Source organism: Methyloversatilis universalis FAM5 (genome assembly GCF_000214035.2).
GTDB lineage: Bacteria > Pseudomonadota > Gammaproteobacteria > Burkholderiales > Rhodocyclaceae > Methyloversatilis > Methyloversatilis universalis.
This window is the reverse complement of the sequence record NZ_AFHG01000052.1, coordinates 336,008-393,678: the sequence shown is the minus strand read 5'-3', so window position 1 is coordinate 393,678 and position 57,671 is coordinate 336,008. Positions and strand designations below refer to the sequence as shown.

At 66.6% G+C, this 57,671-nt stretch carries 46 protein-coding genes (2 of these 46 running past the window's edge); 7 read left to right on the top strand and 39 right to left on the bottom strand.

The genetic code is table 11. From position 1 onward, the window contains the following. Nucleotides 1-336: the 3' portion of a flagella synthesis protein FlgN gene (locus tag METUNV1_RS12835; RefSeq protein WP_008062432.1), read on the top strand. 159 nt of this gene lie to the left of the window's left edge; only the last 336 of its 495 coding nucleotides appear in the window; its start codon lies beyond the left edge, outside the window; the stop codon is at nucleotides 334-336. Nucleotides 337-594: 258 nt separating this feature from the next. Here METUNV1_RS12835 and METUNV1_RS12830 read toward each other — a convergent pair whose 3' ends face one another. Genes METUNV1_RS12830 through flhA form a run of 6 tightly spaced genes read right to left on the bottom strand, consistent with a single transcriptional unit; the run spans nucleotide 595 to nucleotide 7,448 of the window. Continuing rightward, nucleotides 595-1,425, bottom strand: a complete 831-nt coding sequence (locus tag METUNV1_RS12830; RefSeq protein WP_008062414.1) for a flagellar motor protein MotB — start codon at nucleotides 1,423-1,425, stop codon at nucleotides 595-597. 5 nt (nucleotides 1,426-1,430) lie between these two features. Then, nucleotides 1,431-2,189, bottom strand: a complete 759-nt coding sequence (locus METUNV1_RS12825; protein ID WP_008062412.1) for a flagellar motor protein — start codon at nucleotides 2,187-2,189, stop codon at nucleotides 1,431-1,433. 10 nt (nucleotides 2,190-2,199) lie between these two features. Next, nucleotides 2,200-2,916 carry an RNA polymerase sigma factor FliA gene (locus METUNV1_RS12820; RefSeq protein ID WP_008062399.1) on the bottom strand — a complete coding sequence of 239 codons (717 nt, stop codon included), beginning with the start codon at nucleotides 2,914-2,916 and terminating at the stop codon, nucleotides 2,200-2,202. A gap of 32 nt (nucleotides 2,917-2,948) precedes the next feature. After that, nucleotides 2,949-3,836 (bottom strand): MinD/ParA family ATP-binding protein, encoded by an 888-nt coding sequence (locus METUNV1_RS12815; protein WP_008062398.1) that lies wholly within the window; start codon nucleotides 3,834-3,836, stop codon nucleotides 2,949-2,951. Then, a complete protein-coding gene (gene flhF / locus METUNV1_RS12810; RefSeq protein ID WP_008062397.1) occupies nucleotides 3,829-5,340 on the bottom strand; it encodes a flagellar biosynthesis GTPase FlhF in 1,512 nt (503 codons plus the stop codon). The genes METUNV1_RS12815 and flhF overlap by 8 nt, the downstream gene beginning before the upstream one ends. Then, the gene (flhA, locus tag METUNV1_RS12805; protein ID WP_081471362.1) at nucleotides 5,337-7,448 is read right to left on the bottom strand and encodes a flagellar biosynthesis protein FlhA; all 2,112 of its coding nucleotides are present in this window, start codon (nucleotides 7,446-7,448) and stop codon (nucleotides 5,337-5,339) included. The genes flhF and flhA overlap by 4 nt, the downstream gene beginning before the upstream one ends. A 227-nt stretch (nucleotides 7,449-7,675) precedes the next feature. Between flhA and METUNV1_RS12800 the strand changes: the two genes are divergently transcribed. Next, nucleotides 7,676-8,473 (top strand): outer membrane lipoprotein, encoded by a 798-nt coding sequence (locus tag METUNV1_RS12800; protein WP_008062395.1) that lies wholly within the window; start codon nucleotides 7,676-7,678, stop codon nucleotides 8,471-8,473. 156 nt (nucleotides 8,474-8,629) lie between these two features. Here METUNV1_RS12800 and METUNV1_RS12795 read toward each other — a convergent pair whose 3' ends face one another. The 4 genes from METUNV1_RS12795 to flhB form a co-directional block, all read right to left on the bottom strand. Further along, entirely contained in the window at nucleotides 8,630-10,270 is a 1,641-nt protein-coding gene (locus METUNV1_RS12795; protein ID WP_008062394.1) for a methyl-accepting chemotaxis protein, read from the bottom strand. A 212-nt stretch (nucleotides 10,271-10,482) separates the two neighbouring features. Next, on the bottom strand, nucleotides 10,483-11,940 hold the full coding sequence (locus METUNV1_RS12790) for a chemotaxis protein CheW (protein ID WP_008062383.1): 1,458 nt from the start codon (nucleotides 11,938-11,940) through the stop codon (nucleotides 10,483-10,485). Nucleotide 11,941: 1 nt separating this feature from the next. Then, complete coding sequence (locus tag METUNV1_RS12785) at nucleotides 11,942-13,669, bottom strand: methyl-accepting chemotaxis protein (protein ID WP_197315209.1); 1,728 nt, start codon at nucleotides 13,667-13,669, stop codon at nucleotides 11,942-11,944. Between the two features lie 301 nt (nucleotides 13,670-13,970). Continuing rightward, the gene (gene flhB, locus METUNV1_RS12780) at nucleotides 13,971-15,161 is read right to left on the bottom strand and encodes a flagellar biosynthesis protein FlhB (RefSeq protein ID WP_008062379.1); all 1,191 of its coding nucleotides are present in this window, start codon (nucleotides 15,159-15,161) and stop codon (nucleotides 13,971-13,973) included. A 287-nt stretch (nucleotides 15,162-15,448) separates the two neighbouring features. Between flhB and METUNV1_RS12775 the strand changes: the two genes are divergently transcribed. Then, a complete protein-coding gene (locus METUNV1_RS12775) occupies nucleotides 15,449-17,560 on the top strand; it encodes a putative bifunctional diguanylate cyclase/phosphodiesterase (protein WP_008062377.1) in 2,112 nt (703 codons plus the stop codon). Between the two features lie 63 nt (nucleotides 17,561-17,623). Here METUNV1_RS12775 and METUNV1_RS12770 read toward each other — a convergent pair whose 3' ends face one another. The 25 genes from METUNV1_RS12770 to METUNV1_RS12650 form a co-directional block, all read right to left on the bottom strand. Further along, entirely contained in the window at nucleotides 17,624-17,953 is a 330-nt protein-coding gene (locus METUNV1_RS12770) for a DUF3135 domain-containing protein (RefSeq protein ID WP_008062375.1), read from the bottom strand. Nucleotides 17,954-18,011: 58 nt separating this feature from the next. Further along, the gene (locus METUNV1_RS12765) at nucleotides 18,012-18,362 is read right to left on the bottom strand and encodes a hypothetical protein (RefSeq protein ID WP_008062373.1); all 351 of its coding nucleotides are present in this window, start codon (nucleotides 18,360-18,362) and stop codon (nucleotides 18,012-18,014) included. 187 nt (nucleotides 18,363-18,549) lie between these two features. Beyond that, a complete protein-coding gene (locus METUNV1_RS12760) occupies nucleotides 18,550-20,430 on the bottom strand; it encodes a chemotaxis protein CheA (RefSeq protein ID WP_043359906.1) in 1,881 nt (626 codons plus the stop codon). 136 nt (nucleotides 20,431-20,566) lie between these two features. After that, nucleotides 20,567-21,391 carry a protein phosphatase CheZ gene (gene cheZ / locus METUNV1_RS12755; protein WP_008062369.1) on the bottom strand — a complete coding sequence of 275 codons (825 nt, stop codon included), beginning with the start codon at nucleotides 21,389-21,391 and terminating at the stop codon, nucleotides 20,567-20,569. Between the two features lie 22 nt (nucleotides 21,392-21,413). Further along, a complete protein-coding gene (cheY, locus tag METUNV1_RS12750) occupies nucleotides 21,414-21,812 on the bottom strand; it encodes a chemotaxis response regulator CheY (protein WP_008062367.1) in 399 nt (132 codons plus the stop codon). Between the two features lie 15 nt (nucleotides 21,813-21,827). After that, nucleotides 21,828-22,772 (bottom strand): chemotaxis protein, encoded by a 945-nt coding sequence (locus METUNV1_RS12745; RefSeq protein ID WP_008062362.1) that lies wholly within the window; start codon nucleotides 22,770-22,772, stop codon nucleotides 21,828-21,830. 19 nt (nucleotides 22,773-22,791) lie between these two features. Next, entirely contained in the window at nucleotides 22,792-23,763 is a 972-nt protein-coding gene (locus METUNV1_RS12740; protein WP_008062360.1) for a chemotaxis protein, read from the bottom strand. Nucleotides 23,764-24,081: 318 nt separating this feature from the next. Further along, nucleotides 24,082-26,100 (bottom strand): methyl-accepting chemotaxis protein, encoded by a 2,019-nt coding sequence (locus tag METUNV1_RS12735; RefSeq protein ID WP_008062359.1) that lies wholly within the window; start codon nucleotides 26,098-26,100, stop codon nucleotides 24,082-24,084. 300 nt (nucleotides 26,101-26,400) lie between these two features. Further along, nucleotides 26,401-28,107 carry a methyl-accepting chemotaxis protein gene (locus METUNV1_RS12730; protein WP_008062358.1) on the bottom strand — a complete coding sequence of 569 codons (1,707 nt, stop codon included), beginning with the start codon at nucleotides 28,105-28,107 and terminating at the stop codon, nucleotides 26,401-26,403. Between the two features lie 156 nt (nucleotides 28,108-28,263). Further along, complete coding sequence (locus METUNV1_RS12725) at nucleotides 28,264-28,569, bottom strand: STAS domain-containing protein (protein WP_008062356.1); 306 nt, start codon at nucleotides 28,567-28,569, stop codon at nucleotides 28,264-28,266. 87 nt (nucleotides 28,570-28,656) lie between these two features. After that, on the bottom strand, nucleotides 28,657-29,793 hold the full coding sequence (locus METUNV1_RS12720; RefSeq protein ID WP_008062355.1) for a protein-glutamate methylesterase/protein-glutamine glutaminase: 1,137 nt from the start codon (nucleotides 29,791-29,793) through the stop codon (nucleotides 28,657-28,659). 23 nt (nucleotides 29,794-29,816) lie between these two features. Then, nucleotides 29,817-30,446, bottom strand: coding sequence for a chemoreceptor glutamine deamidase CheD (gene cheD, locus METUNV1_RS12715; protein ID WP_008062354.1), 630 nt, complete (start codon nucleotides 30,444-30,446; stop codon nucleotides 29,817-29,819). Then, on the bottom strand, nucleotides 30,421-31,305 hold the full coding sequence (locus tag METUNV1_RS12710) for a CheR family methyltransferase (protein WP_081471365.1): 885 nt from the start codon (nucleotides 31,303-31,305) through the stop codon (nucleotides 30,421-30,423). The genes cheD and METUNV1_RS12710 overlap by 26 nt, the downstream gene beginning before the upstream one ends. A 79-nt stretch (nucleotides 31,306-31,384) precedes the next feature. After that, a complete protein-coding gene (locus tag METUNV1_RS12705; protein ID WP_008062350.1) occupies nucleotides 31,385-34,231 on the bottom strand; it encodes a methyl-accepting chemotaxis protein in 2,847 nt (948 codons plus the stop codon). Between the two features lie 54 nt (nucleotides 34,232-34,285). Then, the gene (locus METUNV1_RS12700; protein WP_008062348.1) at nucleotides 34,286-36,694 is read right to left on the bottom strand and encodes a methyl-accepting chemotaxis protein; all 2,409 of its coding nucleotides are present in this window, start codon (nucleotides 36,692-36,694) and stop codon (nucleotides 34,286-34,288) included. A gap of 16 nt (nucleotides 36,695-36,710) precedes the next feature. Continuing rightward, entirely contained in the window at nucleotides 36,711-37,220 is a 510-nt protein-coding gene (locus METUNV1_RS12695) for a chemotaxis protein CheW (RefSeq protein WP_008062346.1), read from the bottom strand. A gap of 198 nt (nucleotides 37,221-37,418) precedes the next feature. Beyond that, a complete protein-coding gene (locus METUNV1_RS12690; protein WP_008062344.1) occupies nucleotides 37,419-39,692 on the bottom strand; it encodes a chemotaxis protein CheW in 2,274 nt (757 codons plus the stop codon). Between the two features lie 31 nt (nucleotides 39,693-39,723). After that, nucleotides 39,724-40,089: a response regulator gene (locus METUNV1_RS12685; protein WP_008062343.1), complete on the bottom strand. Its 366-nt coding sequence runs from the start codon at nucleotides 40,087-40,089 to the stop codon at nucleotides 39,724-39,726. Nucleotides 40,090-40,101: 12 nt separating this feature from the next. Further along, complete coding sequence (locus tag METUNV1_RS12680) at nucleotides 40,102-41,205, bottom strand: methyl-accepting chemotaxis protein (protein ID WP_008062341.1); 1,104 nt, start codon at nucleotides 41,203-41,205, stop codon at nucleotides 40,102-40,104. Nucleotides 41,206-41,355: 150 nt separating this feature from the next. Continuing rightward, on the bottom strand, nucleotides 41,356-42,303 hold the full coding sequence (gene motB, locus METUNV1_RS12675) for a flagellar motor protein MotB (RefSeq protein WP_008062337.1): 948 nt from the start codon (nucleotides 42,301-42,303) through the stop codon (nucleotides 41,356-41,358). A 47-nt stretch (nucleotides 42,304-42,350) separates the two neighbouring features. After that, nucleotides 42,351-43,208: a flagellar motor stator protein MotA gene (motA, locus tag METUNV1_RS12670; protein WP_008062333.1), complete on the bottom strand. Its 858-nt coding sequence runs from the start codon at nucleotides 43,206-43,208 to the stop codon at nucleotides 42,351-42,353. Between the two features lie 281 nt (nucleotides 43,209-43,489). Continuing rightward, on the bottom strand, nucleotides 43,490-44,029 hold the full coding sequence (gene flhC, locus METUNV1_RS12665) for a flagellar transcriptional regulator FlhC (RefSeq protein ID WP_008062331.1): 540 nt from the start codon (nucleotides 44,027-44,029) through the stop codon (nucleotides 43,490-43,492). Nucleotides 44,030-44,046: 17 nt separating this feature from the next. After that, nucleotides 44,047-44,364 (bottom strand): flagellar transcriptional regulator FlhD, encoded by a 318-nt coding sequence (gene flhD / locus METUNV1_RS12660; protein ID WP_008062328.1) that lies wholly within the window; start codon nucleotides 44,362-44,364, stop codon nucleotides 44,047-44,049. A gap of 232 nt (nucleotides 44,365-44,596) precedes the next feature. Beyond that, nucleotides 44,597-46,291: a putative bifunctional diguanylate cyclase/phosphodiesterase gene (locus METUNV1_RS12655; RefSeq protein ID WP_008062326.1), complete on the bottom strand. Its 1,695-nt coding sequence runs from the start codon at nucleotides 46,289-46,291 to the stop codon at nucleotides 44,597-44,599. A 176-nt stretch (nucleotides 46,292-46,467) separates the two neighbouring features. Beyond that, on the bottom strand, nucleotides 46,468-48,396 hold the full coding sequence (locus METUNV1_RS12650; protein ID WP_008062324.1) for a GGDEF domain-containing response regulator: 1,929 nt from the start codon (nucleotides 48,394-48,396) through the stop codon (nucleotides 46,468-46,470). 127 nt (nucleotides 48,397-48,523) lie between these two features. Here METUNV1_RS12650 and METUNV1_RS12645 point away from each other — a divergent pair, with 127 nt between their 5' ends. Continuing rightward, nucleotides 48,524-49,063 (top strand): NUDIX hydrolase, encoded by a 540-nt coding sequence (locus tag METUNV1_RS12645; RefSeq protein WP_008062321.1) that lies wholly within the window; start codon nucleotides 48,524-48,526, stop codon nucleotides 49,061-49,063. Between the two features lie 40 nt (nucleotides 49,064-49,103). Here the strand turns inward: METUNV1_RS12645 and METUNV1_RS12640 are convergent, their stop codons facing one another. Continuing rightward, the gene (locus METUNV1_RS12640) at nucleotides 49,104-51,575 is read right to left on the bottom strand and encodes an MASE1 domain-containing protein (RefSeq protein ID WP_008062319.1); all 2,472 of its coding nucleotides are present in this window, start codon (nucleotides 51,573-51,575) and stop codon (nucleotides 49,104-49,106) included. A 143-nt stretch (nucleotides 51,576-51,718) separates the two neighbouring features. On the opposite strand from METUNV1_RS12640, the gene METUNV1_RS12635 reads away from it, so the two are divergent. After that, complete coding sequence (locus METUNV1_RS12635) at nucleotides 51,719-52,372, top strand: Rieske (2Fe-2S) protein (protein WP_008062317.1); 654 nt, start codon at nucleotides 51,719-51,721, stop codon at nucleotides 52,370-52,372. Nucleotides 52,373-52,397: 25 nt separating this feature from the next. On the opposite strand, the gene METUNV1_RS12630 is transcribed toward METUNV1_RS12635, so the two are convergent. Continuing rightward, complete coding sequence (locus METUNV1_RS12630) at nucleotides 52,398-53,054, bottom strand: hypothetical protein (RefSeq protein WP_232416215.1); 657 nt, start codon at nucleotides 53,052-53,054, stop codon at nucleotides 52,398-52,400. A 113-nt stretch (nucleotides 53,055-53,167) separates the two neighbouring features. Between METUNV1_RS12630 and METUNV1_RS12625 the strand changes: the two genes are divergently transcribed. After that, nucleotides 53,168-53,785 carry an HNH endonuclease gene (locus METUNV1_RS12625; RefSeq protein WP_008062315.1) on the top strand — a complete coding sequence of 206 codons (618 nt, stop codon included), beginning with the start codon at nucleotides 53,168-53,170 and terminating at the stop codon, nucleotides 53,783-53,785. A 12-nt stretch (nucleotides 53,786-53,797) separates the two neighbouring features. Here METUNV1_RS12625 and METUNV1_RS12620 read toward each other — a convergent pair whose 3' ends face one another. Continuing rightward, nucleotides 53,798-55,852, bottom strand: coding sequence for an HDOD domain-containing protein (locus METUNV1_RS12620; protein ID WP_232416214.1), 2,055 nt, complete (start codon nucleotides 55,850-55,852; stop codon nucleotides 53,798-53,800). Between the two features lie 381 nt (nucleotides 55,853-56,233). Between METUNV1_RS12620 and METUNV1_RS12615 the strand changes: the two genes are divergently transcribed. Continuing rightward, on the top strand, nucleotides 56,234-56,836 hold the full coding sequence (locus tag METUNV1_RS12615) for a Spy/CpxP family protein refolding chaperone (RefSeq protein WP_008062313.1): 603 nt from the start codon (nucleotides 56,234-56,236) through the stop codon (nucleotides 56,834-56,836). Between the two features lie 6 nt (nucleotides 56,837-56,842). On the opposite strand, the gene trpC is transcribed toward METUNV1_RS12615, so the two are convergent. Then, nucleotides 56,843-57,671: the 3' portion of an indole-3-glycerol phosphate synthase TrpC gene (gene trpC / locus METUNV1_RS12610; protein ID WP_008062312.1), read on the bottom strand. 8 nt of this gene lie beyond the right edge of the window; only the last 829 of its 837 coding nucleotides appear in the window; its start codon lies beyond the right edge, outside the window; its stop codon occupies nucleotides 56,843-56,845.

The following is a 57,671-nucleotide window of genomic DNA, read 5'->3' as shown; positions in this document are numbered from 1 at the left end:
AAGTCGGAAGCCTATGCACGGCTGTCGCAGTTGGGTGATGCGCGCAGCGCGCTGATCGCGCGCGCGGGTACGCAGACGTCGAAAGAAGCGCTCGACGCGCTGTTTGCCAGCGGCCCGGAATGGGCCGCCTGCCGCCAGCCTTTCGCCGACCTGCTGGCGCTGGCGCGTGAAGCACACGACGCCAACCAGTCAAACGGCGAAATGATCCGCGCGCAGATGAAGTCCAGCCAGCAGGCTCTGGCCGTGCTGATGTCGGCAGCGGAACAGGCCTCGACCTACGGGCCGGACGGACAATCGACCACGCTGACCAGCCGTCGCTCCTTCGGCAGCGCCTGACGCGCGCGTCGGATCCCACCGCTCACGCCCGTTACGAAGTCTGAACTGGCGACACCCTGTGTCGGCGGGGATGCGTCATCGCGCGCACTTTTTCATCAATGCGCACGAAATAGCGTCAGCGCCGCCTCATGCGGCGGACGCCCGCAATGAGCCGGACGCCGCAGAACGAAGGCTTCAGTCCGGCAGGTGCCGGAAACAGCAGAGGGCGACGCACTCCGCAACTGACGACGCGCGAGCGTCGAGGACGCCCCTCCTCGATCAGAGTTTGGGGAAGCTGGAGCCGAGCGCGCCTTCCGGCACCTCGACCGGCGTGTTGGCCGGTTTGCCGTTGAGCGCCGCGCGATCATTCGAATAGGTTTCGATGCGTATCGACACGCGACGGTTCTTCGCCCGACCCTCTTCGCTGTCGTTGCCGGCAATCGGCCGCTGATCGGCAAGACCTGCCGCGGTCAGCCTTGCCGGTATCACCCCCTGCTCCTCGAACACTTGGGTCACCGCCGCAGCGCGCAGCGCCGAGATGGCCCAGTTCGACAGCGCACCGGGTGCCGGCTGCAGGCTGTCGGTGTGGCCTTCGATCACCAGCGGGTAATCGGTATAGAGCAGTACGCCGGCAATGGCCGTGATGATGTCGCGCGCAGCCGGCTCCAGCACCGTCTGGCCGCGGCCGAACAGGAAGGTGGCGTCGAGATCGACCGTGATGCCGAGCGCCCCGTCGGTCACCGTGGCCTGCCCCTCACGGGTGAGCGCGGACAGGGCCTCGGTCAGTTCGGTCATCGTGCGCTGCGCGCGCTCGCGTCTTTCCTTCTCCTTCTGCGCGGCCCGCGCCTGACGCAGCTGTTCCAGCTCGACCTGCAGGGCGCTGCGGGGCGCCGCAACGGTCGGCAGTTCGATCAGCTGCACGCCGTCCTTGGCGGCGAAAGCGCTGTTCAGCGACGCGCTCAGCACCCGGTACTTGCCTTCGTTGACCTGAGAGATCGCGTACATCACGACGAAGAAGGCGAACAGCAGCGTCACGAGGTCGGCGTAGGACACCAGCCAGCGATCGTGATTCTCGTCCGAATCCGGCACGTAGCGGCGCTTGCGACGCATGGCCTTCAGTCCGGAATCCGGGCCACGTAGCCCAGCAGTCGGCTCTCGACGATGCGCGGATTGTCGCCGTTGGCGATGGCCACCAGACCGTCGATGAACAGCTCGCGCAGCGTGATCAGCTGCGACACATGGGTCTGCAGCTTGCGGCCTATCGGCAGGAAGACCAGGTTGGCACTGCCCACGCCATAAATGGTGGCGACGAAGGCAGTGGCGATGCCGGCGCCCAGCCGGGTCGGATCGCCGAGGTTTTCCATCACGTGGATGAGACCCAGCACCGCACCCATGATGCCCACGGTCGGCGCATAGCCGGCGGCCGAATCCCACACCCGGGCGGACTGGCGCAGCGTGTTTTCGTAGGTGGTCAGTTCGACCTCCATCACGTCGCGCAGCCGATTCGCATCGGCGCCGTCGATCAGCAGCTGCACCGCCTTCTGGAAGAAGGGGTCGGTTTCGCTGCCCATCTGCTTTTCCAGTGCCAGCACGCCGTCACGGCGCGCCAGATGCGACCACGCCACCAGCTTGCGGATCAGGCTTTCGGTCGACACCGCGGGTGCGGCGAAGGCCCAGCTGCCCATGCGCATGCCGCGGATGAAGATGGGATAGCGGGTCTGCAGCATGGTCGCGCCCAGGGTGCCGCCGATCACGATGACGAAGGCGGCGGGCTGGAACAGCGACGACAGGCTGCCGCCTTCCAGCACCTGACCGACCATGATGGCGGCCAGCCCGAGCAGCAGGCCGGCAATGCTGATGCGATCTGCGCGCACGGGAATGGGCTCAGCCGCGGGCAGCGATGCGGCTGCGCAGGCGGGCGATGGCCTGGCTGTGCAGCTGGCAGACGCGCGATTCCGATACGCCGAGAATTTCGCCGATTTCGCGCAGGTTCAGGTCTTCCTCGTAATAGAGGCCCATCACCGTCTTTTCGCGTTCCGGCAGGTCACCGATCGCCTTCACCAGCACGTCGCGCATGTTCTTGTCGAGCAGGCGCTCCAGCGGATCCAGGTCTTCGGTGCCCACGCTGTGGCGGTCGAGGTAATCATCGTCGTCGCCGTCGGTGAAGTCCTCGAAATACACCAGCTGATAGCCGCGCGCCTCCTGCAGCATCTTCTGGTACTCGCCCAGCGGCATGCCCAGCGATTCGGCCAGTTCGCCTTCGGTCGGCTGGCGGCCCTTCTGCTGTTCCAGCGTGTGGATGGCGGATTCGATGCGGCGCATGTCGCGACGCAGACTGCGCGGCAGCCAGTCGTTCTCGCGCAGGCCGTCCAGCATGGCGCCGCGGATGCGCTGAACCGCGTAGGTTTCGAACTGCGCGCCCAGCCCTTCCTCGTAGCGGCTCATCGCGTCGAGCAGGCCCAGCATGCCGTTCTGGATGATGTCCTCGACCTGCACGCTGGCCGGCAGCTTGGCCATCAGGTGATAGGCGATGCGCTTGACCAGCGGCGCGTAATGTTTGGCGAGCTGGTCGCGGTCCAGTGTTCCGGATGCGGTGTACATGATTCTGTCCTCTGCTGCGGGTCGCCGTGCAGTCAGGCCACGCGGGCCGGAAGCTCGCCTGCACGCCCTCCCCGGTCGCTGCGGTGGTCCGCCAGCGGTTCGTTCAGGGCCGACAACATACCGGTTTTGTCCGCTTCGCGGGTCACGAAGAGCTTTTCGGCAAGATCCCGACCGGTCTTGAGCGCGTCTTCACCGGCCACCGAGAACACCGGCCGCTGGTAACCGGCCGGCAGGCAGCCCAGCCAGTGCAGCGCGGACCCGAGATGTTCGCTCACCACGCCATTCAGGCTGGCAAAGGCCTGGCGGGCGTCGGCCACCGAACGCGCGCGGCTGACCCCAACGTGGACCGGGATGGCGCGCCCGGCGCCGACCGGCGTGGCGCCGGCCAGATGCCGCTTGATCAGCGCATAGGCGGCCGTGATGCTGGCGCCGGAGGCGGCGGTCACCACCGCCAGCCGGTCGGCACGGCGGGCGAGCGCCGACAGCTGGCCGTCCTCGACCGCGCAGTCGATCACCAGCAGTTCGGTGTCGCGGGTCAGTTCGATCAGCGCATCGTCCAGCGCTTCGGTCTGCAGACGGTTCAGCTGGCGGGACGCTGCGGCGAGCCGTGCGGCCGGCACCACCACCACGCCGTGCTGGGAGGCGATGCGCACTGCCGACAGCGGCGCGTCGCGGTTGAGCACTTGCAGCAGATCGATGCGCGAAGTCAGGCCCAGCCGGGCGGTGGCCGAGCCGGCGCCCTGGTGTTCGTCGATCAGCGTCACCCGCAGGCCGCTGCGGGCGGCTTCGATGGCAGTGGCCACTGCCAGCGAGGTACTGCCGGCCGCCGGCACGGCGCCGGCGAAGGCTACCCGCTGACACGGAAAACGGCGGAACAGCGCGCGCAGGCCAGCCGCCTGGTCGTGCATCAGATCAGCCACGGCTCACCTCGCTGCGCAGGTCACGGCGGGATGCAGCCATCAGAAGGCCGGCGTCCTGGGGATTCAGGTGCTGGGAAGAGTCTTCGCCCGCGGCACGCAGCGCGCGGTGCATCAGATAGGCCCGGTTCGGCAGGTGCAGGTCTTCCGGCACGCGCTGACCGTTGGCCACGTAGTACAGCGGCAGCTGGTGGCGCATCAGCACGTCCAGCACCGGGCCCAGCGTGACCGACTCATCGACCTTGCTGATGATCGCACCGGCCAGATCGGCGCCGCCATTCGGTGCCGAGTAGGCGCGCACCACGTCGTCCAGCGCGTCGGCGCGGGCGACAGAATTGAGCAGAAGCAGGCGGCGCACATCGCCGCTCGAGGACAGCATCGCGATCTGTTCGGCCACCGCGCGGTCGCGCTGGCTCATGCCGACGGTGTCGATCAGCACCATGTGCTTGTCGCGCAGTTCGACCAGCATGCGGCGCAGGTCGGACGCGTCGCGCACCGCATGCACCGGCACGCCGAGGATGCGGCCGTAGATACGCAGCTGTTCGTGGGCGCCGATCCGGTAGCCGTCGGTGGTGAGCAGGGCCACCTTGTCGGCGCCGTGACGCACCACGCAGCGGGCGGCGAGCTTGGCGGTGGTGGTGGTCTTGCCGACGCCGGTCGGGCCGACCAGCGCATAGACGCCGCCGCGGTCGATGATGTCGGCGTCGGAATTGAGCGTGATCAGGTCGCGGCCGATCAGCGTGCGCAGTTCGTTGCGCGCAGCGGCCAGCGAGTCGGAACTGGCCAGCTGGTCGAGCAGCCGGTAGGTGGTGACCGCACTGAAGCCGGATTCGAGCATTTCGGCAGCCAGCGAGGTCTTGATCGGCGAGGTGCGCGACATTTCACCCCAGGCGAAACCGGCGAGCTGCTGTTCCAGCATGCGGCGGATGCTGCCCAGTTCTTCGCGCAGCGCGGCGTCCAGTTCCGGCGCGCGTTCGGCCGCAGCGGCCGGCTGCACCGCCGGTGCCTGCGGCGCGGCACGGCGCGGCGCCAGCTCGGGCTCGGCCGCGGGACGGCGCAGCGGCACTTCGGCGTGGGCTTCGAGCTGTTCGTTGGCCGGCGCCTGCTGCTGGCGCGAACGCGCCATATCGCGCAGTTCAGCCGGCGTAGCCGGACGCGGACGGTAAGGCTGCCACGGCTTCGGCGCACGCACTTCGTCGCGCGGCTCCACCGCCGGTGCGGCACGGCGCGACGCAAGGCTGCTGGACAGCGTGACTTCGAAGTCGTCGTCGGCATCGGACATCGCGGGCAGGGCGCGCGCCGGGGACGGCTCGGCCACCGGCGGCGGAGCCGCCGGCTTCTTCGCCGGTGCGGTCATCGCCTCCAGCGCATTCGCCGGCAGCGCGAGAATTTCCACGCCGCCCTCGACCGGACGGTTCGACAGCACGATGGCGTCGGGACCAAGGTCTTCCTTGATGCGGCGCAGGGCGTCGCGGGCGGTGGCAGCCAGATACTTGCGAGGCGTCATGATTTGACTCCGATGACAGCAGTGACCTTGATGGTCCGGGATTCAGGAACTTCGGAATTGGCGAGCACCTTGAGGCTGGGCACCGCACGGCGCAGGAAGCGCGACAGCAGCCAGCGCAGCGGCGCCGGCACCAGCAGCACCGCGGGCAGCCCCATCTCTTCCTGGTTCTGCGCGCTGCGGGCGACTTCGTTCATCAGCGTGTCGGCCAGACCCGGCTCGATCACCGAGCCGTCGCCGCCACCGCCCAGCGCCTGCCCGAGCAGCCGCTCCAGGCCCGGGTCGAGCACCATGACCTGCACGTCGCTGGCGCCGGGGAACAGCTGCTGCACGATGGCGCGCCCCAGCGCCACACGCACGCGGGAGGTGAGTTCCAGCGGGTCCTGCGTGCGCGGCGCGAATTCGGCCAGCGTTTCGATGATGGAGCGCATGTCGCGGATGGCCACGCCCTCTTCCAGCAGGCTCTGCAGCACGCGCTGCACCACCGACAGCGGCAGCGCCTTGGGCACCAGGTCCTCGACCAGCTTGGGCTGCTCCTTGCTCAGGTGTTCCAGCAGCGACTGCGCTTCCTGGCGGCCGAACAGTTCCGAAGCGTGGGTCAGGATGAGGTGGTTCAGATGGGTGGCGATGACGGTGGACGCATCGACCACGGTGTAGCCGAGCGCGTGCGCCTGCTCGCGCAGCCCCTGCTCGATCCAGACCGCAGGCAGGCCGAAGGCCGGGTCGCGCGCCTCGCGGCCGGGCAGCGAACCGGCCACGCGGCCCGGGTTGATCGCCATCAGGCTGCCCGGATACGCCTCGCCGCTGCCGACGTCCACGCCCTTGAGCGTGATGCGGTAGCCGTTGGGCTTCAGTTCGAGGTTGTCGCGGATGTGAACCGGCGCGGTCAGGAAACCGATCTCGGCCGCGAACTTCTTGCGCAGGCCGCGGATGCGCTTCAGCAGTTCGCCGTCCTGACCGCGGTCGACCAGCGGAATCAGCCGGTAGCCCACTTCCAGACCCAGCGTATCGACCGGCACCACGTCGCTCCAGGCCGCTTCCTGCTGTTCCGGCGGCACCACCGCCTGGGTGGCGGCCGCCCTTTCCGCAGCCGCCTTCTCCGCCGCCTCGCGCGTCTTGGGTGCCGCCTGCTGCTGCATGCCACGCCAGGCCAGATAGCCCAGACCGCCCGCCATCAGCAGGAACACGAAGTTGGGCATGCCGGGAATCATGCCCATCATGGCCAGAATGCCACCGGAAATGGCCAGCACGCGCGGATTGCCGAACAGCTGGGAAATCACCTGGCCGCCCACGTCGCCTTCGCTGCCGACGCGCGACACCACCAGACCGGCGGCAATGGAAATGACCAGCGCGGGAATCTGGGCCACCAGACCGTCGCCAATGGTCAGCATCACGTAGGACTTGGCGGCCTGACCGGCGCTCATGTCGTGTTCCATGATGCCGATCAGCATGCCACCCACCATGTTGATGAGCAGGATGAGGATGCCGGCCACCGCATCGCCGCGAACGAACTTCGATGCACCGTCCATCGAGCCGTAGAAATCCGCTTCGTCGGCGATCTCGCGGCGGCGGCGGCGCGCTTCGTCCTCACCGATCAGGCCGGCGTTCAGGTCGGCGTCGATCGCCATCTGCTTGCCGGGCATCGCGTCCAGCGTGAAGCGTGCCCCCACTTCGGCGATCCGGCCCGCACCCTTGGTCACCACCACGAAGTTGATGACGGTCAGGATGACGAACACGATGATGCCCACCGCGTAGTTGCCGCCGACCAGGAAGTGACCGAAGGCCTCGATCACCTTGCCGGCCGCGTCCGGGCCGGTATGACCTTCCAGCAGCACCACCCGGGTGGACGCCACGTTGAGCGACAGGCGAAGCAGCGTGGTCACCAGCAGAACGGTCGGAAACACCGAAAAATCAAGCGCCTTCGTCGTGTACAGCGCCACCAGCATCACCATCACCGACATCGCGATGTTGAACGTGAAGAACACGTCCAGCACGAAGGTGGGCAGCGGCAGCACCATCATCGACAGGATGAGGACGATGAGCAGCGGCGCGGCCATCTGCCGGATGTTCGGTGAGCCGATTGCCTGACGGAGCGAGAGGGACGAAGCCATGACGACATTTCATCGCAGGCGGCGTCAATCAAACCCGGAAAAGAAGCGGGGTTTTACCCGGCTATTGAACGCATCGGACCCGGGACGCCGTCCTTCGCCCGGGCACGCGGTTTGTTACCAAGCGCAAAACACCCTTACAAAGAGCGGTCGGATTCATTCACGCGGGCATGCGTTACTTGCACGCGTCGTCCCCGAGAGGACAGCGCTCACCCCGTGAGGAGAAACAGATGAATACCCAGGCCCATACCGCCCCCGCCCGTTCGCTGCACCCCGCCCTGTGGGTGGCGGCGGTTTCGGTGACCGCCTTCAGCGCGGTCGGCATCGCGAAACTGACCGGCGTGATGGACCCGCGGCCGGCCGAACCGGCCGTGGTCGCCACCGCCGCCGCACCGGTCGCCACGCCGCCCGCGCCGGAAGCCCCGGTCGCCGCCGCGGCGCAGACAGTCGCGCCGCCGCCCGCCGCAGCAGCGCCGGACAGCGCTCCGCGCAAGCCGGTCGCCGAACGGCGCACGCACAGCAAGCCGGCGGTGCATCACGCGCCGGCGGTGGCCAGCGAAGAAGACGCGCCGCGCACGGTCAAGGTCGCTGACCGGCGCTACGACCCGGGCATCGATGTGATTCCCGCGCCGGTGGCAGGCAGCACCCTGCCGCCGCCTCCGGTGGCCGAACGCGCACCGGCGCCAGTCTGCGCCGACTGCGGTCAGGTCGAATCGGTGCGCGAAGTGAAGGCGCCGGCCGATCCGAGCGGCCTGGGCGCGGCGGCCGGCGGCGTGGTCGGCGGTCTGCTCGGCAATCAGGTCGGCAAGGGCAGCGGCCGCACCATCGCCACCCTGATCGGCATCGCCGGTGGCGCCTATGCCGGTCACCAGGTCGAAAAGACCCAGCGCACCGTATCGCGCTGGGAGGTGGGCGTACGCATGGAAAACGGCGAATACCGGACGGTGTCGCTGGACAGCGCGCCGGTCTGGCGTACCGGTGACCGGGTAAAGCTGCAAGGCGGCCGTCTGCTGGCGGCGGACTACTGAACCGCCTGCCTTCCCGTCCTATTAAGATGACCCCTTCGGGCGCTGCACGGCGCCCGTTTTTTTGGACACGGAAATGAACGAGGCCGCAGCGCCGCTTGCGCGGCCTGCGGCCTCTTCCTGACGGCGCGGCGGTCGGGTGGTGCGACCCTGCGGGCCTCAGGCGGCGATGCGGAAGCGGCTCACCTGCTCGCCCAGCTGGCCGGACAGCGCCGCCAGTTCGTTGGCCGACTCCGCCACCGATGCCGCGGCACCGGCGTTCTCTTCCACGATCTGCACGATCTGCTCCACCCGCTGGGCCAGATCCTGGCTGGCGATCGCCTGTTCCTTCAGCCCGCCGGACACTTCGCTGATGGTGCCCACCACCCGCTGCGCATGGACGTCGATGTCGAGCACCTTGGCGCGCCCCTGTTCGGCGGTCTGCAGACCTTCATGCACGCGCAGCACCGTGGCCTGCATCTGCCCGGCCACGTCACTGGCGCCGGACTGGATGCGCCCGACCATTTCAGCGATTTCCTTGGCCGAGCGGCCGGACTGTTCCGCCAGCTTGCGCACCTCATCGGCCACCACCGCGAAGCCGCGCCCCATTTCACCGGCACGGGCTGCCTCGATCGCGGCATTCAGCGCCAGCAGATTGGTCTGGTCCGCCACGTCGCGGATCACATGCACGATGCGGGTGATGTCGGCCACTTCTCCGCCCAGCGCTTCCGCGCGGGCAGCACTCTGTTCGATGCCTTCAGTCACCTGACGGATCTGGTCCACCATGCGGCCGATGTCGCCGGCCCCCAGGGAGGCGTGATGACCGGCCACCCCCGACTCGGAACTCGCTTCGGCGCTCAGTTCGCTGACATGAGTGATCGAGGTGGACATTTCCTCCAGCGAGGCGGCCATGGAGGCCGCCAGTTCGGCCTGGCTGTCGGCCGACGCGCGCACCTGCTGGGTGGCGCCGGACAGGTGCTGGGCCGATTGCCCCAGCTTGCCGGTGGCGTCGCCGATGGCGCGCACCATGGTGCGCAGCGCATTCTGCATGGACTGTACTTCGCGCAGCAGCTGGGCCAGCTCGCTGTTGCCCTCGGCACGCACGTCCTGGGTCAGGTCTCCGGCGGAAATCCGCTTCACCGCAGCCAGCGTCTGGCTGAGCTGGCTGCCCACGCTGCGGGTGATGGCGAACCAGACGCCGAAAGCGATGGCGATCACGATCACGCCGGCCGCAATCACCACCTGCTTCAGGCTGGCCGTCGCACTCTTCATCTGTTCGAGCGCCACGCTGTTCCGGGCGCGGGTGAGCTCGCGCATTTCGCGGGTGGACGCATTGATCGCCTGCGCAGCCGGCGCATGCGCGGTGTGCAGCAGTGCGTTGGCGTCCTGATTACGGTTTGCGAAAGCGTGCTCGGCCACCTGATCGGAAATCCGGCGGAATTGCGCAAGATGCTCGGTCAGCCGGGCCATGGCCTGGGTCTCTTCGCCGTCGCTGCCGGTGCCGCTGGACACCAGCGCAGCCAGCCGTCTGTTCGCCGCGTCCAGTTCGGCGTAGCTGTCCTTCAGCAATTCACGCACCTGGGACATTTCGGCATCGCCGGTTTCGATGATGCCGCTGCGCAGATTGACCCGCACGCGCTGGACCGCGGCATTCAGGTCGGCAATCGCCTCGACCTCGGGCTGCGTGCGCTCGTCGATGTCACGCGCCAGATCGGCCATGCTGGAAGCACGCAGCGCAATGAAGACGGCCACGAGCGCGAAAATGACGGCAATCAGGCCAAAGCCAAGGGCCAGACGCGCCGAGATACTGAGGTTCTTCATACTGTCTCCGGGAAGTAACCTGTTACCAAAGTAATACGCACCAGTGTGAACGGCCCGCCGGGCGAGGACTTGAGCGGACACACCCTGAAAACCACAAGAACCTTGGGGTCAATGGACACACGGCGCGCGCGGCCGCCTGCCGGTGGGCAGGAGCGAATGACCGGGAGATGGCGCGGGCCTGCGGTCCGCGACCGGTTACGGGGATGCCGGGTTCAGGCCGCTTCCAGCGAGGCGGCGATCCGTTGCAGGTCCATCAGACTGATCATGCGGGCGTCGTCGGCACCGCCCACCATGCGATGGTCAAAGGCGTGCAGCCCGGCGGCGGCAGATGCCTTCCGGCCCTCGCCGCGCGGCGGCTGCGCCTGGTCTATCGACACCAGCCGGGACACCGAAAAGCCGACCAGCGCGCCCTCGTGCTCGACCACCAGTACGCTGGCGGAGGGCGACAGCGGCGGAACCGGGCGGCCGAAGATCGAACTGAGACACCAGGTCGGAATGCTGCGGCCGCGGCTGACCACCAGGGCGGCACGGCCCGCGGCAGCGCTGCCCAGCGCCTCGTCCGGACACCAGGGCAGGATTTCAGCGATCTGTTCGATCGGTGAAGCCACTTCCACGCCGATGTCGTAGGTGATCACCCGCTGCGCCGGCTGCGCGGCCCGGCCATCGGATTCCCGCCGGTCGGTCGCACCCGCCACCGGCGTGTTCAGCGCCGCCAGCCCCTGCAGCATCGGGTGACCGATCAGACGCGTGTCATCCAGCAGCAGATAGAACCCTTTCTGGCGCGTGACCGCGCGCACCGGATGCGCGGGCAGCACATCCAGCGACAGCACGCCGGCGAACAGGTCCGCCTCGGGCAGCGCGGCACGTGAAGTACCTGCGGTACAGGCCAGGTCGGTACGCACCACGTCGACCACTTCCTCGATCAGCATGGCGACCTGGCCGCGGTCGAGATCGAGCACCAGCGCCTGGCGCAACCGTTGCGCAGGCAGGGCGTCGAAACCGCAGAACGCGGCCAGATCGAGCGCCGGAATCTTCCGCCCTGCGTGTTCGATCACGCCGTGACAGCAGCCCGCACTCAGCGGCGACGCCTGCAGCGGCGGGTCGAGCAGCGTCGCCTGGACGTGGACGGATGGCAGCGCGAAGGACAGATCGCCGGTACGCACCAGGATCAGGTGCACGGCCGCTTCCGCGTGCCCGGCAGCGGCAGGCGCCGTTTCACCGCGCGGATCGATCACGCGCGGCACGCCGGGCAATGACGCGAGCGCGTCGACCGACAGCACGCTGACCAGGGAGGCGTCGTCCGGGCGCCGGAAGGCACCGGACAGCAGCGAGGGCTCGCCCGCCGCCTGACTCAGGCGGCTCAGCCCGGACTGTTCGCACTCGAAAATGCCGGTCACGGTGTCGGCCATCAGGCCCAGCAGCTGCCCCTCGCTCAGCATGACCACGATGTTGCCGGCGCCGGCACTCGGCGCATCGGCGGCATTGATCAGGCGACCCAGATCGATCACCGGGAGCACGGTACCCCGCAGGTCCAGCCCGCCGACCACGCAGGGGGCGGCGCAAGGCAGTGCGCTGAGCCCGGCGCACGGCACCACCTCGCGCAGGGCCGCCAGCGGCAGGGCCAGCTGCAGCGGACCGCGACGGAACACGCCGTAGCCGGTTGCGCTCACGTCAGTGGCTCACGTCGCGGGCGAGCGCCTCGATCAGCGACGACACCTCGTCAGCCATCTGCCGCTGCCGCTGCGTGGATTCTGCGATCTCCATGACACTGAAGGCGGTGGCCTGCACGCTGCTCATGATGCCTTCGAAGCTGCTGGCTGCCGACTTGCTGACTTCGGCGCCCTGGTTCACCTGCACGACCGAGGATTCGATCAGCGACGAGATCTCCTTGGCCGCGTCGGAACTGCGCTCGGCCAGCTTGCGCACTTCGGCCGCCACCACCGAAAAACCGACGCCGTGCTGTCCCGCGCGTGCAGCCTCGATGGCGGCATTGAAGGCAAGCAGATTGGTCTGGTTGGCGATGTCGCCGATCACCCGCACGATTTCCGACACCTTGCTGGAACTGGCCTGTATGCGGTCGATCGACGCCATCGACTGATGCACCGCCCGGTGACCCGCTTCGGCGGCAGCGGCCGACTGGCTGGCGGTTTCCGACGCGCTGCCCGAACTGCCCGCGATGGCGCCGATGCTGTCGACCAGCGCACGCACACTGACCATCATTTCACTGGATTTCGACGTGATGCGCTTTTCCAGTTCGACTTCCTTCGTCACGTCGTAGGCGTACTTCACCACCTTCATCACCCGGCCGCCGAGGTCGAAGATCGGGTTGTAGGTGGCCTGGATGTAGACGTCGCGGCCGTACTTGCCGACCCGGTGAAAGCGTCCGCTGACGAACTGGCCTTCGTTCAGGCGCAGCCAGAAGTCACGGTACTCGCGGCTCTGCCGGTACTCGTCACTGCAGAACATGCTGTGATGCTGGCCCTGGATTTCGCGCAGGGTGTAGCCGATGGCGGCGAGGAAGTTGCGGTTGGCGCTGACGACGTGGCCGTCCAGATCGAACTCGATCACCGCCTGGCCCAGATCCATCGCCGCCACCTTGGCCTGGAACTCGGCATTGCGCAGCTTGGCCTCGGTCACGTCGGTGGCGAACTTCACCACCTTGACCGGGCGGCCGCGCGGGTCGAATACCGGGTTGTAGGAGGCCTGTATCCACACCTCGCGACCGTCCCGCCCGATGCGCCTGTACTCGCCGGAACTGAATTCGCCGCGCCCCAGGCGTTCCCAGAACGCCTGGTACTCTGCGGAGCCTGCCTGCTCCGGCGCGACGAAAGTGCGGTGATGCAGGCCGCGGATGTCCTCCATCCGGTAGCCCATCAGATCCAGGAAATTCTCGTTGGCGCTCAGGATGGTGCCGGCAAGATCGAATTCGATCACCGCCTGGCTGCGGTCTATCGCCGCCAGCTTGCCGGCGTCGTCCGCCAACCGGCGTCGGCGCTCGGTCACGTCCATCGCGAACGTCACCACCCGCACCGGTCGCCCGCCACCGTCGCACACCGGGTTGTAGCTCGCCTGTATCCAGACGGGCCGACCGTCGCGCGCGCAGCGGAGGTATTCACCGCGGTCGCACTCGCCGCGCCCCAGTTTCTTCCAGAAGTCGCGATAGGCCGGCGTATCCGCCTCACCCTCGGCCACGAACATGCGGTGATGCTGGCCGGCCACCTCGGCTGCTTCATAGCCGAGCAAGGAGAGGAAGTTTCGGTTCGCACTCAGTATGTTGCCGTCGAGGTCGAATTCGGCCACCGCCTGACTGCCGTGCAGTGCCGCCAGAAGAAAGGCGTCACTGCCGGTCGAGTCGTTCATTTCCAGCGTTTCGCCGGCCTCTGCGACCTGTTCGGTCATTCCGCTGCTGCGACCCACCATCGTTTGCCGCTCCCTGAATGAGCGGCTCAAGCGGCCGCCGCGTGCTTTTCCCATGACCAGGGATGTCTAACGGCGGCGTCATATGCACACTTGAGGTGCATGCGGGGAAAATAACCACGTATTCGCATCGCCCCGGGAAGGTCCGGACTAACAATTCATGTCTATCGGACTGGGAAACAGGGAGGTGAAGCGCGGAGCTGCCGACTGGAACAGTTGTTGATGAAGGCGACAATACGCGACTGAGGAGGGGCGGCTGCCAGCGGGGCGGTGGGCGCAGCGCTCAGGTCGCGTCGCGGGCAGGCCCGCCGGTCGGGTTCTCGTCCTCCCGCTCCGCGGCATCGGCACCCGGATCGAGATCGGGCGGCACCGGCAGATCACCCGGCGCCCGCGGCACTTCGCCGCCCCGGGCAAAGGCTTCGTTCAGCTGATAGACGTAGGCCAGCACCTCGGCCACCGCGCGAAACAGCCGGGCCGGGACTTCCTGCTCCAGTTCGCAGTGCTTGTGCAGTGCGCGCGCCAGCGGCGGAGCCTCGACCAGCGGCACGCCATGTTCGGCCGCCAGCGTGCGGATGCGCAGCGCGACCTCGCCTGCCCCCTTGGCCACCACACGCGGCGCGCCGCCCCTGGCCGCTTCATAGCGCAGGGCCACCGAATAGTGGGTCGGGTTGGTCACCACCACGTCGGCCTTGGGTACGTTGGCCATCATGCGGTTGCGCGCCATTTCGCGCTGCTGCTGCCGGATGCGCCCCTTCACCTGCGGATCGCCTTCCTGCTCCTTGAACTCCTGGCGCGCCTCCTCCTTGGTCATCTTCAGTTCGGAGTGGTAGTGCCAGAGCTGGAAGGGCACGTCGATCGCGACGATGAGACCCATGCCGGCCACCAGCATCAGCGTTGCGGTGATGATGAGATCGCCGGTGGCGCCGAGCGCGATGTCGATCGGCGCGCCGAACAGGGCGAACAGCTTTTCGTGGTCGCGCATGACCACCCACACCGCCACGCTGCCGACCAGGGTGGCCTTGCCCACGCCCTTGGCCAGTTCCACCGCTGCGGTGGAGGAAAACATGCGTTTGAGCCCGGCAGCCGGATTGAGCTTCGAGAACTTCGGTTCCAGCGCCTTGGGCGCGAAGTTCCAGCCCGCCATCAGGAAGGGCGAAATGAAGGCCGCCACCAGCAGTGCGATGAACAGCGGCGCCAGCAGGACCAGACCGTCTATCGATCGGTCGATCAGCAGCGTGAACATGGCGGCCGGATCGAAGATGGCGCGCCGGTCCACCGTCAGGCCGTCGCGCAGCAGCTGGGCGCTGCGCGGCCACATCCACCCGGCCAGCGCATACATGCCGGCCACGCCGGTGATGGTGACGAGAAAGGTCGCCAGTTCGCGCGAATTCGGCACCTGGCCTTCTTCGCGCGCCTGTTCCAGTCGTCGCTGTGACGCTGGTTCGGTTTTTTCGAGATCGCTTTCTTCTGCCACGTGCGCAGATCCGGAGGGGCAACCATCACATGATGCCGCGCCACACGCCGCGGCAATCGACGGAACAGCGGGTCAAGCGGCCCTCATCTGTGCCGGTGCCAGCCGCAGCGGTCGCGCCACCAGGCGCGTAGACACGGAATTTTGCTCAATCCGAGGCCGCTTCATGGCGTAAACAAGAGATTGATGTAAAAAAGAGCGCACGCGCGGGACGCCATCCCGCCCCAAGGAAGGCCATGCACGAATCAAAGACCGGTCAGTCCGGATCTGCACACCGCCCCGACCCCGCGGTGTGCGCAGCAGAAGAATCAGCCCCGCCCAACATCGCCGGTGCGCCGGAACACTTCCGGGCCATCTTCGAATCGTCGGACGACGCCATCGTCAGCAAGACGCTGGACGGGCGCATCACCAGCTGGAACGCCGGTGCCACCCGCATGTTCGGCTACAGCGAGCAGGACATGCTGCACCAGCCGATGCTCAGGCTGTTCCCGCCCGAGCGCGTGGCGGAAGAGGACTTCATCCTCGACAAGATCCGTCACGGCGAGAAAGTCGACCACTACGAGACCGAGCGGCTGCACCGCGACGGTCGGCGCATCCACGTATCGGTATCGGTGTCTCCGGTGCGTGACGCAACCGGCCGCATCATCGGCGCCTCCAAGATCGCGCGGGACATCACCGCGCAGAAGGACGCAAATGCCCGGTTCAGACTGACCGCCAGCGTGTTCAGCCACACCAGCGAAGGCATCGTCATCGTCGATCCGCACGGCCGCATCGTCGACGTGAACGAAGCCTTCTGCCGGATCACCGGCTTCGAGCGGCCGCAGATCATCGGGCGTACGCCCGACATGTTCGCATCCAGCCGGCAGGGACCGGCCGAATTCGAAATCATCCTGAACGCGCTGGCGCAGACCGGTCACTGGCAGGGCGAAGCGTGGAGCCGCCGGCAGGACGGAGAAAGCTTCGCCAGCCTGGTCAAGATCAGCGCGGTGCGCAACGAGCAGGGGCAGACGCAGAATTACGTGGTGCTGGTAAGCGACGTGACGCCGCTGCGCCGGCAGCAGGAAACGCTCGAACATCTGGCGCACTTCGACGCGCTGACCGACCTGCCCAACCGGCTGCTGCTGTCAGACCGTCTGGTGCAGGCGATCAATGCCAGCCGTCGCAGCGACGACTGGGTGGCGGTGCTCTACCTCGATCTCGACGGATTCAAGGCGGTGAATGATCGCCTCGGGCACGACGCCGGCGACGAACTGCTGGTACTGCTCGCGCGCAGGGTGAGCAGTCAGCTGCGGGAAACCGACACGCTCGCCCGCATGGGCGGCGACGAGTTCGTCGCGGTACTGGTCGGACTGCGCAATCACAACGAGTGCGTGCAGCTGGTCGACCGGGTGCTGCGGGTATGCACCGAGCCCTTCTTCGTGAAGGGCGAAAGCGTGCAGGTGTCCGCCAGCATCGGCGTGGCGCTCTACCCGCAGGACAACGTAGACGCGGAACAGCTCATCCGGCATGCCGACCGCGCGATGTACGAAGCCAAGCAGGCCGGCAAGAACCGCTACCACCTGTTCGACCCCGACCTGCACGAGCGCGCGCGCTCACGCAGCGAACAGCTGGAGGACATCGCACGCGGGCTGCGCTGCGGCGAATTCGAACTGTTCTACCAGCCCAAGGTGAACATGCGCAGCGGCCAGGTCATCGGCGTGGAAGCGCTGATCCGCTGGCGTCATCCGCAGCGCGGCCTGCTCTCGCCTGCCGCCTTCCTGCCGCAGACCGAAGGTCATCAGCTGGCCGCCGAACTGGACCGCTGGGTACTCGATCAGGCCCTGAACAGGATGGCGGTCTGGCGCGCCCAGGGTCTGGATGCGCTGACGGTGAGCGTGAATCTGAACGGCCGCAACCTTCAGCAGCGCGGCTTCGCCGAAGCACTGGCCGCAACGCTGGCCAGCCACCCGGACGCGCCTCCCGAACGGCTTGAACTGGAACTGCTCGAAACCAGCGCGCTGGACGACATCAATGACGTCGCGGTGGTGATGCAGGACTGTCACCGGCTGGGGGTGCGTTTCGCGGTGGACGATTTCGGCACCGGCTACTCGTCGCTGGTGTATTTGAAACGCCTGCCTGCGGAAACGATCAAGATCGACTGCAGCTTCGTGCGCGACATGCTGGCCGACCGCGACGATCGCGCCATCGTGCAGGGCATTGTCGGCCTGGCGCACGCCTTCGGTCGGGAACTGATCGCCGAAGGCGTGGAAACCGTGGCGCACGGCTGCGCGCTGCTGGCCATGGGCTGCGAACAGGGCCAGGGCTTCGGCATCGCGCGGCCGATGCCGGCGGAGGATCTGGCGGCCTGGATCGCCGGCTGGCAGCCGCCGACCGAATGGACCGCAGCGCCGGCAGCGAAATGAGCACCGCGTAAACGACAGCGGCCCGTCCGCAGACGGGCCGCTGACACCGTGCGACTTCAGCGTTCAGTTGGAGCCGCGCAGGCCCTGCCGCAGCGAGGTCTGCAGCGAAGAGGTTTCGCGGTGCAGCGCCATCAGGCGCTCGGACAGCGCCAGCAGATAGTCTTCCATCATGCGCGACAGTTCGCGCAGCGACTGATTGGGCGAACCGGCCATGGCGCGGTGCGCGTCGATGCGCACCTGCAGGTCGCGCAGCACCGCCTGCTTGTCCGGCGGGCAGGTATTGATGAATTGTTCGATCACGCGCCGTCGCTCCGCGAAATAGGTCTGGGGGTCGGAATGAGCCAGCTCTTTCCAGACGTCAAAATCGAAGTCCTGCTCAGGATTTTTCGACACTCGGTGTCCTCGGCCGTATCGGTCTTGCTACGGCGATTGGAACAGACAGTCGGCGCATTCAGCGCGGCAGGGTTTCACGCGCGGCGACCAGCCGGGCCGCCTGTTCGACACCCTGATAGGCGAGCTGGCCGGCGAGATCCGGGCACAGCGCGTCGGTGTGCACCATGTCCAGCGTGGTCTGCACCCATGCGCGCACTTCCTGGGCGCGCATGAACAGACCGCGCGCCTCTTCCTCGCCCGCGGCACCGGCAAGATTCATCGCCGCCACCATGGCTTCGCTGCCCAGCGTATCGATGGCGTCCATCAGACGCATGATTTCGGCGTGGTGAGCCTGCACGCTGGCGGCGGGCAGCATGGCTGCAGCGGGAAACGGGGACGAAATCGGCTGGATCAGGGTTGCTTCGGCCATGATGGGACTCCCTCTGGATCGATCGGCGAAGTGCCGGTTATGTCTTCTTATCGACGGGCCCGCAGGACTTCTTTAGGGGCAGAGAGATTGCGAGGCGAACTTCCAGAAAACCCAGTCTGCAAAAGGAAAAAGCCCGTCCGGCTTGCGCCTGGACGGGCTCGCTGAAACGCGTCTGAAACAGTGTCGGTCAGGCGGCGCGGGCCACGTTGCCGAGCAGGCTGGAGCGGGACACGCCGCGGGTGTCGCCCATCGAGCCGAGCAGTTCCTTCATGTCGAGGATGAGCACGATCTGACCGTTGGACAGCGTGGTCACACCGGCCACGCCCTTCGGGCGGAAATCGTCCAGGCTCTTGATCACCGCGTCCTCGCGGCCGGCGAAGTTGTCGATCGCCAGGATGAAGGACGACTCGGCCGACTGCATCAGCACGCCGTACTGCGGATGGTTCTTCTGCGGCCAGCCCAGCAGGCGGGCCAGCGGCAGCACCGGCATCACCTCGCCGCGCACCACCATGGTGGCGCGACCGCCGACTTCCTGGATGTCTTCCTGCTGGATCGGCAGGATTTCGCGCACCATCGACAGCGGCACCGCGAAGTGCTGTTCGGCCAGACGCACCAGCAGCACCGGCAGGATGGCCAGCGTCAGCGGCAGCGAAATCACGAAGGTGGTGCCCTTGCCCTGCACCGAGCGGATTTCGATCGAGCCGTTCAGCTTCTGGATATTGGTCTTCACCACATCCATGCCGACGCCGCGGCCGGACACGTCGGACACCGTGGCGGCGGTCGAGAAACCGGGCAGGAACACCAGGTTCAGGCTCGCGCGCTCGTCCAGCGTGTTCGCTTCCTCGTCGGTGATGAGACCCTTCTCCAGCGCCTTGGCACGCAGGCGTTCGGCGTTCATGCCGCGGCCGTCGTCGGCCACCATGATGACGATGTGATCGCCTTCCTGGCGCGCTTCGAGGCGCACGACCGACTTGCCGGACTTGCCCTGAGCCATGCGCTCGTCCGGCGTTTCCACGCCATGATCGACCGCATTGCGGATGAGGTGGATGATCGGGTCCGACAGGTCCTCAATCATGGTCTTGTCGATTTCGGTCTCTTCACCGACCAGCGCCAGTTCGACGTCCTTGCCCAGATTGCGGGCGAGGTCGCGGGCGATGCGGGGGTACTTCTGGAACAGGCGGCCGATCGGCTGCATGCGGGTTTTCATCACCGCGTTCTGCAGATCGGACACCAGCAGATCGAGCTGACTCACCGCGGCGTCCAGCGCGTGGAGCGTGTCGCTGTCGCTCTTGCCGGCCAGAATGTCGGCGCGCAGCGAGGTGAGGCGGTTCTTGGTCAGGCCGATTTCGCCCGACAGGTTCAGCACCTGATCCAGACGCGAGGTATCGACCCGGATCGAGTTGTCGCGGCCCTTTTCGGCGTCGCGACGGCCGGTCGGCGCCGGTGCGCCCGGACGGTCGCCGGCGCGGCGGCCGAAGGCGGCATTGACCACGGCGGCCACTTCACCATCGTTGGCCGAACGGGCGGCGGCCGGTTCGGGCACGGCCTGCGGCGCGGACGGCACGACACCGGTCACCGCCTGATGCAGGGCCACCCAGTCGGGTTCGCTGCCGACCGGTGCCGCCGGTGCGGACGGCATGGCCCGGGCGACCGGCGCAGCCGGAGCGGCCACGGATTCCTTGGCAGCGGTCAGTTCGCCGGCCAGCGCCGAACGCAGGCGGCTCATCACGCCGGCGTCAGCCGCCGACGGCTGCATGCCGCGTTCGAGCGCGCCGAACATGTCGCGCACGATGGCGGTGGCGTCGAGAATGACGTCCATCAGCACCGGCGTCACGTTCATTTCGCCATTGCGCAGCTTGTCGAACAGGTTTTCGGTCAGGTGGCAGAGCGCAACCAGCTCGTGCGCATTCAGGAAGCCCGCACCGCCCTTGATGGTGTGGAAGCCGCGGAAGATCTCGTTCAGCAGCCCGCGGTCGCCCGGGGTCTTTTCAAGATCCACCAGCTTGTTATCCACGCCGGACAGCAGGTCGGTTGCTTCGACCAGAAAGTCCTGCAGCAGATCTTCCATGCCCTGAAAGTCACTCATGTTTCGCTCCTGTGGCAGCGGCCGCTCCCGGCCCCTGCCCGACTGCACCTGTTGTCACGGTCCCGGCATTCATCCGATCTGCCGGCCGTCCCTGTTCGTGCTGTTGTGGGCGTTCCGCTCAGAAGCCGAGGCTTTCGAGCAGATCGTCGACCTGTTCCTGGCTGGTGACCACGTCGTTGCGACCTTCGGCATTGATCACCGGCCCGTTGAGCAGCCCTTCCGGCGTCGCGGCGCGCTTTTCCGCCGGCATTGCCTCGATCAGCACCTGAAGCAGACCGCTCTCCAGCTTTTGCGACATTTCTACGATTTTCTTGATGACCTGACCGGTCAGGTCCTGAAAATCCTGCGCCATCATGATTTCGTTCAACTGTGCGCGGGTGTCGCGGGCAAAACCCGGCACATCGCCCAGGAAGCCGCGGGTTTCGGTCGCCAGGGCCTTGAACTCCTCGACCGACAGTTCGTTGCGGTACAGCTTTTCCCAGCGGTCGTGCAGCAGGCTGGAGCGCTTCTCGATGTCGTCCTGCATCGGAATGGCGACGTCGGTGGCGTTCAGCACGCGGCTGGCCGCGTTCTCGGTCATCTGCGCGACGTAGTTCAGTCGGCTGCGCGCATCCGGCATCTGCTGCGCGACATCCTCCAGCGCGTGGTCGTAACCCAGTTCGCGCAGCGTGTCGTGCAGCTGGCGGGCCAGATGCCCCACCTTGTTGAACACCATTTCGCAGCTGTGATCGCTGTCCTCGTGCGACTCGACATGGGTCGCGGCGTATTCGCCGGCCACGGTGTCGAACAGCGCTTCAAGGTCCGGGGTGTCGCCACCGGCGGTCAGCACCGGTTCCGGCACCACTTCCAGCCTTACCTTCTGCGGCGTCTCGTTGGCAATGCTGTCGAACAGCGCCTGCAGATCGTCGGAATCGCCGGTCTCGTCAAGCTTGAGCTTCTTCACGGTTCGTTCTCCCGATTCAGCCTCAGGCGGCTTTCTGGTTCATCTTCTCGAAAATCTTGTTCAGCTTTTCGCTCATGGTGCCGGCGGTGAAGGGCTTCACGATGTAGCCCGACGCGCCCGCCTGCGCGGCTTCGATGATGTTTTCCTTCTTCGCCTCGGCGGTGATCATGAGCACCGGCAGCGATTTCAATGCCGCATCGGCCCGGATCGCACGCAGCAACTCGATGCCGGTCATGTTCGGCATGTTCCAGTCGGTCACCACGAAGTCGAACTCTGCCGCCTTGAGTTTCTGCAGCGCGATCACGCCGTCCTCGGCCTCATCGACATTGGTGAAACCGAGTTCCTTGAGCAGGTTGCGCACGATGCGGCGCATGGTCGAGAAGTCGTCGACAACGAGAAATTTCATCTTGGGATCAGACATGGGTGACTACCTCTCTCAGGCTTTATGTGTTGCCAGCAGCGGACGCAGCGTGTCGGCGAGCACCTCGGCATCGAACTTCGCCACATACGCATCCACCCCGACGCTCTTGCCCATCGCCCGGTTGGCTTCCGAAGACAGCGATGAGTGCATCACCACCGGAATGTCGGCAAAACGCGGGTCGTTCTTGATGTTCCGGGTGAGCACATAACCATCCATCTCCGGCATTTCGGCGTCAACCAGAATGAGGTCGATCTCGTCGGTCAGCGGGTTGCCGGTGGCCGACGAATGCGCGGCCATGCCCTGGAGCCGGGTCCAGGCTTCGGCGCCGTTGGTGGCGTGCTTGTGGCGGATGCTCAGCTTGTCCAGCACTTCGGCGATCTTCTTGCGGGCGACCGCGGAGTCATCGACGAAGAACACATTGGGCTGGTAATTGCCGCCCAGAGGCGGAATGTCGCTGATCGCGGCTTCGCCGAAGGTGCCGGCCATGATGCTTTCGACGTCCAGGATGGACACCAGGCGGCCGTCGTCCAGTTCGGTGATGGCGGTGATGTAGAGCTGTTCGCTGGTGACCACCGATTCCGGCGCACGGACGCGGTCCCAGTCGACGCGGATGATGCGATCGACTTCATGCACCAGAAAGCCCAGTGTGCGCTTGCTGTACTCGGTCACCATCATGGCGCCGCCCATGCCTTCGGGCGCACCGTCCAGATTCATGATGCGGGCCAGCGACAGCACCGGAATCACGTTGCCGCGCAGCGAAATCAGGCCTTCCACGCCACCCGGCATATTGGGCGTCGGGGTGACGGTCGGCGTGCGGCTGACCTCACGCACCTTGAAAACATTGATGCCGAACAGCTCGTGCGTGCCGAGCGAGAACAGCAGGATTTCCATCTTGTTCGAGCCCGCCAGCTTGGTACGGGCATCGACCTGTTCGAGCAGGTTCTGATCGGTTCTGTCCATCGTCTGTCTCCAGTCTCGTTCAGGCGGCGGCACGGTCGCCACCGCTGCCACGGCGAATCAGGCGGCTGATCGTTTCCGCCAGACGCTGTGCCTCGAACTTCGAAACGTATTCATCCACGCCGACCGAACGGCCCAGCTGCTGGTTGGAGCCGGAGGACAGCGAGGAATGCATCACCACCGGAATGCCGGCGAAGCGCGGATCGGCCTTGACGTGCTTGGTCAGGATGTAGCCATCCATTTCCGGCATCTCGATGTCGGTCAGGATGATGTTCACCAGATCGCTCACCTTGCGGTTGCTCGCTTCGGCGTAGGCGGCAACCTTCTTCAGCTCGGTCCACATCTGGGCGCCGTTGATTGCGCCCACGTAGCGGACGCCCATCAGGTCCAGCGTGCGGGTGATCTGGTTGCGGGCCACCGGGGAGTCATCACAGAAGAACACGGTGGCGCCCTCGATGCCCAGCGGCTCGATGTCCTTGAACGCGAGGTCGTTGTCGATGTCCGCGGTTTCCGAGAGGATCTTCTCGACGTCCAGCATCATGACCAGACGACCGTCAGGCAGCTCGGTCACCGCGGTGACCAGACCGCCCAGATTGGCGGTCAGCATGGCCGGCGGCACCCGCATCTGCGACCAGTCCAGGCGCAGGATGGTATCGACCGACTCGACCAGGAAGCCCTGGGTGTGGCCGTTGTATTCGGTCACGATCATCACGTCGCGCGGCGTTTCGCTCGGGAACTGCGCGAACTTGGCCAGATCGACCACCGGCACCAGTGCGCCGCGCAGGCTCACCATGCCTTCGACCGCCGGCGGCATCTCGGGCGCGGCGGTGACCGGCGGCGTGCGCATGACCTCGCGCACCTTGAACACGTTGATGCCGAAGGTTTCGCGCTTCCCGGTGCGGGAATCGACGCCGAGCGAAAACATCAGGATTTCGAGCTTGTTGGTGCCCGCGAGCTTGGTGCGGGCATCGATATTCTTGAGCAACTCTGACATGTCGGCCTCGTCTGTCTGGTCTGTCGCACGAAAACAACCGCGATGAGCTGTGTTAACGGCAACGCCTGAACAGTCTTGAACCCCCTGAAGCAAATTCCGGAAAGGGCATTCAGCCCGGCGGATCAAGGGCTTGCCGCGGCCCGGACACGTTGTCCGGAACGGTTTTCAGCGTCCGGACGCTGTGCGCAGAAAGGATGGAAAACAGTGAAAAATCAGACCTGAATTTCAACAAGCTGAGACAGCACATGAAAAGGCCGGAGACATCCTTCGATGCTCCGGCCCCGTTCAGTACATGTCTGGCCTGGTGGGCCGGAAAGCTCAGACGCGGAAGCGGGCGCCCGCCTCTTCCAAGCTCATCGCCAGGGCACGCAGGTGCTGGGCCTCGTTCGCCATCGAGGAAATGGCGCTGCTGTTTTCTTCGCTCATCTGGGCGATCTGTTCGACCGACCGTGCCACGTCGTGGCTGGCCGTGGTCTGCTCGCTGACCGACTCGGCAATGCCGGCGATGCCCTGGGAAGTCGAGGCCGCCGCGTCGGCCGCACGGCCGAGTGCGCCCACCACCTGGGTCAGCTGGCTGCGCGAGTTGTCGATCGCCGACACGCCACGCTGCACCACCGCTTCGACGCTGCCCGCGCGTGCGTCGAGCGCGCGCGTCACTTCCTCGATCTGCTGTGCCGACACCGCCGACTTCTCGGCCAGCTTGCGCACCTCGTCAGCCACCACCGCAAAGCCGCGGCCCTGTTCGCCAGCGCGTGCCGCCTCGATGGCGGCGTTCAGCGCCAGCAGATTGGTCTGTTCCGCGATGTCCTTGACCTGACGGGTCATGTCGCCGATGGCGCGGGTGCTTTCGATGAAAGCGCCGGCCGCCTGCGAAATCTCGCCCACGACGTGACCGACCGCATCCAGTTCGCTGCTCACCGCATCGATCGCGCGGTGGCCCTGGGTGGCTTCGTCACGGCTCGCCTCGGCGTGGCGGCGCATGTCCGCCGCGCTGTCCGACACGCTGTTGATCGACACCGACAGTTCCTCGATGGTGGCCGCCATGGCCGACGCGTACTGGCTCTGGCTGGTCGATGCTTCGCTGATCTGCTGGGTGGCGCTGGCCAGCGTCAGCGTGACCTGGCCCACTTCGCCGGCCGAAGATTTGACCCGGGTAATCAGCGTGGCCAGACCATCGGCCATGCTGTTGAAGCTGCGGGCGATGTCGCCCAGCTCATCCTGGCTGTCAACGCTGATGCGGGCGCTCAGATCACCGTCCGCCAGCTTTCTGCCGCCCTCGATCATGCGGACGATGTTCTGTTCGAGCGAGGCGTAGAGGCCGAGCGCCAGATAGGACGAAATCAGCAGGCCGGCGACCAGCGCCGCGATGGTCACCACGAGGGCGGTGTTCATGTCATGGGTGTGGCCGTTCATGCTGGCGTCGATCGCATCCAGCAGGGTCTGCGACACCTTGAGCGCGGCGTCCACCGGCTTGCTGGCCTGGGCAAACACCTCGGGCGCGGCCACGTCGAACTGCTGACGGATCACGATGTTGTCGAGCATGGGCGATACCGCTGCATAGCTTTCGCGCAGATGTTCCACCTGCGCAGCCACCGCGGCAGCGTGAACGGGGCTGCGCAGCTTGACCCGCTCGACCACGCGATCCATCTCGCTGATGCGGCTATGCACCAGCTGCATCAGCGCGCCAAGCTCGACCGAATCCTCGAGCGACGCACTCTTGCGGGCGCTGACCGCTGCGGCACGGCCGCGCAGACGGGCCAGATATTCGATGGTGTGCGGCGCCACGGTCACCGCCGCGTCATTGAGGGTGTAGGTGTCCTCGAACGGGTCAAAGGTCATGCCGGTGTTGTCCGACACGACGCGGAAATCGTTGAGCAGCTTCTCGACCAGCGCGCTGTGCCGCCGGAAGTTGTCACCGCCGCTGCCCTGCATCTGCTGGCGCACCGCGGTCCACTCCTGCTCGATGCCGTCGATGCGGGCTCCCTGCTTGAGCAGGGCGGGGTTGGCCTGATCCAGCGCACGCAGCTGATTCAGCCCCTCCTTCACCTCGGCCGCCTTGGCATCGACCTTGGCGGTCAGGCTGGCGTCGCCGTTGAGCAGGGTGGTCGACAGGCCGCGGTGCTGCTGGATGGACCCCATCACATGAAGCAGCACGCGCAGATAGCCGGCGCCGACCCGCTCGTTCTCGAGCAATCTGAGCGTATCGATCCGGTTCATCGTCAGGGTCGTCGCCAGGGCGATCGACAGCACCAGCAGGATGCCCAGCACCAGGGCCATCTTGGGGCCGAAACGCATGCGCGACATCAGGGCGCGGGCGGGATACAGCAGGGCGTTCATAACAGTCTCCAGATGGACGGGCATCGTGTACCCGCTGCACTGCCGGCGTGCATCGGTATTCAGGCCGACCGGATGCCCGGCGTCGCATCGCATCCAGTCCGGACGCCCCGTGAGCAGGTCAGAGGCGCCCGCGTCCACATGAACATCAGTTCATTTTTACGGCTGGAGGGGAGAAAGATTGAAGGCCTGCCGGGCCCGCCGCTCGTCGGCTTGACCTGGATCAAGTACGAAGGCGGCCCGCAGGCCGCCTTCGCCGCCACCCGCCTCTCCCGGCGGTGGCGCGCACCGGACACCGGTGGATCAGGCGGTATAGCCGATGCGGAACCCGCCCCACTGGCGGCCGGACACGAAGATGGGTGCGGAAATGTCATGCACCACCTCGCCGGTGTCGCGGCGGTAGGTCTGGATCAGGAAGGGCTGGCTGTGGGCGCCGCAACGGCGGCCCACCGGATCGTCGAAGATGCGCTTGGTGCGGTTGCCGGCGATGTCCTTCTTCTCGTCGCCGGTCAGCGGCTGGCAGAAGCGCTTGTTATGGGTCGGGAAATAGCCCTTGCGGTCGACCGCGCCGGCGTAGATCAGACCCTGGTTGCGGTCCAGGACTGCCTCCTGGATGGCCGGGAAAAGCCGGTCGGTCAGCGCGTCGAATTTGGTGTTGTACTTGGTCGGTTTCGTGCCGGCGATCGGCTGATAGTTCTCGTCGAACAGATCGTCGAGCTTGATTTCGCCCCGCTTCACCGCCGCCTCGAGGCAGGCACCGATCTGACTGGCTGCGCTGGCCACGATGTCCGGCATGCGGGCATGCCGGGCCACCGCCTGTTCGCCATAGCTGCCCAGCCGGAACACCTGGGCAAGTTCGGCCAGGTTGCTCGACAGCACGTCCAGCCTGGCCGCGCCGGACGCGGTCTGGCCGGACACGTCGCGGTTCGATTCCGCCATCGAGAAGATGCGCTGCACATGCTGCTCGACCTGCTCGCCAAGTGCGTGGTTGTGGCGCATCGCCTCCACGGTGCCGCCGACGCGCTCAAGCGTGGCGTCGGCGCATTCCCGGATGTGATTGAGGGTATCCACCGCCTCGCTGGTCAGCTCGGCACCGCGCCGGGCCTCGACCGCACTGGTGCGGATGGCCGACGCGGCATCGGCGGTCTCGCGCTGGACGGTGGAAATCATCGAGTGGATCTGGCCGGTGGAGGCCGCCGTGCGTTCGGCCAGCTTGCGCACCTCGTCGGCCACGACCGCGAAGCCGCGGCCCTGCTCGCCGGCGCGCGCCGCCTCGATGGCCGCATTGAGCGCGAGCAGATTGGTCTGGTCGGCAATCTCGCGGATCACCTGCACCACCGAACCGATCTCTTCCGAGCGCTGGCCCAGCAGTTCGATCTGTCGCGCGCTTTCGGACACGCTGCCGGCCACCCGCCCCATTTCGTCGGCGACCCGGCTCACCACCTGCGCGCCCTGCTGTGACAGCTCGCGCGAGCGGGTGGCGTCGTCGACCGTGCCGGCCGCGGCCCGGGTCGCTTCCGCCATGCTCTGTTTCATGTTGCCGACGTCGCCACTGGCCGCGCGTGACGCCTCGCATTGCTGTTCGGCCGATCCGGCCACCCGTTCGGCGCCCTTGCCGAGGTCGCTGCAGGTTTCCTGCAGCCGCTGGGACGTGAACAGCATCTTGGCCATGGCCGCGCTGAACTCGATCACCAGCTGGTTGTAGCTGTCCGCCAGACGCGGCAGCGCGCCGTATCCGGCCGGCTCCAGCCGGAAGGTCAGGTCGCCCGACTGACGGGCGCGTTCGATGCCGGCCACTGCGCCGGCCAGGGGCTTCTCGAGAAGGAAGAGGGTGAGCCCGCGCGCCAGTGCTGTTGCCAGCAGCGCGAGAGTGCCGGCGAGCAGTGCGCCGCCGGCTGAGAAGGTCTGGGCGCTGAATGCGTACAGGCCGAGGTGGGTGGTCAGCAGTCCTGCAAAAAGGCCCAGCCAGGGCCAAAGGCTGCGCGTCTGCGCGCGCGTGCTCGTCGTCATCTTTCTCTCTCCTGTCCGGTAAGGGGCGTGGACCCGCTGCCGGAAGCGTCTGTCCCGGCAATCGGCCTCCAGACCCTGGGCATCGTGTGCCGGTCCGTGGTACAGGCTTTACGACGACAGGCGTATGAACTTGAGACGCCCCGCGTCAGACCCTGCTCAGGTGATCGTGAACAATTTCTGGAAATTGGCGACTTCGAGCACCTGGCGGACCGGCGCGCTGCAGTTCGCCAGGCGGATTTCACAGCTGGCGGCGCGGGCCTTGTCGCGCAGCATGAGCAGCATGCCCAGGGCGGAACTGTCCAGATAGCTGACCGCCCCGAGGTCGATTTCCATCGACGATACAGAGCCCTTCGTCAGCAGCTGTTCGGTGACCTCGCGGAATTCGCGGTGCGATGAAAAATCGAAGCGGCCACCGAGTGCGATGCGCGCATGGGCGTTGTCGAGCGTGGAGCGTATTTCCATGATGAATCGATCCGTCAAGGTGATGAAATGCGGTGCAGCGGTCGGGCCATCCGGTCGCGCAGCGGACAGCGCGTCGGGCCTGTCCGCTCACACCGGAGCGGTCAGCTTTCTGCCATGGCTCAGTGCAGCCAGAATGCGTTCGGCCACCTGGGTCAGCGGTGCCACTTCGCAGCATGCGCCGATCTGGGCAGCCTCGCGCGGCATGCCATAGACCACGCAGCTGTCCTGATCCTGGCCTATGGTCCAGGCCCCGGCCCGGCGCATGGCCAGCATGCCCTGCGCACCGTCCTTGCCCATGCCGGTGAGCAGGGCCGCCACGGCACTGCCGCGCGCATGCTGGGCGGCGGAATTGAACAGCACGTCGACCGCCGGCCGGTGGCGGTTGTAGGGCGGTGTCTGCAGCAGTTCGCAGACATAGCCGTTGCCTGAACGGCGGATTTCCAGATGCGAGTGGCCGGGCGCCAGATAGGCGTGTCCGGGCAGGATGCGTTCGCCCTGCTCCGCCTCCTTCACACGCACCCGTGCCAGCGTATCCAGCCGCCGGGCAAAACTTGAAGTGAACATTTCGGGCATGTGCTGGACCATGACGATGCCCGGCACGTTCTCGGGCAGGCGGCACAGCACTTCCTTGATCGCCTCGGTTCCGCCGGTCGACGCACCGATGCAGATGATGCGGTCGCCCCAGCTCGACGCCACCGGTGCCGCCGCGGCAGTCGGCAGCAAGGTCGACGCCGAGGCCGGCGACGACGGCCGGACCGTGACGGCCGGTCGGACGGCGGCGGCCGACGCCGCGCCCCCGCTCGCACCCGTGCGCAGCACCTTCAGGCGAGCGCCGTGGGCAGCGCGTATCTTCTCGTGTATTTCCTGCGCATAGCTGACCGGCAGACCGGCCAGCGACCCGCGCGGCTTGGCGACGTAGTCGACCGCGCCCAGTTCCAGCGCCTGCAGCGTGGTTTCGGACCCCTGCGCGGTCTGGCTGGAAATCATGATGACCGGCATCGGACGCAGGCGCATCACCTTGTCCAGAAACTCCAGGCCATTCATATTGGGCATTTCGACGTCCAGCGTGAGCACGTCGGGCGACAGCTCCTTCACCTTCTGTCGGGCCATTGCCGCGTCAGGCGCCGAACCGACCACTTCCATGTCGGGCGCCTGATTGATGATTTCGGTGAGCACCGCCCGCATCACTGCGGAATCGTCGACCACCAGAACCCTGATCTTCATTCCTTCCTCATCCTCGCATCGGCTCAGGAGAACAGTTCGATGTCTCCGGACGCGTCGTCGCGCGACAGCCGCTCCTGGTACTCGCGTTCGCGACGCATCAGCGTATCGTTGTTCATGCGTGCCAGGCGCTTCAGCAGTACGCGTCCTGACCTAGGGAAGAAGTAAATCTTTCTGGCATGACTGTCCAGCAGATCCTGCGCCACGACAGGAATGCCTTCCTGCGCGAGGTAATCAAGCACGAAGCCGGCATTGCGCTCGCCCACGTTGGCATTGGCCAGCGTGGCCATCACCCGTCCACCGCCGAACACCTTGGCCTGCAGCGCGGAACGGCGGGCACCCGACTTGATCAGCTCGTTCACCAGCAGCTCCATGGCATAGGCGCCGTAGCGGGCGGAACGGCTCATGACGCCGGTCCCGGCGTCCGGGAGCATGAAGTGATTCATGCCGCCGATGCCGCGTTCCGGGTCCCGGATGCAGGCGGCCACGCAGGAACCCAGCACGGTCACCAGCAGCATCTCCCGGGTGGTCACGAAGAACTCGCCCGGCAGTATCTTGACCGCCTCACAGGAGAAATTGCGGTCGAAGTAGCGCTGGGCGGCCTGATGTTCGATCAGGCCGGGCCCCTGATCAGCGAGCGCTGTCAGCACGCGCATAGACAGTCCTGCCGAGATTGCGGAACAGATCCACCGCGTGGGAGAAGCTTTCGGAATGCCCCGCGAACAGCAGCCCGTCCGGCCGCAGCAGCGGCACATAGCGTTTCAGGATGCCGTACTGCGTGGGCTTGTCGAAATAGATCATCACGTTGCGGCAGAAGATGGCTTCGAGCGGGCCACGCACCGGCCAGTTCGACTCCAGCAGATTCACCCGCGTGAAACGGATGAGCTTCTGCAGCTCGGGACGCACCCGGACCTCGCCGGACCGGCTGCCGGTGCCGCGCAGGAAATACTTGCGCACCAGTTCGGGCGACAGCTTCTCGATGCGTTCCTCGCCATAGACGCCGGCCTGCCCCTGCGCCAGCACCTGGGTATCGATGTCAGACGCGATGATTTCGACCGGCGGGTTCATCGAGCCGTACAGCTCGCAGCAGGTGATCGCGATCGAGTACGGCTCTTCGCCGGTCGAGGCCGCGCTGCACCAGATGCGGGCGTTCGGCTTGCCCAGCTTGGTCAGATGCTGCTTGAGGATGTCGAAATGGTGCGCTTCGCGGAAGAAGGACGTCAGGTTGGTGGTCAGCGAATTGACGAAGGTTTCCCACTCGGTGCGGTCGTTGCGCTCCAGCCGGCGGATGTAGTCAGCGAAGGTCGCATCCCCGGTCGCGCGCAACCGGCGCGCCAGCCGGCTGTAGACCATGTCGAACTTGATCGGCGACAGCGAGATGCCCGCGTACTGATGGATCATCTTCGCGATGCGGTCGAAGTCCTCGCGCGTGAACGCGAATTCGCGCGTGTTGCCGGACAGCGTCTTCACCTCGGAAAGCTGACGGGTGATCTCTGCCGCGTTATGTGTCGCAATGCCTGCCTTGCTGCCTGTGCTCACGATGCCTGATCCCGATGGATGCCTGTCACCGGCCCGCCGGGGCCGGTCCTGCTGCTCAGAATTCTTCCCACTCGTCCTCGGCCGCGGCCAGCGATACCGGCGCCACCCGCTTCACCTTGCCGAGCACGCCGCCACGCGAACGCAGCAGCACCGGCTCGGTGTTCGCCGCTTCGCGCACCACCGGTGCCGCCACTGCACGCTCGTAGCCCGATGACAGGCCGCCCGCGCCATCCAGCTTGAACTGGCCCACCGCACGCATCAGCGACCTCGCCTGCTCTTCCAGACTTTCCGCCGCCGCCGCCGCCTGTTCCACCAGCGCCGCGTTCTGCTGCGTCACGCCGTCCATCTGGCTTACCGCCTGCGTCACCTGTGCAATCCCCGACGCCTGCTCCTGGCTCGCCGACGCAATGTCGGTCACCAGACCGGTCACCTGACGGAAGCTGTCTACCACCCGCTCCATCGTGTCGCCCGCCTCGGCCACCAGCTTCGCGCCGTCATCCACGCGCTCCACCGATGCCGCGATCAGCCCCTTGATCTCCTTGGCCGCCTGCGCGCTGCGCTGCGCAAGGTTACGCACCTCGCTCGCCACCACCGCAAAACCGCGGCCCTGCTCACCCGCGCGCGCCGCCTCCACCGCCGCGTTCAGCGCAAGGATGTTGGTCTGGAACGCGATCGAGTCGATCACGCCGATGATGTCCGCGATCTTCTTGCTCGAGTCCTGGATGTCCGACATCGTCAGCACCACCCGCTTCACCGTCTCCGCACCGCGCGTCACCGCCTCGTTGCTCTGACGGCCCAGCTCGTTCGCCTTCTGCGCGCTGTCCGCGTTCTGCTTCACCGTCGCGTTCAGCTCTTCCATCGAGCTGGCCGTCTCTTCCAGCGAACTGGCCTGCTCCTCGGTCCGGGCGCTCAGATCGCTGTTGCCGGCGGCGATCTCACGCGCGGCGGTATTGATCGCTTCTGTCGACTCCTTGATGCGGCCCACCACTTCGCGCAGGCGATCCACCGTGGTGTTGGTGTCGTCCTTGAGCTGGGCGAAGGTGCCCTGGTACTGGCCGTCTATCTTGCGGTTCAGGTCGCCGCTGGCCATCGCGTTGAGCACCGAAGCCAGGTCGCCGAGGCTGGTGGCGACCTGCTCGACCAGGCCGTTCAGCCCCTCCGCCAGCTGGCGGAAGAAGCCCTGCTTGTTCTCCACCGACAGGCGGCGCGTGAAATCACCGTTACCGGCGCCGCGGACCAGATCCGTCACTTCCTTCTCGATCGCCACCTCGTCGGTACGGTCCAGCCACTCTCCGACCGAGCCCAGACGCTGGCCGGCGGCATTGAGGATCGGACTGGTGGTGAGCTGATACAGCCGGCCACCGATGACGATTTCGCTCTTCACCGTGCTGTTGAGCGCGGCCAGACGGGCGCGCGCCGCTTCCGGATCGTCGTAGAACACGGTGATGTCGCTGCCGACGAAGGCGTCCGCGGAAAACTGGGGGACCTTCCTGCGGATTTCCGATTCGGTCCGGCGCAGGGTTTCCACCAGCGTCTTGTTGGCATAGAGCACCTTGCCCGCGTTGTCGGCGATGCGCACATTGGTGGTGACCGAATCGAGCGCCTCGCGGATGCGCAGGTTCTCGTCGGCGACACGGCGCTCTTCCGCCATGTCGGCACCCAGCTTGATCTTCATGGTCTTGGTGGCATCGAGGATGGCCACCATTTCGTCACGACGGGTGGTGTCCACCTCGACATCGAGCCGGCCCTCGGCCATGCGTCGCACGATGGCCTTCACATCGCTGATCGGTTTCCTGATGGCACGCAGCAGCAGCCACGCTCCAAGCCCCGCCACCAGCAGCCCGGCCACCAGCAGGCCGCCCATGATGGCAAAGGCGCGCCCCGAGGCGTCGCGCACGTGTTCGATCTCCTCGCCGGCGACCCGGATCTGCAGATCGACCAGCTCGCCTACCTTGCCGGAAATCGGGTCGATCACCGGATACAGGTCCTGCACCGTGTAGGCGGTCAGCGCAGCCATGTCCTTGGCGCGCATGATGGACGCCAGGCGATCGATCGACGCGTCCGCGGTCTTCATCAGCGGGACCGCCTGTTCGACCAGACGGACTTCCTCGTCGGTCATGCTGCTGGCGCGGTAGCTGTCCCAGTTCTTCGCGATCGCGGCCCGCGCCTGGCTGATGTTCTGTTCGCCCTGCGCGAAATCGATATTGCCGTTGCGCACCTTGTGCGCGGTGTCGACGATGTTGACCGCATACATGTCCGACACCACCTTGAGCTGCTGGGTCGGCACGACACGGTCGTTGTAGGTCACCTTGAGCACCGACTCGCTGTACTGCAGCGCCTGCATGCCGGTGGCGGCGATGCCGGCCATGGCGAGGCCGACGATGCCGACGATGCCGAACATGCGCGCCCGGATGCTCAGACCGGCGATGAAACGGGTCGGCGAGAAACCGGTCTTCACCACCACGCCGTCACGGATGCCGAGCCCCTTCGCCGTGCCTTCGCGGAAGGCGCGGTAGGCGCTTTCGGCCGCCGCCACCTGTTCGCGCGTCGGGCGGGTGCGCACCGACATGTAGCCGGTCACGACACCGTTCTCCAGCACCGGAGTGGCATTGGCCACCACCCAGTAGTGGTCGCCGTTCTTGCAGCGGTTCTTCACCAGCCCGGTCCAGGGACGCTCCGACTTCAGGCAGCGCCACATGTCCTCGAACGCCTCGCGCGGCATGTCCGGATGGCGCACGATGTTGTGCGGCTGGCCGATCAGTTCGGCTTCATCGAATCCGCTGATGTCGATGAAGTCCCTGTTCACATAGACGATCTGGCCTTTCAGATCGGTACGCGACACGATGTTGTGTCGATCGGTCAGTTCGACTTCCCGCCCGGTCACCGGCGAATTGATGCGCATGATGTTCCCTCTGCTACGACCGGCGGCACGCTGCCGCTCCGGTCACGTTCCACTTCAGAACTCTTCCCACTCTTCTTCGGCGAACGCCGAGGCCGCACCGGGCACCACACGCTTCACCTTGCCGAGCACGCCACCCCGCGAACGCGGCAGCACCGGCTCGGTGTTCGCCGCCTCTCGCCCCACCGGCGCCGATACCGCACGCTCGTAGCCCGAGGACAGGCCGCCCGCGCCATCCAGCTTGAACTGGCCCACCGCACGCATCAGCGACCTCGCCTGCTCTTCCAGACTTTCCGCCGCCGCCGCCGCCTGTTCCACCAGCGCCGCGTTCTGCTGCGTCACGCCGTCCATCTGGCTCACCGCCTGCGTCACCTGCGCAATCCCCGACGCCTGCTCCTGGCTCGCCGACGCAATGTCGGTCACCAGACCGGTCACCTGACGGAAGCTGTCGACCACCCGCTCCATCGTGTCGCCCGCCTCGGCCACCAGCTTCGCGCCGTCATCCACGCGCTCCACCGATGCCGCGATCAGCCCCTTGATCTCCTTGGCCGCCTGCGCGCTGCGCTGCGCAAGGTTGCGCACCTCGCTCGCCACCACCGCAAAACCGCGGCCCTGCTCACCCGCGCGCGCCGCCTCCACCGCCGCGTTCAGCGCAAGGATGTTGGTCTGGAACGCGATCGAGTCGATCACGCCGATGATGTCCGCGATCTTCTTGCTCGAGTCCTGGATGTCCGACATCGTCAGCACCACCCGCTTCACCGTCTCCGCACCGCGCGTCACCGCCTCGTTGCTCTGACGGCCCAGCTCGTTCGCCTTCTGCGCGCTGTCCGCGTTCTGCTTCACCGTCGCGTTCAGCTCTTCCATCGAGCTGGCCGTCTCCTGCAGCGAGCTGGCCTGCTCCTCGGTGCGCGAACTGAGGTCGCTGTTGCCTGCCGAAATCTCGCGGGCAGCCACGTTGATCGCTTCGGTCGATTCCTTGATGCGGCCCACCACGTCGCGCAGGCGATCCACCGTGGTGTTGGTGTCGTCCTTGAGCTGGGCGAAGGTGCCTTGGTACTGGCCGTCTATCTTGCGGTTCAGGTCGCCGCTGGCCATCGCGTTGAGCACCGAAGCCAGGTCGCCGAGGCTGGTGGCGACCTGCTCGACCAGACCGTTCAGCCCTTCCGCCAGCTGGCGGAAGAAACCCTGCTTGTTCTCCACCGACAGCCGCTGCGTGAAGTCGCCGGCGGCTGCGGCCATGACCAGACCGGTCACCTCCTGCTCGATGGCCACCTCGTCGGTACGGTCCTTCCATTCGCCAACCGTGCCGACGCGTTCGCCGGCGTCATTCACGATGGGCGTCAGCCACAGGTCGAATACATGGCCGCCGATCGCCAGTTCGCTGCGCTGGACCATGCCATCGGTCCAGCTGCGGCGCACGAAGTCCGGATTGGTGCACAGCGCGTTCACATTGCTGCCGATGAAGCGGTCGATCGAGAAGCCGGGCACGCCTGTGCGGATTGCGCCCTCTACCCGCCCCAACGTGCGCATCATGGCGCGGTTCGCATAGAGCACCGTGCCGCTGTTGTCGGCAATGCGCACATTGGTGGTGACGCAGTCGAGCGCGGTGCGGGCGCGCAGGTTTTCCTCCGCCACCACCCGGTCCCGCTCGGTGCGTTCCTTCAGATCCACGCGCATCTTGTCGAGCAGCCGCATCAGCTGCCCCACCTCGTCCTGCACGCCGGCTTCGATGCTGCGATCGAACATGCCGGTCGAGATCGCCTCGGCGTGCTGGCCCGCCAGCCGCAGACGGCTGGCGATGCTGCGTCCGAGATTGAGACCGATGAAGCCGATGACGCCGGCGATGGCCAGCGCGATCAGCGCGACCCGCATGACTTCCTTCAGGATGAGCGCATTGACGTCATCGACATAGATGCCCGATCCGACCACCCAGCCCCAGGGCTCGAACTGACGGACATAGGACACCTTGGGCACCGGCGCGCTCGCGCCCGGACGCGGCCACTGGTAATCGACGAAACCGGCACCGTCGCTGCGGGCCACCCGGACGAACTCGACGAACAGCGCCTTGCCGTCCGGGTCCTTGGTGCCGCTCAGATCCTTGCCTTCCAGTTCCGGCTTGGTCGGGTGCATGACCATGCGCGGACCGAAGTCGTTGATCCAGAAATAGTCCTGGCCGTTGTAGCGCAGCGTGCGCAGGGTTTCCATCGCCTGCTTGCGCGCGTCGGCATCAGTCAGCTCGCCGGTGCCGACGCGCTTGTGGAAGGCCTCCACCACGCCCCACGCCGATTCCACCGCGAAGCGGGCGGCGTTCTTGCGGTCCTCCAGCATGTTGGAGCGCATGCCGAACAGCAGCACCGTGGCCAGCAGGATGATGCCGGCGGTGGCCGCCGCGACGATGACCAGCAGGCGCTGCTGGACGCTGAGACCGCGTGGGTTGGCGGCTTTCGAGGAGTCGATTGAAGTCATTCTCGGGGACTTTCAGTCAGTGCACGGGATCGTCGACCAACGCCATGTCGGGCGACAGCATGAGTTTCTCGATATCCACCACGATGAGCATGCGGGTGTCGATCGACCCGAGACCGTGGATGTAGCGCGTATCGAGCGCGGACGAAAAATCGGGGGCGGGCAGGATCTGGGATGCGTCCAGCGCCAGCACGTCGGACACCGAATCGACCACCATGCCGACCACCCGGCCACCGACATTGAGAATGATGGTGACGGTGAAGGGCGTGTACTCGACGACGCCGACGCCGAACTTGATGCGCAGATCGACGATGGGCACGATGGTGCCGCGCAGATTGATCACGCCCTTGATGAAGGGCGGCGCGTGCGCGATGCCGGTCACCGCGTCATAGCCGCGGATTTCCTGCACCTTGAGAATATCGATTGCGTACTCTTCCTCACCCAGCGTGAAGGTGAGGTATTCCTGGGCGTAGCTGCCCTCCACACCCCCGTCGGGCCGGTGGGACGCTGCCTGCGCCGCGTGAACCATTGTGAGCTCTCCCTCGCTTCCGATACCTCAGATGTAACGGCAGATGAAGCACGCGCCTTGAGGCTGGGAAGCCCCCAAATTTGCGCTCCGGCCCGCGCAACCGGGCGCACCGGAACCGTGCGCCCTGCAGGCGACGGTCGGTGGGCGGAAAGGAAAAACGAAGCGCCGCCCGCGGAAGGGGGCGGCGACAGCGGCCGCTCAGGCGGCCGCTGCGAAGGTACCGCGCGCCGAAGACACCAGCGCCGGCACGTCGAGGATGAGGCCGACGTGGCCGTCGCCCATAATGGTGGCGCCGGAAATGCCCACCACCTTGCGGTAATTGGCTTCCAGGCTCTTGATCACGACCTGGTGCTGGCCGACCAGTTCGTCGACGAACAGCGCAATCTTGTCGCCGTCGGACTCCAGCACCACCAGGATGCCGCGCTCCAGGTCGGTGGTGCCGTCATGCAGCCCGAGCGCTTCCTTCAGCGTCAGAATGTTCAGGTACTCGTTGCGCACCTGCACCAGCCGCGGCTGACCCGCCACGCTCTTGATCATGGCTGCAGTCGGCTGCAGCGACTCGACCACGTAGTTCAGCGGCACGATGTAGGTATCCGCACCGACCGCGACCGACATGCCGTCCAGGATGGCCAGCGTGAGCGGCAGGCGTACCGTCATGCGGGTACCGACGCCGGTCATCGATTCGATGTCCACCCGTCCGCCCATGGCAGCGATGTTCTTCTTCACGACATCCATGCCGACGCCGCGACCGGACACTTCGGTGATCTGTTCCGCGGTCGAGAAGCCCGCCTCGAAAATCAGCGCCCACACCTCGGAATCGCTCATCGCGTCGCTGACCGCAAAACCGCGCTCGCGCGCCTTGGACAGGATGCGGTCGCGATTCAGCCCGGCGCCGTCGTCGCCGACCTCGATCACGATATTGCCGCTCTGGTGCGAGGCCTTCAGCGTGATCGTGCCCTCGCGCGGCTTGCCACGGGCTTCGCGCAGGTCCGGCGTTTCGATGCCGTGATCCAGGCTGTTGCGGATGAGGTGGGTGAGCGGGTCGGCGATGCGCTCGATCAGCCCCTTGTCCAGTTCGGTCGATTCGCCGGTGGTCACCAGACGCACCTGCTTGCCCAGCTTCTGCGACAGGTCGCGCACCACGCGCGGGAAGCGCGAGAACACGGTGGACATCGGCAGCATGCGGATGGACATGACCGATTCCTGCAGGTCGCGCGTGTTGCGTTCGAGCTGCTGCACGCCGTTCATCAGCCGCTCGAATTCGACCGGATCCAGCTTCGACGCGGCCGAAGCCAGCATGGCCTGGGTAATCACGAGCTCACCGACCAGATTGATGATCTGATCGACCTTGTCCACGCCAACGCGGATCGAGGTGTCGCCACCGCTTCCCGCCTTCGCGGCACGCGCGGCCGGGGCGCGGGGCGCCTCGGCCGGCTTGACCGCGGCTACCGGTGCAGGCTCCGCCGGCATCTGACTGACCGGAACCGGCGTGACGTCCGCGGACGCCGCGGGCAGCGGCTCGAAGAAACCGTAGCTGCCGTCCGGCGAAGCACTGGCCTGCAGCGCCTGGGCCAGATCGGGCACACCTGGCGCCTGGTCGAAGAAGCCGAAACTTTCGTCTGCCTTCACCGGCGCGGGCGCAACCGGATCAGCGAACAGACCGAAGCTGTCATCGGATGCCGCGCCGGTGGCGGGTTCGGGCGCGAACAGACCCCACGACTCGTCGGCGGGTTCGGCCGCGGGCGACGGCGCCGCATCGTCCGCGAACAGTCCCCATGTGTCGTCCCCGGCCGCGACCGGCGCCTCCGCCCCTTCCGCATAACTGCCCGGGTGCGCGATGAATTCGACGATGTCGCGCACCGCCGCCGCGTCGACCGTACCGCCGAGCACGCACTGCAGGCGGCCGGCCGCGTCCATCGATACATCGACCACCTTGGCGCCCAGCATTTCCAGCTCGGCGCTCATGTTCTCGATCACCCCAGCTGCGTCGGCACAGGCCGGCGGCAGCGCGAAGCTGAAACTGAAGGATTTCTGCAGCGCACGTTCCGGCAGCGGCGCGGCCTGCGCGTCTTCGGCCGCCGCGTCGTTGCCGTACAGGCGCTGCAGCGTGGCGCACACCTCCGCCACGCGCTGAAGGTCGGCCGAGCCCTCGCCACGGTGAGCGGCCACCAGATCGCGCAGCAGGTCGCCCGCTTCCAGCGAGGCATCGACCATCGCGGTGGTCATCACCACCTCGTGCTTGCGCACGCGGTCGAGCAGGGTTTCCAGCTCATGGGTGACCTGGGCGAGATCCTGGAAGCCGAAGGTACCGGCGCTGCCCTTGATCGAATGGGCGGCGCGGAAGATGGCGTTCATCTCCTCGTCATCGATGCTGTCCAGATCGATGTCGAGCAGCATCTGCTCCATATTGGCCAGATGCTCCGCGGCTTCCTCGAAGAACACCTGGTAGAACTGGCTCATGTCCACGGTCATGGACGGTCTCCCGGCAGCAGGTGTGGGGTGCTCAGCCGATGACCTTCTTCACCACCTCGACCAGCTTCTGCGGGTCGAAGGGCTTGACCAGCCAGCCGGTCGCGCCGGCGGCGCGGCCCTGTGCCTTCATCGCGTCGGACGACTCGGTGGTCAGCATCAGGATGGGCGTGGTCTTGTACTGCGCCATCGCGCGCAGATTGCGGATCAGCGTGAGGCCGTCCATACGCGGCATGTTCTGGTCGGTCAGCACCAGATTGACCGACTTGGATTTGGCCTTGTCCAGCCCATCCTGTCCGTCAACCGCCTCGATCACCTCGTAGCCCGAGCTTTTCAGCGTGAATGCCACCATCTGACGGATCGACGCGGAATCGTCGATCGCAAGCACGGTCTTTGCCATGGCCCAACTCCTTCAGAACAGTTCTATTTCACCTTCCTGGTAAGCCTTCTGGGCCACCGGGTTGGTGCTATCTACGACAGTCAGTTGTGCCAGCGCGTCGGCGACACGCTGGACCAGTTCGGGAGACGCCTGCCCCAGGGCAGCCGCCTGACTCAGTGCGCGCACGGTGACCATGACGCCGTCGATCGAATCGATGCGCTTCTGCACATGGCCGATCAGTTGCGAGGTCATGTCCTGGAACTGCAGCGAGGTGACCGCATTGGCGACCGCCCCATCCACCCGCTCCACCGAAGCGCCGAGCTCGACGATGGACTGCTGGCGCCGCTGGTGCAGCATTTCCAGTCCGCGCACGACGGTTTCGACGCGCGTCTTCGATTCCAGTGCAAAGGTCATGTCCTGGCCGGCCATCTTGGCCAGCGCCGCTTCGGTCAGGCGCACATTCGTCTGCACGCGGTCGACCAGCGTGACGATCTGCTGGCTGAAGTCATTGGTGCGGGAGGACAGATCGCGCACCTCGTCGGCCACCACCGCGAAGCCACGGCCGGCCTCGCCGGCGCGCGCCGCCTCGATGGCGGCATTGAGCGCCAGCAGGTTGGTCTGTTTGGAAATGCCGCCAATCTCGCTCAGCAGCGTGCGCACGCGCTCGGTTTCACGGGCGATGCCTTCGGTCAGTTCGACCAGCTCCATGCCCAGCTTGCTGTTGTGCACCACACTATCAACCACGCGCTGCATGGTGCCCGAGGTTTCTTCGACGAACTTCTCGAAATCGAACTGCTCGCTGCCGTCGCCACCAGTCAGCGCCAGCGCGGTTTCGCGCTGGCTGTTGGTTTCGCCGAGCATTTTGTGAAAGCTCTGGGTGAGCCCTTCGATGGCTTCATGAAGCAGTTGCTGCACCCGCTTCAGTTCTTCGTTCATGTGATCGCACTGGGCATGCACCGAATCGGACGAACCGACGACCAGTTCGTGCGCAGTGTCCGGCTCGCTGCCGCTGTCGGTGGCCACCTCATCGACCGTCCCTGTGCCCCGGCCAGCGATCGCGATGGCGGCCGACCACAGCAGTGCGCAGGCGCCGACGGCTGCAATCACCGGCCACAGCGCGGCCGGAACGAGCGCCACCGTGATTCCGGCGCACAGGACGGATCCGGTCCATGCGGCGATCAGGGCAACGGTTCTAGGTTTCATGGCAACAGGCATCCAATGGAAAGGGGGGCCGGACAGACTGCTCTTTTTACGGCAGCGCAGCGCCGGACTTGACCACTTCAGCCTTCATGGTTTGGCGCCGCCTTCGACAGCCGCAGCCACGTCTTCCGCATTGACGGTCTTGCCGTCAGACAGCATGGCCTGTTCAGTTTCCCGGTTCAGCACCACGATGCTGATCCGGCGGTTGATCGGGTTGTAAGGGTCGTCCTTGTCGAACGGCACGATGGAGGCCATGCCCACCACCCGCAGCACCTTGTCCGGGTCCATGCCGCCGTAGATCAGTTCGCGGCGCGAGGCATTGGCCCGGTTGGCCGACAGTTCCCAGTTCGAGAAGCCGCCCAGACCGCCGGAGAACGGGGTGGCGTCGGTGTGACCGGACAGGAACACGCGGTTATCGACCTGATTCAGGATGACGCCGATCTCGCGCAGGATCTTCTGCGTATAGGGCTGCAGCCGGTCGCTGGCTGACGCGAACATCGGCCGGTTCTGTTCGTCGACGATCTGGATGCGCAGGCCTTCTGCGGTCACGTCCAGCAGCAGCTGGTTGCGGAAGGGCCGCAGATCCGGATTCGCCTCGATGCGCGCCTCGATCTGGCTTTTCAGCTCCACCAGCTTGGCCCGCTCCTGTCGCTGCTGTTCGCGCTTGACCTCTTCCGCCTTCTGGTCCTCGCCGCTCATGCTGAGGTTGATCGAACGCTGCTTGGTTTCGACCGCACCGTACTTGACCTGACCGGTCTGCCGGGTGAGGTCGCGACCGCCGCCCTGGATCACGCTGGAGCTGTCGCCCGAACCCGAACCACCCTGCTGTGCCACCTTGAGCGGATTCTCGAAGAACTCCGCGATGCCCTGCAGATCGCCCTGGGCGGTCGAACCGAGCAGCCACATGAGCAGGAAGAAGGCCATCATCGCGGTCACGAAGTCGGCGTAGGCGATCTTCCACGCACCACCGTGCGCGCCGCCGCCGCCCTTCTTGATCTTCTTGACGATGATTGGCTGCTGGGTATCGTCGGACATGATTCAGTTGCCGGATGCCTGTGTCAGTGCCTGCGCGACGAGCGCGATCACTTGCCCTTGCGGTTCTTCACTTCCTCTTCCAGCTCCTTGAAGCTGGGGCGGTCCGGCGAGTACAGCACCTTGCGGCCGAACTCGATCGCCACCTGAGGGGCATAGCCGTTCATGCTGGCCAGCAGTACGACCTTCATGCATTCGTAGATCTTGCCGCCCTCTTCCATCTTCTGTTCGAGCTGGGAGGCGATCGGCGCAACGAAACCGTAGGACAGCAGAATGCCGAGGAAGGTACCGACCAGCGCACCGCCGATCATCTTGCCGAGCACCGCCGGCGGCTGGCCGACCGAACCCATCACGTTCACCACCCCCATCACCGCCACCACAATACCGAAGGCCGGCACGCCGTCCGCCATCTTGGACACGCAGTGCACCGCCACATGCTGTTCCGCGTGGTGGGTTTCGATTTCGGCGTCCATCAGGTCGGCGATCTCGAAGGCATTGAGATTGCCGCCCACCATCATGCGCAGGTAATCGGTCAGGAAATCGACCGCGTGATGGTCGGCGAGGAAATTCGGGTACTTGGAAAAGATCGGGCTCGATTCCGGGTTCTCGACATCGGCTTCGATCGACATCAGGCCTTCCTTGCGCACCTTGGCCAGGATTTCGTACAGCATGGCCAGCACGTCCATGTAGAAGGCCTTGCTGTAGCCGGAGCCCTTGAACACCGAGGGCAGCGCCGCCACCGTCGCCTTGATCGCCGGCATGCCATTGCCGGCGACAAAGCCACCCAGCATGAGGCCGAAGATCGCGACGTATTCGGTCGGCACCCACAGTGCCGCCAGGCTGCCGTGGATGGCGTAGGTGCCCACCGAAGCGGCAAGGATGATCACGTAGCCGATGATCAGAAACATGGACTTTTCCTGTGTATGACGGATGTTCCGGTTACCTGCAGGCGGCACGGCCTGCACGGCAATCGCGCGCCGCGGCCCGGTTCCATCCCGGGGACATCTGCCTGCCGGCACCGCCTGCCTGATGGTCTAACGGCACCACGACACGAAACTTGACCGTCCTGCAACGCAGGAAATGAGGCCCCTGTCCCGCTTTTCTCCGGCACAAAAAAAAGCCGCTGCGGGTTACCCCGCAGCGGCGAGCTCCTTGCTTGCGCAAGGAGGAGGTCAGACAGGAATGAGGGTCAGGCGGCGATCAGCGCCTCGCGGGCACGCCGCGTCTTGCCGGCGCGGGCCGGGATGTGGCACAGGCCGCATACATAGCTGGCCTTCGGATCGTAGGCATGGGCGACGAAGCGGCCGCCGCAGCAGGTGCAGCCGGTGTGCTGCAGCAGTTTGGCGTCGAAGAAGCGCACCAGGGTCCAGGCGCGGGTCAGGCTCAGCACCTCTTCCATGCCGTGCGTCTGCACGTGCTCCTGGTACAGCTTGAAGGCCTTCACGATGCAGTCGAGCTGGGTCAGCTTCGAGTTCTGCTTGAAGAAGGAGAAGAAGGCCATGAACAGCGAAGCATGAATATTGGGCTGCCAGGTCATGAACCAGTCGGTCGAGAAGGGCAGCATGCCCTTGGGCGGCGACACACCCTTCACTTCCTTGTACAGCTTGAGCAGGCGCTCGCGCGACAGGTTGGTTTCCGCCTCCAGCAGCTGCAGGCGTGCGCCCAGTTCGATCAGGCTGACGGCCAGCGCGATTTCGCGGCCTTCCGACACGATGCTCTTGTTTTTCATGGCCAGACTCCGCCGGATCAGGACACGGCTTCAAGCGGCTGCGCGCAGGCCAGTATGGTCGCGTGCAGGTGGGAGGTCGAGGCCTCGCGGCCGTGGCTGGACAGCAGGCCAAGCAGCACGCGGTCGTCGAAGCGCAGGCGGCACAGCATCATGTTCGCGCTGGCCATCTTAAGCACCTGGGCGGGCGACAGCGATTCGATCATGTCAGCCACTTCTTCGCTGACGCCGAGACGGAACATCGCTGCATCGCGGTCCTCGCGGATCATCTGCTGCGCGAGCATCAGATAGGCGAGATTCAGTTCGCGGATTTCGTTGAGCAGGCCAGCGGTTTTCATGCAGCGATCCCTCCGTTTTTCCAGGCACCCAGGCGCCTGTGGACGACTCGCATTCTGCCCACGAGGGCGACGCTGCCCAATCGGGGAGCGGCGAAACTTGCTGTACGAACGGACGAACGCCCGCCTGTAGGAATAATTCCTACATCGCGCGGACGTACGGGGGTGTAACGCGCCCGGACGAGCGCGTCTGACAGTGCTTACGGCAGGGCGGGAGCGGACTTGAGGACTTTTTTCATACGTCGAAACCGCCCGCGCGGATGCGCTGTTCCAGCAGATCCGCATCGACCGGACGGGAAAACAGGTAACCCTGGAAGCGGTCGCACTGCTCGCGCCGCAGGAAGCCGTACTGCTCCGGCGTCTCCACGCCTTCGGCCACCGTGGTCAGCCGCAGGCTGCGCGCCAGCGCGATGATGACGCGGATGATGGCCGCGTCGTCCTCGTCCTCGTTGATGTCACGGACAAAGGACTTGTCGATCTTCACGATGTCGATCGGGAAGCGCTTGAGGTAGGACAGCGACGAATAGCCGGTGCCGAAGTCGTCCATCGAAATGCGCACGCCCATGTTCTTGAGCGCCTTCAGCATGCCTATGGTCGTTTCGGCGTCCTTCATCAGCACCGATTCGGTGATTTCCAGCACCAGCTTTTCCGGCGGGAATCCGGTGTCCTCCAGCGTGGTGCGCACGGTTTCGAGCAGACGGGGCTGGGCGAACTGCACCGCCGACACATTGACCGATACCGACAGGTCGTCCATGCCCTGACGGTGCCAGCGCTTGCCCTGGGTGCAGGCTTCGCGCATGACCCAGGCACCGATCTCGACGATGAGGCCGGATTCGTCGGCCAGCGGGATGAAGCGGTCGGGCGCGACCACGCCGCGCTGCGGATGCTTCCAGCGCAGCAGCGCCTCGACGCCGGACGGACGTCCGGTCTGGCCGTTCAGGATGGGCTGGTAGTTCAGGAACAGTTCGCCGCGCTGCACCGCGTGCCGCAGATGCGTTTCCAGCACCAGCTTCTCGGCCGAACTGGCGCTCATCTCCCGCGCGTAGAAGCTGAGACCGTTGCCGCCGGACCGCTTGGCGCTGGCCATCGCGGCTTCGGCATTCATGATCAGCGACTGCGCGTCGTCGCCGTCGTCCGGCGTCATCGCGACCCCGACCGAGGCGGTCAGGAACAGTTCGAGGCCGTCCTTGATGATGGGCGTGGCGAAGGCATCCATCAGACGCTGGGCGAGGCCGGATGCGAGCGCACGGGTGGTGCACGCCGGCGCGAACACGCAGAAGCGGTCGCCGCTCAGGCGGGCGATCATGGCGCCATCGCCGGCACGGTCGATCAGCCGGCGCACCGCCTCGCGCAGCACCGCATTGCCGGCTTCGTAACCGAAGCTGGTGTTGATGCGCAGGAAGCGGTCGATATCCACCACCAGCAACGTGGCGTGGCGTGCTTCGGCGCTGCGGCGCGCCGAATCGAGCCAGTCGTCGATCTGCGCCCGCAGCAGGGTCTGGTTCGGCAGCGCCGACAGCGTGTCGAAGAAGGCCAGCGCATGGATGCGGGCGTCCGCGGTCTGTACCGCGCGACGGGTTTCGACGCCGCGCAGCTCGCGCTCGATCACCGGCACCAGACGGGCGATATTGCCCTTCTGGACGTAATCGGCCACGCCGTTGCGCATGGCCGAGAAGGCCATGTGGTCGGAAATCTTTCCGGAATAGATGATGAAGGGGATGTCGCGGCCGCTGCGGCGCACGACTTCCAGCGCGGAGGCGGAATCGAAGCCCGGCATCGCGTGGTCGGAGATGACCAGGTCCCACTCGCGCTCTTCCAGCGCGCGCGCGAGGTCGTGCGCGCTGTCCACGCGTTCCGAGTAGGTGTCGAGGCCGCGCGCGCTCAGCTGAGCGTTCAGCAGGAAGACGTCGTCTTCATTGTCTTCGACCATCAACACCTTGATGGTTCTGAAGCCTCCCATCCTGTCCGAGTGACGATCCATTAATACGGGTTCCGCGTCGTGAGCACGATCAACGGAAACATCGACGGCAGTTTCTGCCGAAACTTGAGCGGCGAAAATTGCCGCCAGCGGTCAAAGTTCTCGTTCGCCGCGGCTGGGAGAAGCGCTCAGCCGGCGGTGCGCACGCAGTTGCGCCCGGCCTTCTTCGCGGCCAGCAGCGCCTGATCGGCCAGCGTGAGCAGCGCATCGGCGTCCGGCATCGCGGGCAGCCGTTCGGCCACGCCGACGCTGATCGAGCTTTTCAGTCGCAGGCGCCCGGCCTGCACCGGCACCGCAGCCACGCCCGCCCCCACCCGCTGGGCGCAGGCGAGCGCCTGCTGCAGGTCGGTGTCCGGGCAGATGATGAGGAATTCGTCGCCACCGGTACGGCACACCACATCCTGCGTACGCATGCAGGCGCGGATCGCGCGGGCGGTCTGTTCGAGCACCTGATCGGCCACGTCGCGGCCGTAGGTTTCATTGATCTGGCGGAAGTGATCCACGTCGATCAGCATGCAGGACAGCGAGCGGTTGCTGCGCTGCGCGATGGCCCACTCCTGGGCGATGCGCTCCATCGCGTAGCGACGGTTCGGAAAGCCGGTCAGGGCGTCGGTCATCGACACTTCCTGCAGGCGCCGGTTGCTCACGCCCAGTTCGGCCGCGTAGCGGCGGATTTCCTCGCGCTCGGTTTCCAGTTCGCGCTGCATGCGCACCAGTCGCTGTGCGGCACGCAGTCGCGCCTCGAGCACCCGAGGCCGCAGCGGCTTCACCATGTAATCGTCTACACCGGATTCGAAGGCCTCGACCAGACGCGCATCCTCCTCGTGACTGGTCAGCACGATGATGTAGATGGAGCGGCCCATCCGGGTCTGGCGCAGCGTGCGGGCCAGTTCCAGACCGTTCATCTGCGGCATCACCCAGTCCACCACCATGATGTGGGGCTGGAATTCGAGTGCGCATTCCATGCCCCGCACGCCGTCCTCGGCGGTGGCCACCCGGTAGCCGCCGCGCACCAGCAGCGTCTGAAGCGTCAGCCGGGTGGCCGCGTCGTCGTCGACCACCAGCACGCGCAGACCGTCTCCGGCCGGCGCGTCGTTGGCCGCAGACGGAAAGGCCGCTGGCGGCTGTGGCGGCGCCAACGTCTCCGGCTCGGCGGACATGGACAGATTCGGCAAGGCATAGGCATCGACCGGCAGCATGGCCGACCAGTCCTTCCAGTCTGCCGCGACGTCTTCGCACAGGGCCGACACCTGCTCCGGCACCCACTCCATGCGCGCCGCCAGCGCCTTGGCGGCATCCACCGCTTCGCTCCGGCCGGCGTCGTCCGCCATGCAGGCGGTCTCGATCGCACGCGCCAGACCGAGCGCGAGCGTGAGACCGTATTCACGCGAACCGTCTTCCGCCGGCAGCGTCAGCGCCCCCTCGTGCCGCAGTACCGCTGCCACGAAGAAGCGGGGCATGCCCCAGTCGGCCAGCATGGCGGCACTGAGTTCGACATGGCTCATCGCGAACGCCTGCCGCTCCAGATCGAGCAGCGCCACCGGATCTCCGCGCGCCTCATCGAGCACGCGCGAGTACTGGGCCGGAAACACGCTGGCCAGCCCGAGCGCGCCGATGCCGGCAAGCAGGCCGACGCTGAAGCTTTCCTCGACGCCGGCAGTACGCAGCCGCATCAGTATCTTCTGCATCGCGATCGCGCGGATGACCGAACCGGTCCAGAAACGCGCGTACGGGAAGCTGCGGCAGAGGCCCTCACCGCTGCTGGAAATGAGCGAAAAGCCCAGCGCGAGATTGCGCACGGCCGCCATGCCCAGCACAGCCAGCGCGTCGCGCAGCGCCACCACCGGACGGGCGCCGGACGCCAGCGACCCGTTCGCTGCCCGCACCAGACGGCCGACCAGGGCCGGATCGCCCTGCACCAGTCGCGCAAGTTCCGCCAGCGAAGCATCGCCCCGCTGGCTCATGCGGGCGATCGAGAGGGCAATGCCCTTGGGCGAAGGCAGTTCGCCCGCGGCCTTGATTTCCTCGAATCGCCGGGTGTCGATCAGATCGTTCATGCGTGGCAAATGGAATCCGGCATACGGAGTGCTTACGGCCGGGGCGACGGAGTACTTGAGGGCACGGCCACCGCCTCGGGGCGCTAAACTCCCGGTCTGACAGCGAAATGCGCGGGAAAACAGACAGATGAAGTACTGCACCCACTGTGGAGGCGGGGTCGAACTGAAGGTGCCGGACGGCGACAACCGCCCGCGTCATGTGTGCACCGCATGCGGTCGCATTCATTACCAGAACCCGCGCATCATCGTCGGCACGCTGCCGGTGTGGCAGGACAGGGTGCTGCTGTGCCGGCGGGCGATCGAACCGCGGTACGGCTACTGGACGCTGCCAGCCGGTTTCATGGAGAACGGGGAAAGCGCGGCCGAGGGCGCACAGCGCGAAACCCTTGAGGAAGCCTGCGCGCGGGTCCGGGTGCTGGAGCCCTACACCCTGGTCAGCGTGCCCTTCATCGACCAGCTGCATCTGCTGTTCAGGGCCGAACTGCTGGATCTCGATTTCGCGCCGGGCACCGAATCGCTGGAAGTGCGGCTGTTCGAAGAGGCCGACATTCCGTGGGACGACCTGGCTTTCCGCAGCGTGTCGCTGACGCTGCGCGCCTTTTTCGAAGAGCGCCGCAGCGGCCGCTTCGGCGTGCACCACGTGAGCCTGCCGCCGATCGACAACTGAGTGCGGGCCGCCGGAGCGCGGACGGCCGCGCGGTCCGCGCTCAGCCGCCGGTCACCGCCTCGCTGCCGGACGGCCCGAAGCTGAAACTGAAGGTGGCGCCCTGCCCCGGTACGCCTTCGGCCGACACCTGGCCGCCGTGCAGGCGGATCGCGCGCTGCACGATGGCCAGACCGATGCCGCCGCCGTCGAATTCGCGGTTGTTGTGCAGACGCTGGAAGGGCGCGAACAGGCGGCCGACATAGGTCATGTCGAAGCCGGCGCCGTTGTCGCGCACGCAGTAGCCGGCCTGACCGCCCACCGGCGCCTGGCCCAGTTCGATGCGCGGCTGCGGCTGCAGCCGGGTGAACTTCCACGCATTGCGCAGCAGGTTCTCCAGCACCACGCGCGCCAGCCCGGGGTCAGCATCGACCCACAGCCCTTCCGGAATGACCCACTGCACCCGACGCTCCGGCGCTTCGGCATCGAGTTCGCGTGCGATGTCGCGGGCGAAATCCGACAGATTGATCAGCGTGCGGCGCACCTCGGCGCGGGACACCCGCGACAGTTCCAGCAGGTCGTCGATCAGTTCGCCCATGCGCTGGCTGTTGCGACGGATGCGCGACAGGTATTCGCGGCCCTGTTCGTCAAGCAGATCGCCGTAGTCCTCGACCAGCAGCCGCGAAAAGCCGTCCAGCGCACGCAGCGGCGCGCGCAGGTCGTGCGACACCGAATAGCTGAACGCCTCCAGTTCCTTGATCGCGGATTCCAGCGCCACCGTACGTTCGCCGACGCGGCGTTCCAGTTCGTCGTTCTGCAGGCGGACGTTGTCGACCTTTTCCGCCTGCAGCCGGATCGCGGCGCGCTGGGCGGTCACGTCGCGCCGCACCGACACCAGCCCGGTGAATTCGCCGTCGTCGTCGCTGAGCGGAATCACGCTGACTTCATAGGTGCGCGGATCGTTGCCGGCCAGATCGAGCACCTCCTCACCCTCGTAGGGCCGACGGGTGCGCGCCACCTCCTCCGCGATGGCGTGATGCCTGCGCAGCACCTCGGTCAGCGAAGGCAGGTAGGCCGCCAGTTCCTCACTGGTCGCCCCCAGCCAGGCGGTCTTCTTCAGGCAGCGGGTGTCGAGCAGCGCCCGGTTGGCCAGGCGCCAGCGCAGATGCCGGTCCTTCAGCACGATCAGTTCGGGCAGCGCATCGACCAGCGCACGCAGCCTGAATTCCTCCTCGCGCAGCGCCTCGCGTGCCTGCATTTCGGCGGAAATGTCTCGGCTGACGCCGCGGTAGCCGGAGAAAGCGCCAGTGGCGTCGAACACCGGTTCGCCGGACGACGCCAGATAGCGCCAGCGGTGGCCGTCGCGCCGTCGCGACAGGAAATCACGGAAAGCTTCATGTTGCTCCAGCGTCTGACGCAGCATGCCCCAGGGCAGGGTCAGCGCCTCCTCGCCCGGGATTTCCCAGGGCGCGCAGCCGTCGAGTTCGGCATCCCCGAAATGCACGCCGGTCAGTTCGTCCGGCAGCCGGTGATAGCGCAGATCGGCATCCAGCTCCCAGTGCCAGTCGGAGGAGAGCAGCGTGAGCGCGCGGAAATGGGATTCGCGCTCGCGCAGCGCGCGCCGCGCCGCCTGCTTTTCCGACATCGCGGCGCCGATGAACAGCGCGGTCGCGGCGGTCAGCATGATCAGTCCGTGCAGCACCAGAAGCTGCACCTGCATCGGATGCGGGCTGAACGGCGAGGTACCGTTCACGGTGCCGGCCAACGCGGTGAGCGAGGCGATCAGGAAGGCCGACCAGCCGACCCGGGGCGCGAAACGCAGCGCCACCCACACCACCAGCGGCAGCGCCATGTAGAGCTGCAGCATCGGATCCGGAAACAGGGTCACCCCGGAAAAGCTCACCGCCAGCAATCCGAGCAGACCGCCGACCACCAGCAGCTGTTCGAACGCGCGCTTGCGCATCTGCGCGAACGGGCGACGGGACGACCAGGCCAGCAGCGGCAGCAGACTGACCAGGGTGCCCAGCGCGTCGGCCAGCCACAGGGCCGAACCGTGTTCCAGCCAGCGCGCCGCCGGCAGTCCCTGCCCGAGCGCGCTGCCCGCCACCGAAGCCGCGGCACTGGGCACCGCCGAAAGATAGATGCAGGCCAGCAGCTTGAGCGCACCATCGGTGCGTTCGATCAGGTCTTCGCTGTGCCCGGCAAAGCGCCGCAGCAGCGCGGCGCACAGCCACGGCGCGCAGACCTGCCCGACGGCATGAAACACCGTAGCGACCGCGCCATGCCCGGCCAGCAGCGCGGAACCGGCCACCCCGGCCAGCACGCCCGGCAGGTTGCGGACGCCGCCGCGCAGCAGCGCGAAAGTGGCCAGACCCATCGGCGCCCACATCGGCATCAGCCCGGATGCGGGGTCGCGCAGCCGCACGCTCAGCGCGGCCAGAAGGCAGTAGGCGACCGCGATCAGCAGATTGACCGCCAGGCCGTGAGCGCCGGCCGAGGGCTGGCGGTCGGCCGGCGACTGCACCGATGCGCTCATGTGCGGTACTCCGCCCGCTGGCCGGCGGCTTGACTACGGCAGCGGTACTTTCTAGTTTTCAACGACTGCCGCACGAAACATTCCTGTGGAGCGTGGTGATGGAACGACGTCGATTCATCGCCGCATGCGGTGCCGCATGCGGAATGGCCGGACTGCACTGGCCTGCGGAAGCCGGTACGGCACGGCGTTTTCCCCGCAGCGTGCTCACCGACGAGCACGGCAGACCGTTGAAAGCATCGACGCTGCAGGTGGGCCGCAACTACGTATTCCCCTGGCCCTACCCGGCAACGCCCTGCTTCCTGCTGGATCTGGGCAGGAAAATTGAGGGCCGCAATGACCTGCGCACGGCCGACGGTCAGCGCTACGACTGGCCGGGTGGCGTGGGCCCCCGGCAATCTGTCGTCGCCTACTCGGCAATATGCTCGCACAAGCTGACCCATCCGACACGCGATATCAGCTTCATTGCCTACCGCGAACAGGCCACCCCGCACAGCCGGCACGCCCGCGTGATCCACTGCTGTTCGGAACACAGCCAGTTCGATCCGGCGGCGGGCGCCCGGGTGCTGGACGGACCGGCCCCGCAGCCGCTGGCCACGATACTGCTCGACTATGACGCCCGTCGCGACGAACTGAGCGCGGTCGGCACGCTGGGCGGCGACCAGTTCGACCGCTTCTTCGAAAGCTTCGGATTCCGCCTCGCGCTGGAACATGGCGGCGAACGCGCTGCCCGGCCGGTCGGCCCGACGACCCGGGTGCTCGGAATGGATCAGTTCTGCCGGCAGCAGGTGCGCTGCTGAACGGGGAAGCGGGCAGGAAGCATGTTCATCCGGACAGGGGCGGGCGGTCATGGTCGGGCCGTTCGGGGTCTCCCGCTTCCAGTTCGAGTTCCACCGAGAACCCGTCCGCCGGAAGCGAATCCGGTATTACGGCCTTTTGCGCCGCGGTCTTGAAAGCCGCCCGCAGCGCCGCTTCGGTGGCCGGCGCGGCACCGGCTCCGGAAAAGGTCACGTCGATCACCCGGCGCGCGCGCAGGTGCACCGCCACCGTGAAGGCCGGCGGCAGACCGGACAGTTCCGGCCATACGCCCCCGGCCAGTTCGCGCGCCAGCGCATAGCGCAGCGCCCGCAGCGCACCCTCGGACGGGGCGCCCTCCGCAGCCGCCGGCGTCGCCCCAGTTGAGCTCGCGCCGGGCACCGCCGCGTCGACACCGGCCGGCACGGCTTTCTTTGCCGGGCGCACGGCAGCCGGCCCGGCAGCGCGCGCCACGGTCATCACCGCTTCCTCCGCCGGTGTCTCATGCCCGGCCGGTGCGGATACCGCCGCGAGGCGCACAGTCACCTGCGGCGCCCGTCCGGCCGCCTCGCCCGGTCTGCGCGGCGGATCGGGCCACAGCAGCGCACCGTGCAGCAGCAGCGACGCCAGCAGCGGAAGCGCGAGCGGCCGGCACCACGCAAACGATTGACGCGGTTGCAAATTCATCTTCCTTTGCTAGAGTGTTCGGGCACCTTGTACCGCTGGCCGGTACGGATGCGTGACGACACACGTTTCACTTCGCCTGACCCCATTTCAGAACGAGGATGCGTAGGACGATCATGCAGGAGCTGCCTTCACCGAGCATAGTTCACGAACCGCGCCGGTCGACCCACCCGTGGATCCTGACCCTGGACGCCAATGGCGTGCCGCACCGATGGGTGAGCTGGCAGCACGCGGTGTTCTATCACTCCAAGGACCTGGTGGCCTGGGTGGCCGGCAGTCATGAATTCGAGATCCGGGGCGGCATCAACCGGGTGACCGGCGAACAGTCCTGCATCCGCACCAACAGCATCATCGCGATCAAGGGCCGCAGTCACGCGCACAAACTGCAGACCGCGGTCCCGCCGCTGAACAACCGCGAACTGTTCCACCGCGACCGCTCGATCTGCGGCTACTGCGGCGGCGAGTTTTCCTACCAGAAGCTGACGCGCGACCACATCGTGCCGGTGTCGCAGGGCGGGCGCGACCTGTGGATGAACGTGGTCACCTGCTGCCGCCCCTGCAACCAGCGCAAGAGCGGCCGCACGCCGGAACAGGCGCGCATGCAGCTGCTGTACACGCCCTATGTGCCGAACAAGGCGGAATACCTCATCCTGAGCAACCGCAACATCCTGGCCGACCAGATGGATTTCCTGGCCCAGCACGTGAACGCGAACAGCCGCTGGAAGGCGGCCTGAGCGCCCGGCCGGTCAACCGGCCAGACTGCCCGGACGGCGGATGTTGCGCGGCAGCAGCAGCTGGAACACCGTACCCTGCCCCACCGCACTCTTGCCGGACAGCGAACCGCCCAGCGTGCGGGCCAGCGTCAGTGCCTGGGCGAGCGACGGACGGCCGCTGGCCGATCCGTCGGCGGCGAACAGCGCCGCCACCCGCGCCGCGTCCATGCCGCGACCGAAGTCGCGGATGCGTATCTCCGCGAACAGCGCACCGTTCAGATTGACACCTTCCGCGGTGCTGACCGCGATGCGGCCCGAGGTGCCGACATGCTCGGCGCTGGTCGCCAGCAGGGTCTGCAGCAGTTCGCGCAGCGTCGCCAGCGGCAGATGCAGCGGCGGCAGCGCGCTGTCCAGATGCAGTTCGGTGGTGATCGAGCGGCTGCGGAACAGGCGCTCGTCCGCCTCCGCCACCACCTGTTCGATCAGCTGGTTCAGATCGATGCGCTGCGCCTCCGCCGACACGTCGGGCGGACGGCTTTCGAACTGACGCAACACGGTTTCGATGCGCTCGATCTGGTCGCCGAACACGGTCAGTTCGGAATCGACCAGAGAATCCGCGCCCATCTTGAGCCGCATGGACTTCACCTGATGCCGCAGCAGGCCCAGCGGCGTATGCAGGTCGCCGCGCAGCTGGCGCGCGTGCGCCGCGTACTGTTCGGCCATGCCGTCGCGCAGTTCGGTCAGCGCCTGCGCGCGCTCCGCCTGACGGCGCAGCGAAGCTGCCGACGCGCTGGCCAGCGCATTCAGTTCGCCACCGCGCGCAGTCAGCGACGCCAGCCCGGACGCCGGCAGCCGGTACAGCGCCAGCGCCTCGACGCCGGCGTCGCTCACCAGCGGCTGCAGCCAGGCCGCTTCGCCGGGAGACAGACGGAGCAGGCGCTGCAGACCGACAGGCAGCGCCGAAGCAGCGCGCACATCCGCACACGACCACGGCTGACCGGCCGCCAGCGCGGTCCACACCGCCTCCATGCCCGAAGCGGCGAAATCCACCGTCTGGGGAATCGGCCGCAGATGCGCATCGCCCGGGCGGAAACGGCGGCCCTGTTGCGGGTCGGCCCGCAGCACGCGTGGGGACGGCAGATCGAACAGCAGCGCGGACGCCAGATCGAGCGATCGCCACAGCGGGCCTTCGCTTTCGTGATCGCACACCCGCGCCAGCAGACCGGCGCGCGCCAGCTCGAGCACGACCGGCGGCTCGGCCGGCGGCGCGGGCTGCGCATCAAAGATCGGGCACCAGGGCAGACCCGGCGCGCTCACCTGCTCCACCCGGAGCAGCCCCAGCAGATGCCCCAGCTCGACCAGACGCAGGCGCGCGGCGCGCATCGCATCGGCCACCGCAGCTTCGTCCAGGCCGGTCAGACGCTGCGCGAGCAGCGACTGCTGGGCCGCATCGCCCCGGCCACCGCCGGCCAGTTCTTCCGCCGCGCGCGCAAGCTTGAGGCTGTCCGGCTCGTTACCGAACAGTGCGGCGTCGGCGTGCGAAAAGCGCAGCGCATCGGCCAGTTCGAGCGCCCAGGGCTCCGTGAGCAGATCGGCACCGGCTTCGCCATGGTGACGGCCGGTCTCGTTCAGTTCGAGCGACACCAGTTCGGCCTCGCCGAGCGCACGGCTGAAGCGCGCCGGGGCCGTCATCGCCTGCAGCGGAAGTGCGACGTCGAGCAGCAGACCGGCCAGCGCCAGGTCGTCCGGGTCGGCCCGGCCGGTGCGCAGTGCCAGTTCGCGCGCGATTTCGGCGGTGAACAGGGAATGGATCCAGAAGGACTGATGGCCGGCACCGCCCTGCGCCCCGCTGCGGGTGCGTTCGTCGGCATCGAGCAGGGCCGCCTGCAGCAGCGGACGGCCGCAGGCATCGATCACCGCGTCCAGGCGGGCGCCGGGGCCATCCATCGGCAGGTCGGGCATACGGCCAGCCACGCGCAGCAGACGCAGCACCAGCAGCGGGTCCAGCCGCAGCAGCGCATTGAACGAACGCAGCGCAGCCGGCAGCGCACGCCGTCCGAGCGCCACATCCGCGACGAGCGGAAGCATGGGCAGGCCGGGCGGCATGGCACAGTCGGTCGCACGTGCGGCGGGGGCTGTCATGCGGGCTGAACGCTCTTTGTTGCAGCGGACGGATGGGCGTCGGCTGCTGACCTCTTTGGTTTATCGGCCGTTCTGATGACGGTATATGCCTTTGATCATACCGCAGCAATTTGACGGAAACCCGCGCCAATACTGGGATGCGGCATGGTTCACAGGGTCGTTGCAGGCGGACGTCGCCCATTTCGCCAGCAAGTCGAAGCCGGGCGCAGAAATCGCGGAAATCCGTCCAACCATTACAAATCGTTACGCGAATTCCAATCCGGGTTTACAGCGCCCGGACATGCTGGTTTCGCCGCCGGAGCATTCCGGCAGATGGAGAACACGATCATGAATACGCACGACACGCCCCGTTCCCGCAGCCGCTGGTTCAGCGCCCTGGCAGGCGCCGGCGCACTGTCCGCACTGCTGGCACTCAACCTGCCGGCGCAGGCCCACCCTTCCGCCGGCGACGGCGCACCGCACGCGCGGCACGGCATGTCCGGCGAACAGCGGCCGGACGGCGAGCCGGGCCGGGCCCACGGCCGTCATTTCGAACGTCACATCGAGCGGGTATTCGCCAAGGTGGGCGCGAGCGATGAGCAGAAGGCGCGGGCGCGCGACATCCTGCGCGCCAGCGAGGACCAGATGAAGACGCTGCACGCCGGCCATGCCGACGAGCGCAGCCGCACGGTGGCGCTGCTGTCGGCCGACACGATAGACCGCAACGCGCTGGAACAGCAGCGGGCCGCCCGGCTGGCACACATGGACGAGGCATCGAAGCTGATGACCCGCACGCTGGCCGACCTGGCCGAAGTGCTGACGCCGGCGCAGCGCAAGGACGCCGCGCCGATGCTGGCGGGCATGGGCGGCCACGGGCCGCGACACGGCAAGGGTGGACACCACCGTCCGCACGGCGATGGCCCGAAGCCGGCGGACGCGCCGCGCGGCTGAGGCGGGTCAGCGGGTGCCGAACAGCCGGGCCAGTTCGGCGCCCGGGTCGGCGGCGCGCATGAAGGCTTCGCCGACCAGGAAGGCATGCACGTCGCGCGCCCGCATGGTGGCGACGTGCTCAGGCGCCAGGATGCCGCTCTCGGTGATCACCACCCGGTCCGCCGGGATGCGCTCAAGCTGGGACAGCGTGAAGTCCAGCGACACCTCGAACGTGCGCAGGCTGCGGTTGTTGATACCCATCAGCGGGGTGTCGAGCTGCAGCGCGAGATCGAGCTCGCCAGCGTCGTGGCTTTCCACCAGCACCGCCATGCCCAGGCCCTTGGCCAGCGACTCCAGCGCGCGCATGTCGGCCACCGCCTGCGCCCGTTGCGCGGCGTCGGCCTCGCCGGACGGCGGCAGGAAGGCAGCGACGATGAGCAGGATGCAGTCCGCGCCCATCGCCCGCGCCTCGACCACCTGATATGGGTCGATGATGAAATCCTTGCGCAGCACCGGCAGCCCGCAGGCGGCGCGCGCCTCGACCAGATAATCCGCCCCGCCCTGGAAGTACTGGCGATCGGTCAGCACCGACAGGCAGGCGGCGCCGCCGGCTTCGTAGGAGCGCGCGATATCGGCCGGACGGAAATCGGCGCGCAGCACGCCCTTGGACGGACTGGCCTTCTTCACTTCGGCAATCACCGCCGGCTGCTTCGCGGCCACGCGGGTTTTCAGCGCGGCGACGAAATCGCGGGTCGGCGTCTGCGCCGCGGCCCGCGCATGGAGTGCGTCGATAGCCTCGACCGCACGGCCGGCGGCGATTTCCTCGCGCTTGGTGGCGAGAATTTTCTGCAGGATG

What these genes read in the sequence shown, in the direction of transcription:
- METUNV1_RS12830 (WP_008062414.1), bottom strand. Translation starts at nt 1,425, where the DNA reads ATGCGTCGCAAGCGCCGCTACGTGCCGGATTCGGACGAGAATCACGAT.
- METUNV1_RS12820 (WP_008062399.1), bottom strand. Translation starts at nt 2,916, where the DNA reads ATGTACACCGCATCCGGAACACTGGACCGCGACCAGCTCGCCAAACAT.
- flhF (WP_008062397.1), bottom strand. Translation starts at nt 5,340, where the DNA reads ATGACGCCTCGCAAGTATCTGGCTGCCACCGCCCGCGACGCCCTGCGC.
- flhA (WP_081471362.1), bottom strand. Translation starts at nt 7,448, where the DNA reads ATGGCTTCGTCCCTCTCGCTCCGTCAGGCAATCGGCTCACCGAACATC.
- METUNV1_RS12800 (WP_008062395.1), top strand. Translation starts at nt 7,676, where the DNA reads ATGAATACCCAGGCCCATACCGCCCCCGCCCGTTCGCTGCACCCCGCC.
- METUNV1_RS12795 (WP_008062394.1), bottom strand. Translation starts at nt 10,270, where the DNA reads ATGAAGAACCTCAGTATCTCGGCGCGTCTGGCCCTTGGCTTTGGCCTG.
- METUNV1_RS12785 (WP_197315209.1), bottom strand. Translation starts at nt 13,669, where the DNA reads ATGACCGAACAGGTCGCAGAGGCCGGCGAAACGCTGGAAATGAACGAC.
- METUNV1_RS12765 (WP_008062373.1), bottom strand. Translation starts at nt 18,362, where the DNA reads ATGGCCGAAGCAACCCTGATCCAGCCGATTTCGTCCCCGTTTCCCGCT.
- METUNV1_RS12760 (WP_043359906.1), bottom strand. Translation starts at nt 20,430, where the DNA reads ATGGAAGATCTGCTGCAGGACTTTCTGGTCGAAGCAACCGACCTGCTG.
- cheY (WP_008062367.1), bottom strand. Translation starts at nt 21,812, where the DNA reads ATGTCTGATCCCAAGATGAAATTTCTCGTTGTCGACGACTTCTCGACC.
- METUNV1_RS12745 (WP_008062362.1), bottom strand. Translation starts at nt 22,772, where the DNA reads ATGGACAGAACCGATCAGAACCTGCTCGAACAGGTCGATGCCCGTACC.
- METUNV1_RS12740 (WP_008062360.1), bottom strand. Translation starts at nt 23,763, where the DNA reads ATGTCAGAGTTGCTCAAGAATATCGATGCCCGCACCAAGCTCGCGGGC.
- METUNV1_RS12735 (WP_008062359.1), bottom strand. Translation starts at nt 26,100, where the DNA reads ATGAACGCCCTGCTGTATCCCGCCCGCGCCCTGATGTCGCGCATGCGT.
- METUNV1_RS12730 (WP_008062358.1), bottom strand. Translation starts at nt 28,107, where the DNA reads ATGACGACGAGCACGCGCGCGCAGACGCGCAGCCTTTGGCCCTGGCTG.
- METUNV1_RS12725 (WP_008062356.1), bottom strand. Translation starts at nt 28,569, where the DNA reads ATGGAAATACGCTCCACGCTCGACAACGCCCATGCGCGCATCGCACTC.
- METUNV1_RS12720 (WP_008062355.1), bottom strand. Translation starts at nt 29,793, where the DNA reads ATGAAGATCAGGGTTCTGGTGGTCGACGATTCCGCAGTGATGCGGGCG.
- cheD (WP_008062354.1), bottom strand. Translation starts at nt 30,446, where the DNA reads ATGCGCGTGCTGACAGCGCTCGCTGATCAGGGGCCCGGCCTGATCGAA.
- METUNV1_RS12705 (WP_008062350.1), bottom strand. Translation starts at nt 34,231, where the DNA reads ATGCGCATCAATTCGCCGGTGACCGGGCGGGAAGTCGAACTGACCGAT.
- METUNV1_RS12700 (WP_008062348.1), bottom strand. Translation starts at nt 36,694, where the DNA reads ATGACTTCAATCGACTCCTCGAAAGCCGCCAACCCACGCGGTCTCAGC.
- METUNV1_RS12695 (WP_008062346.1), bottom strand. Translation starts at nt 37,220, where the DNA reads ATGGTTCACGCGGCGCAGGCAGCGTCCCACCGGCCCGACGGGGGTGTG.
- METUNV1_RS12690 (WP_008062344.1), bottom strand. Translation starts at nt 39,692, where the DNA reads ATGACCGTGGACATGAGCCAGTTCTACCAGGTGTTCTTCGAGGAAGCC.
- METUNV1_RS12685 (WP_008062343.1), bottom strand. Translation starts at nt 40,089, where the DNA reads ATGGCAAAGACCGTGCTTGCGATCGACGATTCCGCGTCGATCCGTCAG.
- motB (WP_008062337.1), bottom strand. Translation starts at nt 42,303, where the DNA reads ATGTCCGACGATACCCAGCAGCCAATCATCGTCAAGAAGATCAAGAAG.
- motA (WP_008062333.1), bottom strand. Translation starts at nt 43,208, where the DNA reads ATGTTTCTGATCATCGGCTACGTGATCATCCTTGCCGCTTCGGTGGGC.
- flhC (WP_008062331.1), bottom strand. Translation starts at nt 44,029, where the DNA reads ATGAAAAACAAGAGCATCGTGTCGGAAGGCCGCGAAATCGCGCTGGCC.
- flhD (WP_008062328.1), bottom strand. Translation starts at nt 44,364, where the DNA reads ATGAAAACCGCTGGCCTGCTCAACGAAATCCGCGAACTGAATCTCGCC.
- METUNV1_RS12655 (WP_008062326.1), bottom strand. Translation starts at nt 46,291, where the DNA reads ATGGTCGAAGACAATGAAGACGACGTCTTCCTGCTGAACGCTCAGCTG.
- METUNV1_RS12650 (WP_008062324.1), bottom strand. Translation starts at nt 48,396, where the DNA reads ATGAACGATCTGATCGACACCCGGCGATTCGAGGAAATCAAGGCCGCG.
- METUNV1_RS12645 (WP_008062321.1), top strand. Translation starts at nt 48,524, where the DNA reads ATGAAGTACTGCACCCACTGTGGAGGCGGGGTCGAACTGAAGGTGCCG.
- METUNV1_RS12640 (WP_008062319.1), bottom strand. Translation starts at nt 51,575, where the DNA reads ATGAGCGCATCGGTGCAGTCGCCGGCCGACCGCCAGCCCTCGGCCGGC.
- METUNV1_RS12635 (WP_008062317.1), top strand. Translation starts at nt 51,719, where the DNA reads ATGGCCGGACTGCACTGGCCTGCGGAAGCCGGTACGGCACGGCGTTTT.
- METUNV1_RS12630 (WP_232416215.1), bottom strand. Translation starts at nt 53,054, where the DNA reads ATGAATTTGCAACCGCGTCAATCGTTTGCGTGGTGCCGGCCGCTCGCG.
- METUNV1_RS12625 (WP_008062315.1), top strand. Translation starts at nt 53,168, where the DNA reads ATGCAGGAGCTGCCTTCACCGAGCATAGTTCACGAACCGCGCCGGTCG.
- METUNV1_RS12620 (WP_232416214.1), bottom strand. Translation starts at nt 55,852, where the DNA reads ATGCTTCCGCTCGTCGCGGATGTGGCGCTCGGACGGCGTGCGCTGCCG.
- METUNV1_RS12615 (WP_008062313.1), top strand. Translation starts at nt 56,234, where the DNA reads ATGAATACGCACGACACGCCCCGTTCCCGCAGCCGCTGGTTCAGCGCC.